57 protein-coding genes (2 of these 57 only partly in view) are annotated in these 56,362 nt (G+C 68.7%); 42 read left to right on the forward strand and 15 right to left on the reverse strand.

All coding sequences use genetic code 11. From position 1 onward, the window contains the following. A protein-coding gene (locus ACRSBM_RS41475; protein ID WP_434452176.1) for an adenylosuccinate synthase crosses the window boundary here: on the forward strand, positions 1-397 show its 3' portion. It extends 893 nt beyond the left edge of the window; the window shows 397 of its 1,290 coding nt (coding positions 894-1,290); the start codon falls outside the window, past its left edge; the stop codon is at positions 395-397. On the opposite strand, the gene ACRSBM_RS41480 is transcribed toward ACRSBM_RS41475, so the two are convergent. The 3 genes from ACRSBM_RS41480 to ACRSBM_RS41490 all read right to left on the reverse strand — a co-directional run bounded on the left by ACRSBM_RS41480 (position 390) and on the right by ACRSBM_RS41490 (position 5,694). Continuing rightward, positions 390-2,810, reverse strand: coding sequence for a M48 family metalloprotease (locus tag ACRSBM_RS41480; RefSeq protein WP_434452177.1), 2,421 nt, complete (start codon positions 2,808-2,810; stop codon positions 390-392). The genes ACRSBM_RS41475 and ACRSBM_RS41480 overlap by 8 nt on opposite strands. A 163-nt stretch (positions 2,811-2,973) precedes the next feature. Further along, complete coding sequence (locus ACRSBM_RS41485; RefSeq protein ID WP_434452179.1) at positions 2,974-4,071, reverse strand: glycerophosphodiester phosphodiesterase; 1,098 nt, start codon at positions 4,069-4,071, stop codon at positions 2,974-2,976. Between the two features lie 66 nt (positions 4,072-4,137). Continuing rightward, positions 4,138-5,694, reverse strand: a complete 1,557-nt coding sequence (locus ACRSBM_RS41490) for a Na+/H+ antiporter (RefSeq protein WP_434452181.1) — start codon at positions 5,692-5,694, stop codon at positions 4,138-4,140. Between the two features lie 20 nt (positions 5,695-5,714). On the opposite strand from ACRSBM_RS41490, the gene ACRSBM_RS41495 reads away from it, so the two are divergent. The 5 genes from ACRSBM_RS41495 (at position 5,715) to ACRSBM_RS41515 (ending at position 11,139) form a co-directional block, all read left to right on the forward strand. Next, positions 5,715-5,975, forward strand: a complete 261-nt coding sequence (locus tag ACRSBM_RS41495; RefSeq protein WP_434452183.1) for a UBP-type zinc finger domain-containing protein — start codon at positions 5,715-5,717, stop codon at positions 5,973-5,975. Positions 5,976-6,101: 126 nt separating this feature from the next. Next, positions 6,102-7,994 carry a TRAP transporter permease gene (locus ACRSBM_RS41500; protein ID WP_434453465.1) on the forward strand — a complete coding sequence of 631 codons (1,893 nt, stop codon included), beginning with the start codon at positions 6,102-6,104 and terminating at the stop codon, positions 7,992-7,994. Next, positions 7,981-8,961 carry a TAXI family TRAP transporter solute-binding subunit gene (locus tag ACRSBM_RS41505; RefSeq protein ID WP_434452185.1) on the forward strand — a complete coding sequence of 327 codons (981 nt, stop codon included), beginning with the start codon at positions 7,981-7,983 and terminating at the stop codon, positions 8,959-8,961. Before ACRSBM_RS41500 ends, ACRSBM_RS41505 begins: the two co-directional genes overlap by 14 nt. Positions 8,962-8,977: 16 nt before the next feature. Next, the gene (gene purD, locus ACRSBM_RS41510; RefSeq protein WP_434452187.1) at positions 8,978-10,234 is read left to right on the forward strand and encodes a phosphoribosylamine--glycine ligase; all 1,257 of its coding nucleotides are present in this window, start codon (positions 8,978-8,980) and stop codon (positions 10,232-10,234) included. After that, entirely contained in the window at positions 10,231-11,139 is a 909-nt protein-coding gene (locus ACRSBM_RS41515; protein ID WP_434452188.1) for an ADP-ribosylglycohydrolase family protein, read from the forward strand. The genes purD and ACRSBM_RS41515 overlap by 4 nt, the downstream gene beginning before the upstream one ends. Here the strand turns inward: ACRSBM_RS41515 and ACRSBM_RS41520 are convergent. Both ACRSBM_RS41520 and ACRSBM_RS41525 read right to left on the reverse strand, forming a co-directional pair. After that, positions 11,129-11,977 (reverse strand): AraC family transcriptional regulator, encoded by an 849-nt coding sequence (locus tag ACRSBM_RS41520; protein WP_434452190.1) that lies wholly within the window; start codon positions 11,975-11,977, stop codon positions 11,129-11,131. The genes ACRSBM_RS41515 and ACRSBM_RS41520 overlap by 11 nt on opposite strands. A 49-nt stretch (positions 11,978-12,026) precedes the next feature. Beyond that, a complete protein-coding gene (locus tag ACRSBM_RS41525) occupies positions 12,027-12,896 on the reverse strand; it encodes a hypothetical protein (RefSeq protein ID WP_434452192.1) in 870 nt (289 codons plus the stop codon). A 116-nt stretch (positions 12,897-13,012) separates the two neighbouring features. Between ACRSBM_RS41525 and ACRSBM_RS41530 the strand changes: the two genes are divergently transcribed. Then, positions 13,013-13,156, forward strand: a complete 144-nt coding sequence (locus tag ACRSBM_RS41530) for a hypothetical protein (protein WP_434452194.1) — start codon at positions 13,013-13,015, stop codon at positions 13,154-13,156. 221 nt (positions 13,157-13,377) lie between these two features. Here ACRSBM_RS41530 and ACRSBM_RS41535 read toward each other — a convergent pair whose 3' ends face one another. Then, positions 13,378-13,623 carry a hypothetical protein gene (locus tag ACRSBM_RS41535; protein ID WP_434452196.1) on the reverse strand — a complete coding sequence of 82 codons (246 nt, stop codon included), beginning with the start codon at positions 13,621-13,623 and terminating at the stop codon, positions 13,378-13,380. Between the two features lie 115 nt (positions 13,624-13,738). Here ACRSBM_RS41535 and ACRSBM_RS41540 point away from each other — a divergent pair, with 115 nt between their 5' ends. From ACRSBM_RS41540 to ACRSBM_RS41590, 11 genes are all read left to right on the forward strand, one after another. Continuing rightward, a complete protein-coding gene (locus ACRSBM_RS41540; RefSeq protein ID WP_434452198.1) occupies positions 13,739-14,605 on the forward strand; it encodes a helix-turn-helix domain-containing protein in 867 nt (288 codons plus the stop codon). 3 nt (positions 14,606-14,608) lie between these two features. Beyond that, positions 14,609-14,803 carry a DUF397 domain-containing protein gene (locus ACRSBM_RS41545; protein WP_434452200.1) on the forward strand — a complete coding sequence of 65 codons (195 nt, stop codon included), beginning with the start codon at positions 14,609-14,611 and terminating at the stop codon, positions 14,801-14,803. 117 nt (positions 14,804-14,920) lie between these two features. Next, positions 14,921-15,370: a hypothetical protein gene (locus ACRSBM_RS41550; RefSeq protein ID WP_434452202.1), complete on the forward strand. Its 450-nt coding sequence runs from the start codon at positions 14,921-14,923 to the stop codon at positions 15,368-15,370. Positions 15,371-15,372: 2 nt separating this feature from the next. Next, positions 15,373-15,963 carry a DUF3558 family protein gene (locus ACRSBM_RS41555; RefSeq protein ID WP_434452203.1) on the forward strand — a complete coding sequence of 197 codons (591 nt, stop codon included), beginning with the start codon at positions 15,373-15,375 and terminating at the stop codon, positions 15,961-15,963. A 9-nt stretch (positions 15,964-15,972) separates the two neighbouring features. Then, positions 15,973-17,262 (forward strand): PPE domain-containing protein, encoded by a 1,290-nt coding sequence (locus ACRSBM_RS41560; RefSeq protein ID WP_434452205.1) that lies wholly within the window; start codon positions 15,973-15,975, stop codon positions 17,260-17,262. 5 nt (positions 17,263-17,267) lie between these two features. Continuing rightward, positions 17,268-18,023, forward strand: a complete 756-nt coding sequence (locus ACRSBM_RS41565) for an ESX secretion-associated protein EspG (RefSeq protein WP_434452207.1) — start codon at positions 17,268-17,270, stop codon at positions 18,021-18,023. Positions 18,024-18,154: 131 nt separating this feature from the next. Beyond that, entirely contained in the window at positions 18,155-18,460 is a 306-nt protein-coding gene (locus ACRSBM_RS41570; protein WP_434452208.1) for a hypothetical protein, read from the forward strand. A gap of 1 nt (position 18,461) precedes the next feature. Then, entirely contained in the window at positions 18,462-19,610 is a 1,149-nt protein-coding gene (locus tag ACRSBM_RS41575; RefSeq protein ID WP_434452209.1) for a transglycosylase SLT domain-containing protein, read from the forward strand. A gap of 254 nt (positions 19,611-19,864) precedes the next feature. Further along, the gene (locus tag ACRSBM_RS41580; RefSeq protein WP_434452211.1) at positions 19,865-20,995 is read left to right on the forward strand and encodes a pyridoxal phosphate-dependent aminotransferase; all 1,131 of its coding nucleotides are present in this window, start codon (positions 19,865-19,867) and stop codon (positions 20,993-20,995) included. A gap of 77 nt (positions 20,996-21,072) precedes the next feature. Further along, positions 21,073-21,222 carry a hypothetical protein gene (locus ACRSBM_RS41585; protein WP_030465871.1) on the forward strand — a complete coding sequence of 50 codons (150 nt, stop codon included), beginning with the start codon at positions 21,073-21,075 and terminating at the stop codon, positions 21,220-21,222. 39 nt (positions 21,223-21,261) lie between these two features. Further along, complete coding sequence (locus tag ACRSBM_RS41590; RefSeq protein WP_434452213.1) at positions 21,262-21,987, forward strand: potassium channel family protein; 726 nt, start codon at positions 21,262-21,264, stop codon at positions 21,985-21,987. Here ACRSBM_RS41590 and ACRSBM_RS41595 read toward each other — a convergent pair. Together ACRSBM_RS41595 and ACRSBM_RS41600 are read right to left on the reverse strand one after the other, a co-directional pair. Next, a complete protein-coding gene (locus ACRSBM_RS41595) occupies positions 21,931-22,527 on the reverse strand; it encodes an HAD-IA family hydrolase (RefSeq protein ID WP_434452215.1) in 597 nt (198 codons plus the stop codon). The two genes, ACRSBM_RS41590 and ACRSBM_RS41595, sit on opposite strands and share 57 nt — an antisense overlap. Position 22,528: 1 nt before the next feature. Then, complete coding sequence (locus ACRSBM_RS41600) at positions 22,529-23,470, reverse strand: GntG family PLP-dependent aldolase (RefSeq protein ID WP_434453467.1); 942 nt, start codon at positions 23,468-23,470, stop codon at positions 22,529-22,531. Positions 23,471-23,607: 137 nt separating this feature from the next. On the opposite strand from ACRSBM_RS41600, the gene tnpB reads away from it, so the two are divergent. The 8 genes from tnpB to ACRSBM_RS41640 all read left to right on the forward strand — a co-directional run bounded on the left by tnpB (position 23,608) and on the right by ACRSBM_RS41640 (position 30,514). Beyond that, the gene (gene tnpB, locus ACRSBM_RS41605) at positions 23,608-24,984 is read left to right on the forward strand and encodes an IS607 family element RNA-guided endonuclease TnpB (RefSeq protein ID WP_434452216.1); all 1,377 of its coding nucleotides are present in this window, start codon (positions 23,608-23,610) and stop codon (positions 24,982-24,984) included. 90 nt (positions 24,985-25,074) lie between these two features. Further along, on the forward strand, positions 25,075-25,593 hold the full coding sequence (locus ACRSBM_RS41610) for a SigE family RNA polymerase sigma factor (protein WP_434452218.1): 519 nt from the start codon (positions 25,075-25,077) through the stop codon (positions 25,591-25,593). 20 nt (positions 25,594-25,613) lie between these two features. Continuing rightward, positions 25,614-26,291, forward strand: coding sequence for a hypothetical protein (locus ACRSBM_RS41615; RefSeq protein WP_434452220.1), 678 nt, complete (start codon positions 25,614-25,616; stop codon positions 26,289-26,291). Between the two features lie 27 nt (positions 26,292-26,318). Further along, positions 26,319-26,903 carry a TetR/AcrR family transcriptional regulator gene (locus ACRSBM_RS41620; protein WP_434452221.1) on the forward strand — a complete coding sequence of 195 codons (585 nt, stop codon included), beginning with the start codon at positions 26,319-26,321 and terminating at the stop codon, positions 26,901-26,903. Positions 26,904-26,960: 57 nt separating this feature from the next. After that, positions 26,961-27,494, forward strand: coding sequence for a SigE family RNA polymerase sigma factor (locus ACRSBM_RS41625; RefSeq protein WP_089918696.1), 534 nt, complete (start codon positions 26,961-26,963; stop codon positions 27,492-27,494). Beyond that, positions 27,491-28,267 (forward strand): hypothetical protein, encoded by a 777-nt coding sequence (locus ACRSBM_RS41630; protein WP_434452223.1) that lies wholly within the window; start codon positions 27,491-27,493, stop codon positions 28,265-28,267. Before ACRSBM_RS41625 ends, ACRSBM_RS41630 begins: the two co-directional genes overlap by 4 nt. A 25-nt stretch (positions 28,268-28,292) precedes the next feature. After that, positions 28,293-29,711 (forward strand): adenylosuccinate lyase, encoded by a 1,419-nt coding sequence (gene purB / locus ACRSBM_RS41635; RefSeq protein ID WP_434452225.1) that lies wholly within the window; start codon positions 28,293-28,295, stop codon positions 29,709-29,711. A gap of 2 nt (positions 29,712-29,713) precedes the next feature. Then, complete coding sequence (locus ACRSBM_RS41640) at positions 29,714-30,514, forward strand: MOSC domain-containing protein (protein WP_434452227.1); 801 nt, start codon at positions 29,714-29,716, stop codon at positions 30,512-30,514. Here the strand turns inward: ACRSBM_RS41640 and ACRSBM_RS41645 are convergent. Further along, the gene (locus tag ACRSBM_RS41645) at positions 30,511-30,945 is read right to left on the reverse strand and encodes a hypothetical protein (RefSeq protein WP_434452229.1); all 435 of its coding nucleotides are present in this window, start codon (positions 30,943-30,945) and stop codon (positions 30,511-30,513) included. The two genes, ACRSBM_RS41640 and ACRSBM_RS41645, sit on opposite strands and share 4 nt — an antisense overlap. An 88-nt stretch (positions 30,946-31,033) precedes the next feature. Between ACRSBM_RS41645 and ACRSBM_RS41650 the strand changes: the two genes are divergently transcribed. Continuing rightward, positions 31,034-31,909 carry a phosphoribosylaminoimidazolesuccinocarboxamide synthase gene (locus ACRSBM_RS41650; RefSeq protein ID WP_434452231.1) on the forward strand — a complete coding sequence of 292 codons (876 nt, stop codon included), beginning with the start codon at positions 31,034-31,036 and terminating at the stop codon, positions 31,907-31,909. Between the two features lie 50 nt (positions 31,910-31,959). Then, positions 31,960-32,610 (forward strand): DUF2334 domain-containing protein, encoded by a 651-nt coding sequence (locus ACRSBM_RS41655; RefSeq protein WP_434452233.1) that lies wholly within the window; start codon positions 31,960-31,962, stop codon positions 32,608-32,610. Here ACRSBM_RS41655 and ACRSBM_RS41660 read toward each other — a convergent pair. Then, positions 32,573-33,196, reverse strand: a complete 624-nt coding sequence (locus tag ACRSBM_RS41660; RefSeq protein WP_434452235.1) for an MBL fold metallo-hydrolase — start codon at positions 33,194-33,196, stop codon at positions 32,573-32,575. The genes ACRSBM_RS41655 and ACRSBM_RS41660 overlap by 38 nt on opposite strands. Positions 33,197-33,262: 66 nt before the next feature. On the opposite strand from ACRSBM_RS41660, the gene ACRSBM_RS41665 reads away from it, so the two are divergent. Then, positions 33,263-34,393 (forward strand): trypsin-like serine peptidase, encoded by a 1,131-nt coding sequence (locus ACRSBM_RS41665; protein ID WP_434452236.1) that lies wholly within the window; start codon positions 33,263-33,265, stop codon positions 34,391-34,393. Here the strand turns inward: ACRSBM_RS41665 and ACRSBM_RS41670 are convergent. Beyond that, positions 34,377-35,357 (reverse strand): NAD-dependent epimerase/dehydratase family protein, encoded by a 981-nt coding sequence (locus ACRSBM_RS41670; RefSeq protein WP_434452238.1) that lies wholly within the window; start codon positions 35,355-35,357, stop codon positions 34,377-34,379. The two genes, ACRSBM_RS41665 and ACRSBM_RS41670, sit on opposite strands and share 17 nt — an antisense overlap. A 115-nt stretch (positions 35,358-35,472) precedes the next feature. On the opposite strand from ACRSBM_RS41670, the gene ACRSBM_RS41675 reads away from it, so the two are divergent. The 4 genes from ACRSBM_RS41675 (at position 35,473) to purL (ending at position 39,404) form a co-directional block, all read left to right on the forward strand. After that, positions 35,473-36,012, forward strand: a complete 540-nt coding sequence (locus ACRSBM_RS41675; RefSeq protein ID WP_434452240.1) for a hypothetical protein — start codon at positions 35,473-35,475, stop codon at positions 36,010-36,012. A gap of 232 nt (positions 36,013-36,244) precedes the next feature. Beyond that, positions 36,245-36,484 carry a phosphoribosylformylglycinamidine synthase subunit PurS gene (purS, locus tag ACRSBM_RS41680; protein ID WP_030465889.1) on the forward strand — a complete coding sequence of 80 codons (240 nt, stop codon included), beginning with the start codon at positions 36,245-36,247 and terminating at the stop codon, positions 36,482-36,484. Continuing rightward, on the forward strand, positions 36,481-37,152 hold the full coding sequence (gene purQ / locus ACRSBM_RS41685) for a phosphoribosylformylglycinamidine synthase subunit PurQ (RefSeq protein ID WP_434452242.1): 672 nt from the start codon (positions 36,481-36,483) through the stop codon (positions 37,150-37,152). The genes purS and purQ overlap by 4 nt, the downstream gene beginning before the upstream one ends. After that, positions 37,149-39,404: a phosphoribosylformylglycinamidine synthase subunit PurL gene (purL, locus tag ACRSBM_RS41690; protein ID WP_434452243.1), complete on the forward strand. Its 2,256-nt coding sequence runs from the start codon at positions 37,149-37,151 to the stop codon at positions 39,402-39,404. Before purQ ends, purL begins: the two co-directional genes overlap by 4 nt. Positions 39,405-39,496: 92 nt before the next feature. On the opposite strand, the gene ACRSBM_RS41695 is transcribed toward purL, so the two are convergent. Continuing rightward, positions 39,497-40,288, reverse strand: a complete 792-nt coding sequence (locus ACRSBM_RS41695) for a lysozyme (RefSeq protein WP_434452245.1) — start codon at positions 40,286-40,288, stop codon at positions 39,497-39,499. A gap of 42 nt (positions 40,289-40,330) precedes the next feature. After that, positions 40,331-41,170 (reverse strand): aldo/keto reductase, encoded by an 840-nt coding sequence (locus ACRSBM_RS41700; protein ID WP_434452246.1) that lies wholly within the window; start codon positions 41,168-41,170, stop codon positions 40,331-40,333. Positions 41,171-41,248: 78 nt separating this feature from the next. Here ACRSBM_RS41700 and ACRSBM_RS41705 point away from each other — a divergent pair, with 78 nt between their 5' ends. Further along, the gene (locus ACRSBM_RS41705; protein WP_434452247.1) at positions 41,249-42,142 is read left to right on the forward strand and encodes a LysR family transcriptional regulator; all 894 of its coding nucleotides are present in this window, start codon (positions 41,249-41,251) and stop codon (positions 42,140-42,142) included. Between the two features lie 871 nt (positions 42,143-43,013). On the opposite strand, the gene ACRSBM_RS41710 is transcribed toward ACRSBM_RS41705, so the two are convergent. Beyond that, on the reverse strand, positions 43,014-43,889 hold the full coding sequence (locus tag ACRSBM_RS41710) for a pentapeptide repeat-containing protein (protein WP_434452249.1): 876 nt from the start codon (positions 43,887-43,889) through the stop codon (positions 43,014-43,016). Between the two features lie 71 nt (positions 43,890-43,960). On the opposite strand from ACRSBM_RS41710, the gene ACRSBM_RS41715 reads away from it, so the two are divergent. Genes ACRSBM_RS41715 through ACRSBM_RS41725 form a run of 3 tightly spaced genes read left to right on the forward strand, consistent with a single transcriptional unit; the run spans position 43,961 to position 48,819 of the window. Further along, positions 43,961-44,773, forward strand: coding sequence for an SAM-dependent methyltransferase (locus tag ACRSBM_RS41715; RefSeq protein WP_434452251.1), 813 nt, complete (start codon positions 43,961-43,963; stop codon positions 44,771-44,773). A gap of 60 nt (positions 44,774-44,833) precedes the next feature. After that, on the forward strand, positions 44,834-46,999 hold the full coding sequence (locus tag ACRSBM_RS41720; RefSeq protein WP_434452253.1) for a putative bifunctional diguanylate cyclase/phosphodiesterase: 2,166 nt from the start codon (positions 44,834-44,836) through the stop codon (positions 46,997-46,999). Positions 47,000-47,019: 20 nt separating this feature from the next. Continuing rightward, the gene (locus ACRSBM_RS41725; RefSeq protein ID WP_434452254.1) at positions 47,020-48,819 is read left to right on the forward strand and encodes a glycoside hydrolase family 15 protein; all 1,800 of its coding nucleotides are present in this window, start codon (positions 47,020-47,022) and stop codon (positions 48,817-48,819) included. On the opposite strand, the gene ACRSBM_RS41730 is transcribed toward ACRSBM_RS41725, so the two are convergent. Continuing rightward, entirely contained in the window at positions 48,812-51,457 is a 2,646-nt protein-coding gene (locus tag ACRSBM_RS41730; RefSeq protein ID WP_434452256.1) for a glycosyl hydrolase 2 galactose-binding domain-containing protein, read from the reverse strand. The genes ACRSBM_RS41725 and ACRSBM_RS41730 overlap by 8 nt on opposite strands. A 150-nt stretch (positions 51,458-51,607) precedes the next feature. Between ACRSBM_RS41730 and ACRSBM_RS41735 the strand changes: the two genes are divergently transcribed. The 5 genes from ACRSBM_RS41735 to ACRSBM_RS41755 form a co-directional block, all read left to right on the forward strand. Next, a complete protein-coding gene (locus ACRSBM_RS41735; RefSeq protein WP_434452258.1) occupies positions 51,608-52,201 on the forward strand; it encodes a DUF3558 domain-containing protein in 594 nt (197 codons plus the stop codon). 124 nt (positions 52,202-52,325) lie between these two features. Further along, positions 52,326-52,697 (forward strand): transcriptional regulator, encoded by a 372-nt coding sequence (locus ACRSBM_RS41740; RefSeq protein WP_434452260.1) that lies wholly within the window; start codon positions 52,326-52,328, stop codon positions 52,695-52,697. 16 nt (positions 52,698-52,713) lie between these two features. Beyond that, on the forward strand, positions 52,714-54,006 hold the full coding sequence (locus ACRSBM_RS41745; protein ID WP_434452262.1) for a hypothetical protein: 1,293 nt from the start codon (positions 52,714-52,716) through the stop codon (positions 54,004-54,006). Further along, positions 54,003-54,809, forward strand: a complete 807-nt coding sequence (locus ACRSBM_RS41750; RefSeq protein ID WP_434452263.1) for an ESX secretion-associated protein EspG — start codon at positions 54,003-54,005, stop codon at positions 54,807-54,809. The genes ACRSBM_RS41745 and ACRSBM_RS41750 overlap by 4 nt, the downstream gene beginning before the upstream one ends. A gap of 56 nt (positions 54,810-54,865) precedes the next feature. Next, positions 54,866-56,362, forward strand: partial view of a glycosyl hydrolase family 28-related protein gene (locus ACRSBM_RS41755; RefSeq protein ID WP_434452265.1) — the 5' portion only. 147 nt of this gene lie beyond the right edge of the window; only the first 1,497 of its 1,644 coding nucleotides appear in the window; it begins with the start codon at positions 54,866-54,868; the stop codon falls past the right edge of the window.

Raw genomic sequence — 56,362 nt, forward strand, 5'->3', positions numbered from 1 at the left:
TGTCACCACCGGGCGCTCGCGGCGCACCGGCTGGTTCGACGCCGTGATCGCCCGGTACGCGAGCCGCGTCAACGGCATCACCGACTACTTCCTCACCAAGCTCGACGTCCTCTCCGGTCTCGAGAAGGTGCCGGTCTGCGTGGCGTACGAAGTGGACGGTCGCCGCGTCGACGAGATGCCGATGACCCAGACCGACGTGCACCACGCCGTCCCGGTGTACGAGGAGCTGCCGGGCTGGTTCGAGGACATCTCGCACTGCCGTTCGTTCGACGAGCTGCCGGCGAACGCCAAGGCGTACGTCGAGTACCTGGAGAGCATCATCGGCGCCCGCGTCTCGGCGATCGGGGTCGGTCCCGGCCGCGACCAGACGATCGTGCGCCACGACGTCCTCAGCTGATCGCTCGTTCCTGGGCCTCGACCAGCGCGGTCTGCGCGACCTTCAACTGGTCGAGGCCCCTGAGGAACTCCTTCGCCATCGAGCCATCGTCGAAACCCTCGTCCCGGAAGACGACGAGGCACGAGCGCGTGCCGCTTTGCAACGCGCGCAACGCCTCCGTCCAGGTCGCGGCGATCTTCGCGTCCGGTGGTGCGGGGAACTCCTCCCGCAGCACCGGACCGAGCGCCTCGCACCCGGCCGCGATCGCCGCGGGGTCCTCGGCCCGCACTCCGGCGAACACCTTGTCGTTCGCCTGGACGACGGTCATGATCCGGTCCTGGCCGCCCCCGTAGAGCCAGATGGCCAGTGCTTCGTCGGTGTCCACCGCCGCTCCCGCGGGCACCGGCGGCTGCAACGACTCCGCACTCGCCGCCGCGTGCGGCCACCACGCCGCCACCGCCACTCCCAGGCCGGCGATTCCGGCCGCCCAGACCGGCCGTGAGCCGGTGTAGCCGCCCACGCGACCGTGTCCGCCCACCAGCAGGGCCGCGAGCGTTCCCAGGACCGGCAGGACCTGGTGCGGACGCGCCGCCAGGATGCTGTCGACCTCGGCGTCGTCCAGGTGCGTCAGCCAGATCGCGGCCGTCGCGGGCAGTCCGATCAGCCACGTCGTGAGCAGCGCGCCCACCCGGTCCAGGCGGGCCACCAGCACCACGACGAGCTGGACCGCCACGACGGCCAGGATCTGCCAGGCCGTGGCGACCAACGGCGTTCCCGTGGAGCCGAACAGCACGACCGCGGCGACGGCTACCACGCCGCCGGCCACACCGGCCGGGACGGCGCCGCGGGGGAACTCTCGCCGCAGCACCAGCGGCACGAGCCACAGCAGCGCCAGCGCCACCACCGTGGGCACCCGGTTGTAGTTCATCAGGAACGGAATCGCCACGGCCTTGAGGGCGATCTCGTCGGGCAACGTCTGCGCGTAGCCGTGCAGGAGGTCCATCACCGGTGTCATGTTGTTGCGCCACAGGGCACCGGCGAGCCGGACCTCGGTGAACCAGCCCAGCAGCGTGTACGCGACCACGGCGATCGACAGGCCGAGGGACCAGCCGTGCCAACGGGTTCGCGCGAGTGTCGCGCAGTGCCCGGCCCAGATCGTCACCAGCGTCGCGGTCCCGGCCAGCGCGATCGAGCCGACGACGCTGAGCGGAGTGAGCGGGAGGAGGTTCTGCGTGTCCAGCCGGTCCGCGAGCACCAGACCGAGCCCGATCGCGAGGCCGGGCAACGCGAACGTGCCGCGCCGAGCGCCGAACGCCGCGCCGCGCCAGGCGACCAGGCCGATCAGCGCCGCCACCGGGACCGCCCAGACGATCCGCATGACCAGGAACGACTCGTTGCCCGCCCGGTACCAGGTCAGGTCGCGCAGCCCGGTGACCATGTGCCACCACGCGATCTGCACGGCGAGCGCACTGCCGAGCGTTTCCCAGAAACCCGGCCGCAGCAGGGACTTCGGGTCCCGCATGACGGCCTGGCGGCTCGCGGGCGCCGGGTGGTGGCCGAGCCAGCGACGCAGCCAGCCGGTCGCCGGCAGCAGCCGGTACGGGTCGGGGTCGCCGGTCCAGCGCACCACCAGCGCGTCGGCGTGCTTCTCGCGCGCCCGCAGCACGGCGACACGGGCGGCGAAGACCAGCAGCACCAGCACGATCACCCGCCACAGCACGCTGAAGGCGAACCAGTCGCCGGGCAACTCCGGCAGCCGCCACGGCGTGAGGGACAGCAGGAACGGGTTGAACAGCGTGAGCACGTAAGGCGCCAGCACCGCGACGGCGAAAGCGCGCCAGATCGCCAGCGTGGCGTAGGTGATCGTGACGTCGTTGCGGACGTGCGCGAGCTCGTGCAGCACGATCGCGCGGAACGTCTCAGGTTCGGTGCGGCACAACGTCACCATGCCGGCGTTGAGCGCGACGTACTTGCGGCGGTGGGTGCCGAACGCGACGCCGCCCGCGCGGGGTTTCGTAGGGTCGAGCAGGAACGTCGGAGCCTTCGCGAGCCCAGCCTCCGTGACCAGTTCGGCGAGCGGTGCGACCAGCTCCTCGGGAACGGGCGACAGGCCGCGCCGGTGCCGAAACCACGCCGGCCGCAGCAGGTAGATCAGGCACGCCACCGCGAAGAGCAGCACCAGCCCGCCGGCGAGCCACACCGCGCGGCCGCCGAGGAACGTCGCCATGCACGCGCGATAACCGTCCCATTTGGACTCGTCGGGGTCAACCTCCAGCGTCGACGTGAGGTAGAGGCCGGACCGCACCTGGCACCGGGCGTTGTCGAGCGAGGTGGCCACCGGCCACACCGACGCGTACTGACCGAAGATCTGCAACGTGGTCGCGACCGCCAGCAGCACCAGCGACGCGAACCGGAGCGTGGTGCCCGAAGGCACCCTCGGTCTCTCCCCCTCTTGATCCATGCCTGAATGTTGATCGCTGCACACCCGTGCTGTCACTCTGCCGTTGGCCTGGTTCGGTGCGGCGTGCGGCCCCTGCCCGCGCAACGCGGGTTGCTCGACGTGGACCGCACGCTCACACTCGCCGGCGTCTGATCTCTCAGCGCTTGACCTTGGCCTCGACGGCCGTGTCGGGGTTGTCCGCGAACACGCCGTCGATGCCGGTCCGGAAGAACACGTCGTACTCCTCGAAGGCCCGGCCGTACGCGGCCGGGTCGGTCGAGGACCGGAAGTCGGCGGGCAGGAACGAGTTCTCGTTGCGGAACGTCCAGGAGTGCACGGTCAGGCCGACCCGGTGCGCATCCTTGACCACCGTCGTCGGCGCCTTCAGGAACCCGTTGGCGTCACGCGGGATGATGACGTCCTTGGCCAGGCCGACGCCGTCCGCGTACGACCTGATCTCCCGCAGACCGGCCGGCGTGACCAGGTCGGCGTAGGTGCGCTTGTCGCCCGCCACGATGAAGTCGTACGGCGCGCCGGAGGCGTTGACCAGCTGCACGATCGGCACCCGCAGCGACCTGTTGAGCTCCTTGAGGTTCGCGACCTCGAACGACTGCACGTAGACCTTGGCGCTGCGGCGGTTGAGGCCGTTGCGGTTCAGCACGTCGACGAGCTTCGGCTCCAGCGCGAGACCGATCGACTGGAAGTACGTCGGGTGCTTGGTCTCCGGGTAGATGCCGATCTCGCGGTGCAGCTCGCGCGACAGGCGCTTCGAGAGGTCGATGACCTCCTGCAGCGTCGGTACCTCGAAGCGGCCGTCGTAGAGGGTGTTGCGCGGCCGGATCGCGGGGATGCGTTCCTTGGCGCGCAACGTCTTCAGCTCGGCCAGCGTGAAGTCCTCGGTGAACCAGCCGGTGATCGCGGCGCCGTCGATGACCTTGGTCTTCCTGCGGTCGGCGAACTGCGGCCTGGCCGAGACGTCCGTGGTGCCGCCGATCTCGTTCTCGTGCCGGGCGACCAGCTTGCCGTCCTTGGTGGGCACCAGGTCCGGCTCGATGAAGTCGGCGCCCATGCGTGCCGCGAGCTCGTATGCCGCGAGTGTGTGCTCCGGCCGGTACGCCGACGCGCCGCGGTGCCCGATGACGATCGGGCCCTTGTCGTCGTGTGCGGACGCGGAGGGCAGGGACGCCACCACCGCACCCGCGAACACGAGGACCACGGTGACCAGACCTCTGCGTCGAACCCTCTTGGGATGCATCGCTTGACCTCCCGTTTCGTGTTGAGAGCGCACCCAAGCATCGCAACACGAAAAGCAGGTGAACGGTTACTCACGAGACAGTGCGGCTTCCTCCAGGTCCAACTCCCGCAGCACGCGGAACAGCACCTCGTCGTCGATCTCGCCGGAGTCCCTGGCCCTGACGAACTCGTCACGTTCGGCGCTGAGCATCACCCGCCGCAGCCTCCGGTACGCGGCCGCCGGGCTCTCCTGGTCCTGGCGCCCCAGCCGTTCCCACGCGGCGTTGCCCCGGTGCTCGGCGAGCGAGCGCAGCTGGGCGCGCACGTGGTCGGGAACGTCCCCGACCTGGTCGTCCAGCCTGGTCACGGCCGCCTGAGCGGCCCGGTGCTGCACCTGGGCCTCGGCCAGCGCGTCCGTGCGGGCGTCGTCGCCCTCGAAGCCGATCTTGTTGATCAGCCAGGGCAGCGTCGTGCCCTGCAGCAGCAGGGTCGAGACCGTGACGACGAAGGCGCAGAACACGATGACGTCGCGGCCCGGCACGTTCTCCGGGATCGCGGCGGCCGCGGCGAGCGTCACCACGCCGCGCATGCCCGCCCACGCGATCACCGTCACCTGACCGACGTGCGGCTGGCGTTCGCGCTCGCGCAGGCGTTTCGACAGGTACCTCGGGATGTACGCGGCCGGGTACATCCACACGAACCTGGCCAGGATCGTCGCCAGCAGCACGGCCCCGGCGCCCAGCAGCAGGCCGGCGTCCAGGTCGACGTCGGAGACGATCGCCGACACCTGCAGTCCGATGAGCGCGAAGACGAACGACTCCAGCAGCACGTCCACCGACCTCCACACCGCCGCGTCCTGCAGCCGCGTCGAGTACTTGCCGCGCGGGGCGTTGTGCCCGATGTACAGGCCCGCGACGACGACCGCGAGCACACCGGAGACGTGCGCGACCTCCTCGGCGATCAGGTAGGCGCCGAACGGCACCAGCAGCCCCAGCGCGCTCTCCAGCACGCCCTCGCAGAGCCGCTTGCGCAGGAACCTGACCACGACGCCCACGACCAGGCCGACGGCGATGCCACCCGCCGTGACCAGCAGGAACAGCCCAACACCCTCGACCGGGTGCATGGCGGCGCCCGCCGCGGCCGCCACCGCGACCTTGAACGCCGTCAGCGCCGTCGCGTCGTTGATCAGGCTCTCGCCGACGAGCAACGTCATCGCGCGGCGCTGCAGGCCGAGCTTGCGCCCGATCGCGACGGCGGCGACGGCGTCCGGTGGCGCCACGACCGCGCCCAGGACCAGCGCCGCGGCGAACGGCAGGTCCGGGAAGACCAGGTTGGCGGTCACGCCGACGACTAACGTCGTGAACAGCACCAGCCCGACCGCGAGCAGGCCGATCGGCCGCAGGTTCGCGCGGATGTTGAGGTACGAGCTGTCCAGCGCGGCGCTGTAGAGCAGCGGCGGCAGCACCACCAGCAGGATCAGGTGCGGGTCGAGCTCGAACTCCGGCACGCCCGGGATGAACGACACCACGAGCCCGACCGCGACCAGCACCAGCGGCGCCGAGAAGTTCAGGCGCCGGGCGATGGACGTGACGACCAGCGCCCCGAGCAACAGCAGCAGAAGTTCAGGCCCGTGCATGGCGCTCATTCTGCGGAATGATGGAAGGCATGACCTGTTCGCACGTGGAGACGCTGCCCCCGTCGGTGGCGCCGGAGTCGACCGAGGGCTGTGTCGACTGCCTCGCTCTGGGTGAGCACAACTGGGCTCACCTGCGGATCTGCCTGTCCTGCGGGCACGTGGCGTGCTGCGACTCCAGTCCCGCCAAGCACGCGACCGCGCACTTCGGCTCGTCCCGGCATCCGGTCATGCGCTCGTTCGAGCCGGGCGAGGACTGGCGCTGGTGCTATGTGGACAGTGCGATCGTCTGAGCTCGGTCCTGGAGGACTTTGCAGTCCCTTTGGATTGATCCACTGCCCCTGTGATGGCCCCCACAGTACGGTTCGAGCGTGGCCAACCCGGACCTCGCCCGCATCGTCGCGGAGCACGACGAGGAGATGCCGTCGCGTTCGCTCTCACCCCGGTGGGAGCGTGCGCTGTGGATCGCCGGTCTGCTGATCGCGCTTCTTGTGCTGAAGCAGGTGTTCTTCCCGTTCGCCAAGGGAAGTCAGTACTACCTGATCATCTTCCTCGCGGTGACGCTGCCGCTGGTGTTCCTGTCCTACGGCCGCGGGCACCAGCCGCCCTGGTGGGACTGGGTGCTGGCGCTCGTCGCGTTCGTCGTCGGCGCGTATCCGCTGTTCGGTGGCTACGACGAGTTCCTCAACCGGCAGGGCCAGCTCACGACGCTGGACGTGCTCGCGGGCTCGGTGCTGCTGGTGCTGATCCTGGAGGCGTGCCGGCGCACGACCGGCTGGGTCCTTCCGCTGGTGTGCCTGGCGTTCATCGCCTACGGCTACTACGGCGGGTTCCTGCCGCCGTCGTGGTCGATCTCGCACTCCGGCGTCGACTTCCCGCAGATCATCAACGGGTTCTTCAACGACGGCAGCGGGTTCTACGGCACTCCGCTGGACGTCGCGGCCACCTACATCGTGCTGTTCACGATCTACGGTGCCGTGCTGAACGCCTCCGGCGCGGGCAAGTTCTTCGTCGACGTCAGCTTCGCCGCGTTCCGCAAGTCGCGGACCGCGCCGGGCCGCACGGCGGCGACCGCGGGCTTCCTCCTGGGCACGGTCTCCGGTTCCGGCACCGCGACGACCGTGTCGCTGGGCGCCGTGACGTGGCCGATGCTGCAGAAGGCCGGCTATCCCAAGGAGAACGCGGGCGGGCTGCTCGCGGCGTCCGGCATCGGGGCGATCCTGTCGCCGCCCACGCTCGGCGCGGCGGCGTTCATCATCGCCGAGTACCTGGAGGTCTCGTATCTGTCGGTGCTGGTCTGGGCGATCATCCCGACGTTGCTCTACTACCTGGGCATCGCGCTCGCGGTGGAGGCCGACGCGCGGCGGTTCGGTGCCCGGCCCGTCGACGTGGACGCGCCCCGGTTCTTCGACGTGCTGAAGCTCGGCTGGTACCACTTCCTGTCGCTCGGGATCATCATCGTCTTCCTGGCGATGGACATCCCGGTCTACAAGGCCGTCGTGTACGCGACGGGCGTGGCCGCGCTGTTCGCGTTGATCAACCACCGGCGTGACTGGTTCCGGCTGATCACCGACGCGCTGTCGGCCGGCGTGCGGTCGGCGTTCCCGGTGATCGCGGTCTGCGCGGCGGCCGGTGTGATCACCTCGACGATCACCAAGACCGGCCTGGGTCTGGCGCTTGCGGGAGAGTTGGTGAAGCTCGCTTCGTTGCTGACGTCCGAACCCGTTGTCGTGCTGATGCTGACCGCGGTGCTCGCGGCCGTGGCGGTGTCGGTGCTCGGCCTGGCGGTGCCGGTGACGGCGTCGTTCATCATCTCGTGGGTCGTCATCGGGCCGGCGTTGATCACCCTGGGCGTCGAGCCGGCCGAGACCGCGATGTTCATCTTCTACTACGCGGTGTTGTCCGAGGTCACGCCACCGACGGCGCTCGCGGCGGTGGCCGCCGCGGCGCTGACCGGCGGCGACGTGATGAAGACGATGTGGCAGACGTGGAAGTACACGTTGCCGGCGTTCCTCGTGCCGCTGGCGTTCGTGCTGACCGACGCGGGCTCCGCGTTGTTGCTGCGCGGGCCGTTGCTCGACTCGGTGTGGGCGTTCGGTGCGTCCGCACTGGGCGTGGCCGCCCTCGCCGTGCTGACCGGCGGCTGGTTGTTCGGTCCCGCGCGCTGGCCGGAACGGATCCTGTGCGTGCCGGCCGCGTTGTTCCTGCTCTACCTGCAGCCGTTGACGATCGCCATCGGGGCAGCGTTCCTCGTGGTGGCCGTGGCGGTACACCTGGTTACCCGTGGGAGGGTTCGTGATGCAGCTGCGTAAGTATGCGATCGGTGCGATCGCTTTGGCGCTCGTGGTTTCCGGGTGCGGTGGCAAGCGCACGCCGACGACCCCGGACGCGTCGAGTGGTGGTGGGTCCTGTGAGGCCTCGGACGGCCGGATCACGATCGCGACCGGCAACTCCGGTGGCGTGTACTTCGTGGTCGGCGGCGGTCTGGCCAAGCTGATCAGCGACAACTCGAAGCTGAAGGCGTCGTCCGCCGAGACGGGCGCGTCCGTGCAGAACATCCAGCAGCTCGTGTCCGGCACGTACGACATCGCGTTCTCGCTGGCGGACACCGCGGCGGACGCGGTGAACGGCACCGGCGCGTTCGACGGGCAGAAGCAGAAGATCGCGGCGTTGACGCGGATCTACCCGAACTACACGCAGGTGCTCGTCCGGACCGACTCCGGGATCAACTCGATCGCGGACATGAAGGGCAAGCGGATCTCCACCGGGTCGCCGAAGTCGGGCACCGAGGTGATCGCCGGCCGGCTGCTGAAGTCGGCGGGTCTCAACATCGACTCGGACGTCGCCGCGCAGCGCCTCGACCTGACCAAGACCGCGGACGGCATGAAGGACGGCAGCATCGACGGCCTGATCTGGTCGGGCGGTCTGCCGACGCCGCAGATCACGGACATCACGACGTCGATGAAGGACAAGGTGAAGTTCATCGACCTCGCCCCGATGCTGCCGGAGATGAAGAAGATCAGCCCGGTGTACGACACCGCGCCGATCCCGGCGGCGACCTACGGGGTCGCCGAAGTGTCCACGATCGTGGTGCCGAACCTGCTCCTCGTGCGCGAGGACTTCGCGGCCAACAACGCGTGCGCCGTGACCAAGCTGATCTTCGACAAGAAGGCTGACCTGGAGAAGGTTCACCCGGCCGTGAAGGACATCTCCCGCGACAAGGCCGCGGCCTCCGACCCGGTCCCGCTGCACCCTGGAGCGAAGCAGGCGCTCGGCTAAACTACGCTCAGGCATCGTGCGCGTCCTGGTCATCGGGTCTGGAGCCCGTGAGCATGCCCTTGTCCTCGCGTTGTCGCGCGACCCGCAGCTGACTGCTTTGGCGTGCGCGCCGGGCAACGCAGGCATAGCCGGGCACGCCGAGATCTGCGGTGTCGACGTCGCGGACGCCTCGGCGGTCGCGTCCCTCGCGAAGGAGTGGAAGGCCGATCTCGTCGTCATCGGCCCCGAACAACCTCTGGTTGCCGGGGCCGCCGACGCGGTCCGGGCGTTGGGAATCCCCTGCTTCGGGCCCTCGAAGGCGGCAGCCCGGATCGAGGGCTCCAAGGCGTTCGCCAAGGACGTCATGAACGCGGCGGGGGTGCCGACCGCGCACAGCGAGGTCGTGGACAACCCGGCCCGCCTGGACGCCGCCCTGGCCCGGTTCGGCCCGACCTGGGTCGTGAAGGACGACGGTCTGGCCGCGGGCAAGGGCGTCGTGGTGACCTCGGACCTGGCCGCAGCCCGCGCCCACGCCATGACGTTGCTCGACGGCGGCCACCCGGTGCTGCTGGAGTCCTTCCTGGACGGTCCGGAGGTGTCGCTGTTCTGCGTCACCGACGGCGAGACCGTCGTGCCGTTGATCCCGGCGCAGGACTTCAAGCGCGTGGGCGACGGCGACGCCGGCCCCAACACCGGCGGCATGGGTGCCTACGCGCCGCTGCCGTGGGCGCCGGAGGGCCTGGTCTCCGAGATCGTTTCGCGGTGCGTGCAGCCCGTCGTCGACGAGCTGCGTGCGCGCGAGACGCCGTTCGTGGGGCTGCTGTACGCGGGCCTGGCCCTGACGTCGTCCGGTGTGCAGGTGATCGAGTTCAACTGCCGCTTCGGCGACCCGGAGACGCAGTCCGTACTCGCGCTGCTGAAGTCGCCGATCTCTTCGTTGTTCCTGGCGGCGGCCAATGGGTCGCTGGGTTCGCTGCCGGCCCTGGAGTGGGAGAACGGCTACGCCGTCACCGTCGTCGTGGCGGCCGAGGGCTACCCGAACCTCCCGCGCACCGGTGACGTGATCACCGGCTCCGAGGCCGAGGGAGTCCTGCACGCGGGCACGCGCCGCCGTGAGGACGGCGCCGTCGTCTCCGCCGGCGGCCGCGTGCTGTCGGTCGTGGGCACCGGCAAGTCGCTGTCGAAGGCGCGCGAACGTGCCTACAAGCGCGTCGCGGACATCCACCTCACCGGCTCGCACCACCGTTCGGACATCGCCCTGAAGGCCGTCGACGGAAAGATCACACTCCCGTGAGCCTCCTGGGATGTGTGCTGGGCGGGGCCGTCGGCGACGGCCTCGGCGCGCCGATCGAGTTCTCGTCGATCGACGTGATCCGCCGTCAGCACGGCCCCGACGGCGTCGTCGACCTGCCGTCGCTGGAGATCACCGACGACACCCAGATGGTGCTCTTCACCCTGGAAGGGCTCCTGCTGGCGCGACAACACGGCGTGGACCCGCTGCTGACCGTGCGGGCCGCCTACGCGCGCTGGCTGCACACGCAGGGCGGCCCACTCGTTGCCGATGACGGCTGGCTGATGGCGGACCAGCGCCTGCACTCACGGCGGGCGCCGGGCCACACATGCATCACCGCGTTGAAACACAACGAGAAGAACAACTCGAAGGGCTGCGGCGGCGTGATGCGCGCCGCCCCCGTCGCCGTCTGGTCCACCGACGTGCGCGAGGTCTTCTCCTTGGCCGTCGGTACGGCCCAGATGACGCACCACCACCCGAGCGGCTACCTGTCGGCAGGAGCCCTGGCCGTGATCGTCCAGTCGCTGCTGGCGGGTTCGGACCTGGTGTCGGCGGTGGGAGTTGCCCGCGCCGAACTGGTCCGCTGGGACGGCCACGAGGAGCAGACCTCGTTGCTGGACAAGGTGATGGGCCTCGGCCCGCTGACCCCGGAGGAGATCGAGGCCGAACTGGGCGGCGGCTGGGTGGGCGAAGAAGCCCTGGCCATCGGCCTGCACGCCGCACTGGTCGCGCCCGACTTCCCCACGGCCCTGCGCATCGCCGTCAACCACTCGGGAGACAGCGACTCGACCGGCTCGATCTGCGGCAACATCCTGGGCGCCCGCGACGGCGTTGCCGTGATCCCTCAGTCGTGGCTTTCCGTTCTGGAACTCCGCGACGTGATGGAACGCCTAGTCCTCAGCTGGTGACAGGAATCCACAACTCGGCCGTGGCCGTGTCACCGTCGATCTCCGTGCGCAACATCGACGGCCCCTCAACACTCTCGTAGCTGGTGGACGGGAACCACTGCGTGTACACATCCCGCCACATGTACTGGATGGTCTCCGGATACGGCCCCTCAGCCGTGAACACCGCCCACGTGTTCTTGGGCACGACAAGGGTTTCCATGTCCTCCGGCGCCTCCTGGCTGGTCACCACCCCCTGGAAGTAGTCGAGCAGGGCGCCCTCCTCGACACCCTCCTGGTTGAACGTGAGGGCCAGCATCCCCGCCGGTTCCCCATCACTCAACGCCTTCATCCTGTCGAGCGTCGGCATCCCGATGCCCTTGACGAACTCGACGATCGCGGGGTTCATCCCCAGGTGCACCAACGGCACCCGCGTCCCCCTGCCGACCACCTGGAACGCTTCCTTCTCGACGATCCGGTACTCCATGCTCGTACTCCCCTCGACAACCAGTCTGAACGTGAGAATCGGCTGCGACTGCAACGCTTTCTTCGTGGCCCGCGCCTCTTGCGGACCGATCTTGTGCATGGCCTTGAAGGCGCGGGCAAAGGCCTCGTTGGACCCGTACCCCCACCGCACGGCGATGTCGAGCAACGAACTCTGTCCACTAAGGACCTCGTTCGCCGCCTTCGTCAGCCGCCGGCGCCTGATGTACTCGCTGAGCGGAATCCCGGCGAGCGCACTGAAGAGCCTTCTCAGGTGGTACTCACTCGTGCCCGCGATCCGTGCGAGCAGCTTGACGTCCACCTCGCCTTCGAGGTCTTCCTCGATGCGGGCCATGGCCTCGTTGAGTCGTTCCAGCACGTCCACAACGCTATTGGTGTTGGAGGGTCGGCACCCGACTTCTCGTGCCCTATCCGATCGCCTCGCGCACCTCGTCCACCACCCGCTTGGCGATCGGCGTGAAGACCTCGTTGTACTTCCTGGGGTCGTCCGGTGCCCAGTCGCCGTATCCGGTCAGCCGCACCTGCGTGCGTCCCGCGACGAAGGACATCGTCGGTGAGTCGCCCACCAGGAAGCTGCAGGCCGCGTGGTCACCGATCGTCTCCTCGGTCAGGACGGCCTCACCGGTGATGGCACGGGACGGGGAGTTCGGGTTGCAGTCCTGCGCGTCCTTCACCGCCATGTCCGCGTCGCGATAAGTCCGCAGTTCGACCTTCAACGCCTTGCCCTCACTGCGTTTTTTGGCGTTGAACCATTCCGGGGACAGGCGTCGGCAGTTTTGCTGGTTCGAGTAGAAATACCGCGTCTCGTTCTTGTCGGTGACGAACTTCTCCAGGCTCTCAGGCACGCGGAAGTCGGCCTCGACCAGGCCGGAGTCCTTGTCCTGGGCGAGCTCCTGGAAAAGTTCGGCACTGAGCACGTCGCACGCGTTCGGCATACCCTCGTAGCGGCCGGTGTGCACGTGAGTGCTCCGCCCCTGCGGCCCCTTGGCGAAGTTCTCCGCGACTCGCTCCACCAGCTTGACGAATGTCCCGCGGTAGTCGGTGACGTCCTTGTTGTCCGCCATCGTCCTGGCACCCAACGTCGCCTGAACCTTGCTGTCGGCGCTGACGATGCGGGCGTGGAAGCTGTCCGGTTTGGTGCCGGGCGCCAGGTAGGCCTGCACACCGGCAACGGGCAATGCGGTCTCGTCCTTGTCGGGGCCCTTGTCGCGGTACAGGCCGTGGAACGGCGTCTGCCGCACCGTCAACGTGAACCTCGCGATCTCTTTGTCGTTCATGGGGCTCGTAGAGGCAAGACGAGATCGGATCGCCGACCTGGTTCTTCACCGTCGCCTCCGCCACCGGAACCGACCGCGGCACATAGGTCTGGCTGCGCCACCCGTGTGCGGCGGCCTTGAACCCGAGCTCCTCGATCAGCGTCGCGGGCATCATCGTGCAGGCGTCGAACACCGCCACGTCCCCGTACTTGACCACCTCGGACTCGACCTGCTGCACGACGACGCTGTCCTCGGTCGGCTCGGGCGCCTGCGTCACCTAGTTCTCGTCACTCCTGATCAGGACCGCCGCCGTGACACCGCCACCGACCACAATGATCGCCGCGAAGATCGCACCGATGATCAACCCGGTCCGCTTCTTCTCCGGTGGTCGTGGCGGGTGCTGCTGAAAGGGATATGGCCCTTGGTACGGGAAGGGCTGCTGTGGTCGGTTCACGCGTTCCCCCAGAAGGTCGCGAAATGAAGGGTCGGCAACGAGGTGCTGTCAGTCGGTTGGCGCGGCCGGACGCATCCAGGACCGCTCCGTCTGCTCCTCGTGCATGTCGCGCAGGGCATCGCTGAGCAGGTCGCGACACTTGATCATGGCTTCCTCGGTCATTCCGAGGCTCACCTCGAAGGAGCCGAAGAAAGTGATCTCTCCGTGCCGATCGGCAGGCTTAACCTTCAGGTTGATCCGACTCCTGTCGTCCAGCGCCGCCCACATCCCGCCGCGAACGAACCCAGATTCCATGACACGCCTCCGGCTTGTTGTGGTTTGACTCGAAACGAACGGTAGACTACGTCCGTAGTTTTGAGGGAGTGCTCGGGAGAGTGAAACTACGTTCGTAGTATGAGGTGGGTGTGCAATGGCCGGCCGACAGCTCAACACCGAGCACGTCCAGGTGGCGGCAACGCTCAAGCGCATGCGCGAGCAGGCCAAGATCGCCCGTGACGAGGCCGCGGCGGTGTTGGGGTGCACGGCGTCGAAGATCGGCGACCTGGAGACCGGCCGGTCCAAACCCAAGCCCCAGGAACTGGAACGACTGCTCGACCACTACGGCATCCCCGTCGGCGAGCGCGACGAGCTGGTGCGGTTCGCGCGCGAGTCGCGTGGACGGCGACCCCGCGGCTCGCACATGGCCTCCGTGATCCCGGCCCATCATCGGCGCGCGGTCGACCTCGAAGCCCAAGCCCTCTCATCGATCTTCTGCTCAGCCGAGCTTATTCCCGGACTGTTGCAGACACGCGGTTACGCCGAAGCGATCTTGACTTGGAGCCGCGAGAACGAGCCAGAGGAAGTGGCGAGACTGCTGCAGTTGCGGATGGAGCGGGCTGCTGTCCTCACCCGGACCGACCGGCCGCCGCTGCGCTACTGGTGCATTCTCGGTGAGGCCGCACTGCGAGCCAAGGTGGGCGGTGCCGACGTGATGGCTGAGCAGGTAGCGCATCTGGCGGAACTCAACGCCAGCATGGAGAACGTCGTGATTCAGGTACTGCCGCTGGGCTCCGGCGCGCACGGTTTCCTTGGGATGACAGTGACGCTGCATCGCTTCCAGGTTCCGGCTCCGGACATGCTCCTTGTGGAGGGTTACGGCCGCGAGATCGTGCGGGACAATCCCGTTGAGGTCGCACGTGCGACACAGCATCTGGACCTGCTGAAGGCAGCTGCACTCGGCCTGAGCGAAAGCACGGAGTTCCTTTGGCGGGTCCACCAGGAGCTCGGAGTGGACTAGTCGATGCCGTTGAAGATCAACGAGTGGTTCGTGCCGCGTCGCACCTCCAACAGCAACACGTGTGTGGAGACCAAGTTCACGGCAGAGGGGGTGCACGTTCGCAACAACCTCCGTCCTGACGCAGGTATGGCCGTCTTCACCCACGAGGAGTGGGTGGTGTTCGTCGCTGGGGTCAAGGACGGCGACTACGACCTCTGAGCCCGGCGGGAACCATCTACGGGCAGTCTTCGTCCAACCACAGGTCTCTCTTACTCAGACGTTGGTAGCCTGCGAAGCGGGACCGAACCGTTACCAACCGTACGGGGGTAGGACGTCGTGACACAGGAGAACGCGGGGGCGGATGCCGTTCTCGGTGCCGCTGCCGGGCTGGCCGGGGGTGCGGTCGCGGGGGCGGTTGCAACGTTCAAGGCCGCGTCGTCGTTGATGGACAGAATCTCGTCGGGACCATCGACCCAGCAGTTCCGCGTCGACAAGGACACCGTCTTGAAGGCTGGCACGGTGATCCACGACCAGTGGAAAGAGCTTGAACGCGCATACAAGAAGCATGTGCCTCTACTGCGGATTCCGACCTCCGACGACCAGGTCACCGCAGATGTCGTTGAAGCCTGGAATGACCGACTCGTCTACCACACGGACTCCTATGCCGAGCGGATCAAGCGCTACATGGAGACTTTGGAGAACCTCTCGGACCAGCTGAAGGCGTCGGCACAGCAGTATGGGTTCAACGAAGAAGAGATCTCCGCTGCGTTTAGGCCGAAAGAGTGACAATGCGTATTTCGAAGCTGGTCGCCGTGGTCGCTGTGGCGGTGATGGTATCGGCCTGCACGACCACCGGCGAGACCGGAAACCCGACCACCGCAGCGCCGTCGAGCAGTTCCTCCGGTGAAGGTTCTGGTGACGAGATGCCCACTCGTCCGGCCAGTATCAAGCTGGATTCGGTCGACACCTGCAAGTTGCTGACCGAAGATCAGATGAAGCAGATCGAGGCTCCTGTCGCCAGGCCCGAGCAGCTCAGTCTGGTGAAAGGGCAGCAATCGCCGAGCTGTGACTACAGTGGTGACGGCGGTTTCGGTTATCAGGTTGGTGCGGTCACCCATAAAGGTGTTTCCTATTGGCTTCAGGGTGGCGGCAACGTTGACGCGAAGGTGATCAAGGTTGCCGATTACGGTGCGGTCGAGGTCAAGCTGAAAGGCGGTTCGGGTTTCGATTGCTCTGTGGCAATCGACGTGGCCGATGGTCAGCAGTTGATGGTCAGCTACATTCCAACCACGACCAAGGAAAAAGACCAATCCGCCCTGTGTGGCAAGGCTGAGAAGGCCGCCGAACTCGCGCTCGCGACGCTCAAGACATTGAACTGAGGGGGAGTCATGTCGGGCTATAAGCAGCTCAATGACTGGAACTTCGAAGGCTGGTCCAACCAGGCTCTGGCGGACGAGGTTCAGAAGCTCTCGAGCAGCACGGTCGCGTCGGATTTCAGCGAAGCGTCTAACGCGCTACGCACGCTGGCCGGCACTCTTGAGTCCATCGACCAGACGATCCGCGACCAGCTCAAGGAACTCAAGATTGACTGGGGCGGCGCTGCCGGCGAGAAGAGTCACGAGAAGACGGATGTCGTGGCCGCTGGCATCGACGACAGCAGCCAAGCATCGCAGCAGAACTCGCAGGCGATGACGCAACAGGGCGAGAGCACCAGTTCCGCTCGCCACAGCACACCCAGCTCGCAGGACCTTCGCGGCGACACCGAACAGAACTTCGGAGACAAGGTCGCCGGTTTCGTCGGCATCGAGACTGATCACGCCGCTGAGGTCGAGGCCACCAACAAGGCTCGTCAGCAGGCGATCGACGCCCTGAACGGCTACACCTCGAACAGCCAGGGCGCGTTGGACGGGTTCCGTCCGCCGAGCCAGGCTCCGGACATCGTGGTCGCCAGCGGCGCCGTCTCCACCTCGGTCGGCCCGGCCGTCACCCCGCCCGCGGGAGGCGTTCCCGGCATCCAGGGTGGCACCCCCGGCTTCTCCGGTTCGCCCGTCGGCCCCGGCTCACCCGGCAGCCCGGTCGGCCCCATCCCCAGCACTCCCGGCAACAGCACCGGCATCCTTCCCGGCACCACCACGCCGAACCCGACTGCGAGCGGCCCCGGCCTGCCCAAGCCGTTCGGCGTTCCGCCGATCGGCCTGACTGCCGCGGCGGCTGCGGCTGCTGCGGCGACCGGTGCCGCGGGTGGCGCGCGTGCGGCGCAGGTCGTTGGTGGTGGGCGTGGGCCCAGCCAGGCGCCGAAGACGCCTATCGCGCCTGCCGGGCCGAAGGGTGCGCCCAGCACCATCGGTGGCGGCAAAGCCGGTGGCGGTGGTGCGGGTGGTCCCGGTGCCGGTGCGCCTGGTGCTACCGGTGCCGCTGCCAAGGGTGTGGTCACGCCTGGTGGCGCCGCTGGTGTCGGGCCTGAGGCGAACCGGGCCGCTGCGGCTGCCGCCGGCAAGGGTGGTGTGGCCGGCAAGGGGGCCGGTCCGCTCATGTCGCCCGCGGCCGGTGCGGCGAGGGGTGAAGGCGAGGAGGACGGCGAGCACGTGCGCAAGTACGGCGTCGACTCCGACGACGTGTTCGGTGACGATCGCATGGTGGTGCAGTCCGTCATCGGCGAAGAACCGAAGGACAAGTAGATCCCTTGAGCTCACCAGGTTCTGTGGTTCTGTCCACAGTGGAGTTCGCCGTGGTCTGGGAGGCGCAACGCCTCCCGGCCGCCCACGTCGCGCTCGACACGCGGATTCCCTCCATCACCCACACCGAGAAGGCCGAGGTGGTGAAGCGGGCCTGGGAGTCGCTCGAGTCACGCGGCCTGGCCGGCAACGGCCGGGTCGTGCCCGAGCTCGCGGACGGGTTCGCGTTGCTCGCGAACCCGCAGGTCTCGATCGACCTGTGGATCTGGGCCGACCGGCAGATCAGCGGGCTCGCCGCGGCGATCGGGGACGAGGCGATCCTGGCGGTGCAGGACCGCGACGAGATGTGGTTGATCGAGGCCCGCGGCACCGCGCTCGCCGAGGCCGCGGTGTCGGTCGCCGGTGAGATGCCCGCCGGGTTCGGGCGTTCGATCAGCTTGCCGTACGACGAGCTGGTGGCGGCAGCCAAGGACGTCGGGCAGGACGCGCAACGGATGATCACCACGCTGGAGCGGCAGGGGATGCGGCTCGGTGACGCCCAGGAGCTCGCCGGGATGCTCGACGGCATGTCCACGCGCGGTCAGTTCGGCGTGCAGCGCAACGGGCGGCGCGCGGGCCGCGTGATCTCGTTCCACGACACGCACAACGGGCGTTATCTCCGCCAGCTCAAGCCGAGCAGCGACGGGCGCAATTGGTGCACCATCACCCCCGTCGACAACCACCGCCTCGCGGGCTCCATCTGGGAGCTCCTGCAAGAGGTCTGACCGCGGAACGCCCTTCCGTGCCCGCCCGTCGAAGTGGCGGGCACGGGTCATCTCGAAAGAGCGAATTGACGCCCTGCCCGGTGCAATTCGTTCTAAAGTCTTCGAGTAGACGTTGAGGGGGTTAGGCGCGCATGGCTGTGACGAAGTACAACACCGAAGCCATGGAACAGTGCCGCACCACCGTGAGCAGTCAAGCCGGACAATTCGGCGCGATCGGTGACGGCTTTTCCAACCAGTACGGCAATCCGGACATTTTCGGGAAACTCAGCGCATCCGGCACTATCTCGGGCGCGGTGACCGCAATGGATCAGGCGGGCACGCAGGAGTTCGAGTCGGCGGAGAAAGTCCTGCGCAAGGTCGAAGGCGCGCTCGACGCGATCCAGACCAACCTCGCAAGTGTCGAGGAAGCCAACAAGAACTCCATGAGGGCGGTGTGACGTGAGCGCGATGGACGAGGTCGCGGCGTTGCCCGGCGGTGCGGAACTGGCCGCGCTCGCGGACAAGGTCGAGACCGCGCAACCGCAGGCCGTGCGCGACATCGCGAACCGCTGGAAGCAGGCGGCGGGCAAGTGCGGTGACCAGACGAACGCCCTGCAGAGGTCCGTCACACAGCTCGACGGCGCCTGGGAGGGCAAGTCCTCGGACGGCTTCGTCGCCTACATGGGCAACGTGACGAAGTGCGGCACCTCGATGACCGACGCGCTCAACGGCGCCGCGACCGACCTGGAGGCGGCCGCGAACGCGTTGGAAACCGCGAAGTCCTCGATGAGCCGCATCTGCGAGAACCTCCTGAGCCGCGCCCGTCAGACGCGCCGGCAGCTCCGCAACCAGCCGCAGGAGGACGTCGACAGCGTCATCCGCAGCTACTGCGCCGAGGCTCTCGGCGACGCGAAACCCGTTATCTCCCAGGCAGAAAGCGCCTTGAACGCCGCCGCAGGCACCTTGAAAGGCCGCCCCGGCGCGCTGGCGCCGAAGTTCTCGTCGCTGGAAGACCCGAACACCCAGTCGTTCACCCCGGCCCCCGGCAAGCCGGTCGAGTGGGCGCCGACCCCACCGCCCGACGACTCGACCAAGACTTCGTCCACATCGGACTCGCCGCGGCCCAAGCCCGTCGCCACCGACCACGGTGGTGGAGGCGGTGGCAGCGCTTCCGGTGGCGGAGGTGGTGGTGGCGGAGGCGTGGGCGGTCTCGGCTCCAGCGGCGGGCCGCCGTCGGGCAGTCCGCCTCCTGGCAACGTCGAGGAGTGGATCCGTGAAGCCATCAAGATCCTCCAGGCGAACGGCATCCCGGTCACCGACGAGAACATCGACGAGATCTGGAAGATCATCGAAAAGGAGTCGAGCGGCAACCCGCACGCCATCAACCTCTGGGATTCCAACGCCCAGAAGGGCACGCCCTCCAAGGGTTTGATGCAGTGCATCGACTCGACGTTCAACGCCCACAAGCTGCCTGGGCACGACGACATCTGGAACCCGGTCGACAACATCGTCGCCGGCGTCCGTTACACGTTCTCGCGCTACGGCGGCTTCGAAGGCCACCCCGGCCTGAAGGCGATGTCCCAGGGCGGCGGTTACCAAGGGTATTAGCGACGCACGATTGGGTGGTCTTTGTCCGGAACCCGGCGCTTCTCCGTCTGTTGTTCAGTGACGGAAATGTGCCGGGTTTTGGTTATCCACACCCACACGGGCGCCGTGGCCGCCGCGTCTCCCGCCCGACTGTCACACCGCGCCCCCGCGCCCTGCTCGCTGAGCCCCGCGCCCTACTCGCCGCCCCGCCTGCCAGGCAACCAGTGCCGTCCGTCACGCCGCTCGCCCGCACAACGGCGAGTTAGCCTGGCGGCATGCTGACCGTGGCCGCCCGCGCCGACGTCCCGCCCTTCCACGTCATGGACGTGCTGTCCGCCGCCGCGCGGAGGCAGCGGACGCACGGGGACGTGATCTCCCTGGCTGCCGGGCAGCCGTCGAGCCCGGCGCCGCGGCCGGTGCGCGAGGCCGCGGCCAGGGCGCTGGGTGAGCAGGCGTTGGGGTACACCGAGCAGCTGGGGATTCCTGAGCTGCGGGGTGCCATCGCGGGGCACTACCAGCGGCAGTACAGCCTGGATGTGTCGCCGGACGACGTGGTGGTGACGACCGGGTCGTCGGGGGCCTTCACGCTGGCCTTCCTCGCCGCTTTCGACGCCGGGGATCGCGTCGCGTTGGCGCGGCCCGGGTATCCGGCCTACCGCAACATCCTGAAGGCGTTGGGGTGTGAGGTCGTCGAGTTGCCGTGTGGGCCGGAGACGCGGTTCCAGCCGACGGTCGAGATGCTCGATCCTGGGCTCAAGGGCGTGATCGTGGCCAGCCCGGCGAACCCGACCGGGACCGTTGCGAACGTCGAGCCGATTGCGCGGTGGTGTGCGGACAACGGGGTGCAGCTGGTCAGCGACGAGATCTACCACGGGATCAGTTACGGGGAGCCCCTGCGGTGTGCTTGGGAGTACAGCAGGGATGCGATCGTCGTGAACTCGTTCTCCAAGGCGTTCGCGATGACCGGGTGGCGGCTCGGGTGGATGTTGTTGCCGGAACGGCTGCGCAGGGCCGTGGACTGCCTGACGGGCAACTTCACGCTGTGCCCGCCCGCGTTGGCGCAGTACGCGGCGGTCGAGGCGTTCAGTGACGAGGCTTACGCCGAGACGGCGCGGCACCTCGAGCGGTACCGGGTGAATCGCGATCTGCTGCTCGAGGGGTTGACGGACCTCGGGATCGGCAAGCTGGCGCCGGCGGACGGGGCGTTCTACGTGTACGCCGACGTCAGGCACCTGACGGACGACTCGATGGGGTTCTGCCGGAGGTTCCTGGACGACGCCGGGGTCGCGATCGTGCCCGGCGTCGACTTCGACCCGGTGGACGGGCACCACTTCGTGCGGATGTCGTTCGCGGGAGCCACGCAGGACATCGAGGAGGCCCTGCGACGGCTCAAGGCCTGGCTCTGAGCCGGACAACGCCAAAACAACGAGCAGCGCAACAAACCGGGCCTCCCGGACGTTCACCCAGCAGGAGGGGAGGTCCTATGTGGGCGATCATCGGGTGGCTGGTGGCGATCTGGATCGTGCTGGCCGTCGTCGGGGCCGTCGTGAAAGGCCTGTTCTGGCTCGCTGTGATTGGAGGACTACTCCTCGCAGGCACAGCGGCTTACGGTGCGATCAAATCCAGGCGCTGACCCCTGGATAAATGAGAACGGACCGCTCACCATGGGGCGGTGTTGCTAGCCAACGAGGCGCGCCTCGAACGGTGGGAGCGAAAGGTCGAGTGGCCGTTGACGGCACTCGCCGTGGTGTTCCTCGCCGCCTACGCCTGGCAGGTCTTCGACGACCACGGGGTGATGCACCTCCCGTTGGAGATCGTGTTGTGGCTGGTCTGGGCGGTGTTCGCGGCCGACTACATCACGAGGCTGACGCTCGCGCAGAACAAGCTGAGGTTTCTCAGAACGCACATCTTCGATCTTGCCGCTGTCGTTCTGCCGATGGTGCGGCAGCTGCGGGTTCTCCGACTGATCACCGTCATCACGTTGCTGAACAAGAAGTTCCAGCACAAGATCAGGCAACGGGTCATCATTTACGTGGCCGGCGTGACAATCCTCGTCGCGTTTTGCGCGAGCCTTGCCGTGCTGGACGCCGAAAGGCACGCGGAAAACGCCACCATCACCACGTTCGGCGACGCGTTGTGGTGGACGATGACCACCATGTCGACGGTCGGGTACGGCGACCGCTACCCCGTCACCGGCGAGGGGCGGCTGGTGGCGGGGTTGCTCATGGTCGGCGGCATCGCGCTGCTCGGTGTCATCACCGGCACGATCGCCAGCTGGCTCGTCGAGAAGCTGCGCGGCGTCGAGGAGGCCGAGCTCGAGACCGTGCAGGAGCTGCGGAACCTACGCGCCGAGATCGCGGAACTCCGTGCGGAGCTCGGCGCGCGCGGCCAGGGCTGACGTCCACAGCCGTGCGTCCCAGCCGGCGGCCAGCGCGCCGTCCACGTTGGGCCGGCGGTCATCGAAGAAGATCACGTCCGACGAACCGATGACGGTCTCGACGTGCTTCCAGATCGCCGCGTCCGGCTTCGCGTAGCCGAGGTCGCCGGAGAAGACCAGGTGCTTGAAGTGCTTGGCCCACGGCACCTTCTCGGCCAGCCGCGAGAACGTCACGGGCGCGTTCGACAGCAACGCCAGCGGCACGCCCAGGGCCGCCAGGTCCTCGATCAGCGTCACGGTCTCCACGACCGGATCGTCCAGCCAGCCGGCGTTGTCCAGCGCGGTCAGCTCGCGCACGGCGGCGGAGTCGAACGAGAGCCCCAGGGACGACCCGATCGACGCCCAGTACTCGGCGTCGGAGCAACCGCGGTCGTAGGCGTCACGGTCCCAGTACGCGGCCTCGAAGGACTCCAGCGAGACCCCGAGCCGGGCAGCCAGCGCCGGCAGCGCCGGGTTGCGCTGACTGATGACCTCGCCGAAGTCGAACACGATCCAGCGCATCTCAGACTCCCTCTTCCACGCGGCGCAGCACCTCGGCGATGCCGGACGAGTCCACGTCGCCGTGCGTCACGAACCGGACTTTGCCCGACATCGGGCTGGCGAGAATCCCCGCCTCCCGCAACGACAACAGCGTCTTGTCGAGGTCCGGCACCGACGCCAGCACGATGTTCGTCGCCGGCTCCCCGACCTCCCAGCCCAGCGACCGCAGCCCGGACGCCAGAGCGGCGGCGTTCGCGTGGTCGTCCGCCAGCCGGGAGATCCGGTCCAGCGCGACCAGGCCGGCGGCGGCCAGCACGCCACCCTGCCGCACCCCGCCGCCGAGCATCTTCCGCACGCGCCGCGCCTCGACGACGAACGAGGCGGACCCCGCCACGACCGACCCGACCGGCGCGCCGAGGCCCTTCGACAGGCACACCTGCACCGTGTCCACCCCGGCGGCCAGGACCGAGGGCGCGACCCCGAGAGCGGCGGACGCGTTCCACAACCGGGCACCGTCCAGGTGCACCGCCAGACCAGCCGACCGGGCGGCCGCGACCAGCGAGTCGTGCACCGGCGGCGTGGTCACCGTGCCACCGGCCGCGTTGTGCGTGTTCTCCAGGCACAACAACGTGGTGCGCAACCCGTAGTAGGGAGACTCACCACCGGCGGCGGCGGTCACCGCCTCGGGCGACACGACGGGAAGCGCGTGCGGCATCCCGCCCGCCAGCCACGCGGCGGTCCCGAGCTCGGCGTCCAGCACGTGCGCGCCGAGAGGCGCCAGGAACCGGTCGCCGCGCGAAAGGTGCAGGTACAGGGCGATCAGGTTGCCCATCGACCCGGACGGCACCCACAGCGCCGCCTCGACGCCGAGCAGCCCGGCGACGCGTTCCTCCAGGGCCGCCATCGTCGGGTCGTGGTCCAGCACGTCGTCGCCGACCTCGGCCGACGCCATCGCGCGGCGCATCTCCTCGTCCGGCTGGGTGACGGTGTCCGAGCGCAGGTCAATGGGTGTCACGCCCCGATCACATCACATCGGATGAACGACCGAGGCATTGGCTGGGGCGACGCGTCAGTCGATCACCTGTTCGATAGACTCCTGGTGTGGCTGAGTTGGTCCGTGCCTATCGGTACGCGCTGGAGCCCACGGCAGAGCAGGATGCCGCGTTGCGGTCGCATTGCGGCGGGCAGCGGTTCGCCTACAACTGGGGTTTGGCGCTGGTGAAGGCCAATGCGGACCAGCGAGGTGCCGAACGTTCATACGGCGTGGAGGCTGATCAGCTCACAGCGCCGCTGAACTGGTCTGCCTACAGCCTGCGTAAGTACTGGAACCAGGCCAAGGATGAGGTCGCGCCATGGTGGTCAGAGAACTCAAAGGAGGCCTATTCGTCAGGTTTGGCGAATCTGGCTGCCGCGTTGCGCAACTGGGATAGGTCCAGGAGCGGCACGTGCAAGAGATCCAAACTGGGATTCCCCAGGTTCAAGAGCAGACGGTCGGTGTTGTCGTGCCGGTTCACCACCGGGGCGTTCGGGCTCGCTGACCACGATCGCAGGCATGTGAAGCTGCCTCGGATCGGTGTCGTGCGCACCCATGAGTCCACCCGCAAACTCGCCAGGCGTGTCGAGCGGGGGACGGCCCGCATCCGCTCCGCGACCGTGTCGCTCCGGCAAGGCCGGTGGCATGTGTCGCTCTCCGTCGAGATCCGGCAATCCGACCCGGTGTTCGCCCAGACTGAGCCCGTCGTGGGCGTCGATCTCGGCCTGAAGGTCCTTGCTGTGATGTCCACCGGCGAGACGGTGTCCAACCCGAAGCACCTGGAATCGGCGCAGCGAGCACTGCGCCGATTCCAACGCCAAGCGGCGCGTCGGAACGGGCCGGACAGGAGCACAGGACGAACGCCGTCGCAACGGTGGTGTAAGTCCCGATCCCGTGTCGCGCGACTACACGCACACGTGGCGAATGCGCGCCGGGACGGCCTGCACAAGTTCACCACCCGCCTTGTTCGCGCCTGTGGCACGGTGGTGATCGAGGACCTCAACGTCGCCGGCATGCTGCGCAACCGCACGCTCGCTCGCCACATCGCCGGGGCAGGCCTGGCTGAGCTTCGCCGCCAGGTCGAATACAAGACCACCTGGGCGGGTGTGCGCCTGCACATCGCCGACCGCTGGTTTCCCAGTTCCAAGACTTGTTCGGGCTGTGGCGCGGTGAAAGCCAAGCTGCGCCTGTCCGAGCGGACGTATCACTGTCAGGCGTGCGGGCTGGTCCTGGATCGAGATCTCAACGCCGCACGCAACCTGGCCGCTCTCGTTGAGGGCACGTCTTCGGTGAGTTGCACCGTGACGGTAAACGAGCCCGACGGAAACCTATGTAAGTCGTCGCCTCGCGGCGCAGCAGGTACTGCCACGGGAAGGCCCTTGAGGTCAACGCCGCGCCGCGAGGCGACGGCTCAGGACACGTTTTATACGCTTCCTGAACGGTGATGTAGCTCTCCTTGGCGGTTCGTGCAACCGTTGGTGCCCCACCTTCCGTCCAGTCAGTGCAACTCGAGGAACGAGCGGAGAGCAGTCCGCGTGGATCAGCGCGACGAGCAGGAGTTCGCGGAGTACTTCGTGGCTCGCCGTGAGGCCGTGCGCCGAACGGCATACCTGCTGTGCGGCGACTGGCACCGCGCTGACGACTTCGCGCAGACGGCGTTCGTGGCGGTGCACAGGAGGTGGCGGAAGATCCGGGACAAGCAGGCTCTCGACGCCTACGTCCGGCGCACCGTCGTGCGTGCGGTGATCGACGAGTCGCGTCGTCCGTGGCGGCGCGAGAAGTTCACCGACGAGATGCCCGAACCGCCGGCGACGGACACCGAGGTCGGCGAGACGGTCGCGACGCGCGAGGCGTTGCTGAAGGGCCTGCGCAGAGTCCCGCCGCGGCAACGGGCCGTGCTCGTGCTGAGGTTCCTCGAGGGCCTCGACGTGACGGCCACGGCCGAGACGCTGAAATGCTCGGAAGGAACTGTCAAAAGTCAGACCGCCCGGGGGCTGACCGCGTTGCGGGAAGCTCTGGGTGACGCCATCGACGACCTGCGACCGGCGTCGTGACCAGCGAGAGGAGGACGTAGATGGACGAGCGGAAGCTCGCGGACCTGTTCCGCGACGCGGCACACGACGCACCACCGGCGTCCTTCGACGCGGGCGACGTCCGGACGGCCTCGCTCCGCGCCACGCGGCGCAGGCGCAACTCGATCGCCGCCGGCACCACCCTGGTCGTGGTGCTCGGTTTCGGCGGTGTGCTGGCGGGTACGAACTCGGCAGGCCGCGACGACGGCACCGCGACCAGCGCGGGTGCTGGGCAGCAGGAGAACGACACGGCACAATCGCCGATGACCCTGATGGAGGCCCAGCCTCCGAACAAGGACTTCCCTGGCGACAGCTCGTCCACGCAGGGGGACGCGCAGCCGCCGGGAAGCACTGGCCCTTCGGTCAGTGATCGCGCAGTGCAGGGCTGCGCAGGTGTGGACCGAGAGCTCGCCGACGCCCTCGCCGTCGAGCTTTCGGTTCCACCGGACTTCGCGGTGCCGCCGACGCGGAGCTGTTCGCCCGACTCCCGCGCGGCCGCGTTCAAGATCGACGGGCTGACGATCACCGCGATCGTCACGCCGCAGTCGTTCGACGCGCCCGCCGGTGCGGAGAAGGCGAGGACCGCCCAGGGCCAGGACCTCTACGTGTTCACCGAGGGCGACGGCGAGCTGAAAGGCCAGGCCAAGCGGTTCGCGGACGCACTGGCCCCCCGGTTCTGATCGTCCGCCCAGTACCCTGGCGCGACTATGACGGCAGCAACCCCCAAGGGTGAGCGCAGGCGGCAGGCGCTCGTGGAGGCCGCGTCCGAACTGCTCGTGGAGGGCGGGTTCGACGCGGTCCGGCACCGCGCGGTCGCCGAACGCGCAGGTCTGCCGCTCGCGTCGACCACGTACTACTTCGACTCGCTCGACGAGCTGATCACCGCCGCGGTCGAGTTGCACGGCCGCACCGAGCTCGCGAGCTGCCGCGAACGCCTGGCGACGATCTCGGACCAGCTGTCCGACGCCGACGTGCTGGTCGAGCTGGTCCTCGACCTGTTGGTCGGCCAGGACGTCACCGACACCGAGACGATGCTGCTGCGTTACGAACGTCTCGTCGCGACCGGCCGCCGCCCGTACCTGCGCCCGTTGATGCACGTGCTGTCCACCGAGCTGCACGAGCTGATCGCCGACATCTTCGCCAGGTCCGGCCGCGACATCACGCCCGACCGGGTCGAGGAGCTGATCGCGCTGGTCGACGGCACGATGGTGAACGCGTTCATCGAGCTGAAGCCGGACCCGCGCGGTGTCGCGGCCAGGATGCTCCGTTCGGCTCTTTCGCGTCACGCGTGATGCAACCTCGCGTTCCCCTGATGCGTTCCCCTGGTTGAGGACGCGAGAGGGGATCGCATGCGCAAGGCCGATGAGCAGGGCTTTCGCGAGTTCGCGGCAGCCAATGCCGCGTCTTTGCGACGCACTGCGTACTTGTTCTGCGGCGACTGGCACACGGCTGAGGACCTGATGCAGTCGAGCCTGATGAAGATGTACCTCGCCTGGAAGCGCATCAAGGATCTCGACAACCTGATCGCGTACGCCCGCAAGGTGCTGCTGCGCACCTGGCTGGACGAGAAGCGCAGGCCGTGGCGCAGAGCCGAGCAGCGCGACGGGGAGCTTCCCGACGCCGCGGACGCCACCGTGGACCCGGACACGACCAGCGCGAAGCTGTGGGCCCGTGAGCTGGTGCACACCGCGTTGCTGCAGGTGCCTCCGCGTCAACGGGCGGTGCTCGTGCTGCGTTATTTCGAAGACCTGTCGGTCGCCGAGGTGGCGGTGGCCATGGGCTGCACCGAGGGAACGGTCAAAAGCCAGACGGCGCGTGGCCTCGCGACGCTGCGCACCATCGTGGAGAAGCTCGACAACAGTTCGGGGAGGGTCGCGTCGTGAGTGAGCAGGAGATCCGCGAGGGAATGCTGCTGGCCGTCTGGGACGAGCCGCCGCTCGACTTCGACCCCGACACCCTGATCAGGCGGGTCGAGCAGAAAAAAAGTCGCCGGCGAGCGCTGGTCACTGTGGGAGTGGCTACGGCGATGATCGCTGTGGCGTCGTTCTCGCTGCCCGGCCTGCTCAAGTCGCGTGACCAGGACGGCAGCCGGCTCGGCGCGGAGGGCCAGTCGACGGTCTCGACGTCGCCGTCGATGTCGGTTCGCGAACGCGAGAAGAAGATCGGCGAGGCGTTGACGCGGAAGCTGGAGCGGACGCGGCCGGACCTGAAGGACGTGGCCGCGGGCTTCAGCTGGAGCGGCTCGGGGTTCAAGCCGGAGGCGCCGCTGCAACCCGTCCGGTCCGGTCAGGACTCGCCGGACCTGTACGGGTTCGTGTACCTGACCGACTCGATCGGGCCGACGGCGCTGTTGGTGACCACGGGCGAGGCGGTCTCGGTCGACCAGGTGTGCAGGGTCGAGGGCGACGAGTCGGTGAACTTCTGCCGGGAGGAGCGGCAGAGCGACGGCTCGGTCGTCATCGAGGCCGAGTTCCGCAGGGCGTCGGAGACCGTCAAGGCGGTGTCGACGCGCACGATCGGGGACGGCAAGAGGTCGGTCGTGATCTCCAGCTACTCGCGCAACCCGTCGACGGGCACCGGTGTCCGCCAGATGATCCCGGTGACTGTGGAGGTGCTCACAGCGCTGGTCACGGAGCCGTCCGCGCCCTGGGAGTGAGTCCGGTGTGCACTAACCTGTGGGCGTGACCAAGCCCCGCATCGCCAACGTCCTCGCAGGTCGCTATGCCTCCACGTCGCTCGCGACGCTCTGGTCGGCCGAGCACAAGATCGTGCTGGAGCGTCAGCTGTGGCTCGCGGTGCTGCGGGCCCAGGCCGCGGCGGGCATCGAGGTGCCGGCGACCGCGATCGCCGACTACGAGCGCGTGCTGGAGCAGGTCGACCTGGAGTCGATCGCCGCACGCGAGCGGGTCACGCGGCACGACGTGAAGGCGCGCATCGAGGAGTTCAACGCGCTCGCGGGCCACGAGCAGGTCCACAAGGGAATGACCTCGCGCGACCTGACCGAGAACGTCGAGCAGCTGCAGGTGCTGCGGTCGCTGGAGCTGATCAGGTCCAAGGTCGCCGCCGTCCTCGGCCGCCTCGCGCGCCTCGCGGCCGAGCACGCCGACCTGGTGATGGCCGGCCGTTCGCACAACGTCGCCGCGCAGGCCACGACGCTGGGCAAGCGGTTCGCGACGGGCGCCGACGAGCTGCTGGTGGCGTTCGGCAGGCTCGAAGAGCTGATCGCCCGCTACCCGTTGCGCGGCGTCAAGGGCCCGGTCGGCACCGCCCAGGACATGCTCGACCTGCTCGGCACGCCCGAGAAGCTGGCTGAGCTGGAGCGCACGGTCGCCGGTCACCTCGGCTTCGAGCGCGTGCTGACGTCCGTCGGCCAGGTGTACCCGCGGTCGCTCGACTTCGACGTCGTGTCGACGCTCGTGCAGCTCGCCGCGGCGCCGTCGTCGGTGGCGAAGACGATCCGGCTGATGGCGGGCCACGAGCTGGTGACCGAGGGCTTCAAGCCCGGTCAGGTGGGCTCGAGCGCGATGCCGCACAAGATGAACACCCGCTCGTGCGAACGCGTGAACGGCTTCGCGGTGATCCTGCGCGGCTACCTGTCGATGGTCGGCGAGCTCGCGGGCGACCAGTGGAACGAGGGCGACGTGTCGTGCTCGGTGGTCCGCCGGGTCGCGCTGCCGGACGCGTTCTTCGCGTTCGACGGGTTGCTGGAGACGTTCCTGACGGTGCTGGACGAGTTCGGCGCGTACCCGGCCGTCGTGGCGCGCGAGCTGGACCGCTACCTGCCGTTCCTCGGCACGACGAAGGTGCTGATGGCGGCGGTGCGCGCGGGTGTCGGCCGCGAGACCGCGCACGAGGCCATCAAGGAGAACGCGGTGGCCGTGGCGCTGGCGATGCGCGAGCAGGGGCTCGCGCGGAACGACCTGCTCGACCGGCTCGCCGCCGACGAGCGCCTCCCGCTCGACCGGGCCGCGCTGGACGCGCTGCTGGCCGACCGCCTGTCGTTCACCGGTGTGGCGTCGGCGCAGGTCGCGTCCGTGGTGGAGCAGGTCGCCGCGATCGTCGACAAGTACCCGGCCTACGAGCCGGAGCCGATCCTGTGATCGTGTCCGACCTCGTCGTCTACCCGGTCAAGGGCTGCGGCGGGTACTCCGTCGCCTCCACGGAGGTGGAACCGACCGGGCTGCGCGGCGACCGGATGATGATGCTCGTCGACGACGAGGGCGTCTTCCTGTCGCAGCGCAAGGTTCCGGCGATGGCCGCGCTACGTCCGTCCCTCGTGGACTCGGCGCTGTCGATCGGTGGCGAGTCCTTCCCGGTCGTAGTCGACGGGCCGCGGGTTCCGGTGGTCGTGCACGTCTGGCACGGCAGCGGAATCGACCAGGGTGACGCGGCCGCCGCGTACTTCTCCGACGCGCTCGGGAAGTCGGTGCGGCTCGTGCGGACGCCGCCGGACATCCACCGGGAGACGACGGGCGAGACCACCGGAGTCATCGGCTATGCCGACGGCAACGCGCTGCTGGTGCTCTCGCTGTCCTCATTGGACGGCCTGAACGAGCGGATCCTGGAACGTGGAGGGGATCCGGTGCCGATGAACCGCTTCCGCCCCAACGTGGTCGTGTCCGGCTGGCCGGAACCGCACACCGAGGACCGGGTGCGGCGCGCGGTGATCGGTGACGTGGAACTGGCCTACGCCAAGGACTGCGTGCGGTGCGCCGTGCCGATGGTCGACCAGGAGACCGGGCTGAAGGACGGCCCGGAGCCGATCCGTTCGCTCGCGACCTACCGCCGTGACGGCGACGGCGGCGTGACGTTCGGGATGAAGGCCCAGGTCGTGCGCACCGGCACCATCGCCGTCGGCGACAAGATCGACGTCACGCGGTGGCGATCCCCGGACGCGGTTTAGGCCTTCTGCCAGCGCAGGCGGTCGCCGCGCTCAGGGTCCTTGCGGCAGACCAGCTTCTCGCCGGTCAGCCCGATGCCGCTCGCGCCTTCGGGATCGCACCGCGCGCCCTCGTTGACCAGCAGGCCCTGCTGCGGGGACTCGGTGGTCGTCGTCGGCTGCAGCACGGGCGGAGGCGTCTGCGCTGGTGGCGGCTTCGGCCGCGCGGTGGTCGTCGTGGTGGTTGTCGACGTCGTGGACGACGTCTTGACCGTGATCTCGGCGACGTCCGGTGTCGGCACGATGCTCACCGACTGGGTCGTGCTCGTGTTCTGGGAGTCCGACGTGGGAGACGAGATGGGGCTGGAGTCGAAGCTCCACCCGGCCACGCCCAGCACGATGAGCAGTCCCGCACTGGCCAGAGCCGGGATCCACAGGGCCTTTCTGGTGAGCACGGGTGCACCTTAAGCGTCTTCGCCCTTGATCTGTAGTGGTGCCGGGGTGTACGTCGGTTTCCGGACATCGCCACGTAGGCTGACCAGCGTGCCAACGCTCGCTGACTACCAGCACGTCGCCCGCGGCAAGGTTCGCGACCTGTACGACGTGGACGACGAGCTGCTGCTGTTCGTCGCGTCCGACCGCATCTCGGCGTACGACCACATCCTGAGCTCGGAGATCCCCGACAAGGGTCGCGTGCTCACCGCGATGAGCGTGTTCTGGTTCGAGCGGCTCGCCCCCAACCACCTGGTCGCGTTCGACGACCCGCGCATCCCCGCCGAGGTCCGCGGCCGCGCGTTGCTGGTGCGCAAGCTGCGGATGGTCGACGTCGAGTGCGTGGCGCGCGGGTACCTGACGGGCTCGGGCATGGCCGACTACCGGGCCACCGGCGCGGTGTGCGGGATCGAGCTGCCGGCCGGGCTGGTCGAGGCGTCCGAGCTGGACCCGCCGATCTTCACGCCCGCGTCGAAGGCCGAGATCGGGGCGCACGACGAGAACGTGTCGTTCGACGTCATCGCCGAGAAGCACGGTCTGGAACTGGCGTCGAAGCTGCGTGACCGCACGATCGGGCTGTACAGCGAGGCGCGCGCGTACGCGTTGTCGCGCGGCCTGATCCTGGCGGACACGAAGTTCGAGTTCGGGCTGGACGCCTCGGGCGAGCTGGTCCTGGCGGACGAGGTGTTCACGCCGGACTCGTCGCGGTACTGGCCGGCCGAGGGCTACGAGCCCGGTCGCGTGCAGCCGTCGTTCGACAAGCAGTACGTGCGCGACTGGCTGACGTCGGACGCGTCCGGCTGGGACCGCCGGAGCGACACGCCGCCGCCCGCACTGCCCGCGGAGGTCGTCGAGGCCACCCGGCAGCGCTACGTCGAGGCCTACGAGCGGCTCACGGGCCGGTCCTTCGCCGACTGGCTCGCGTGAGTTAGCTCCGCTTTCACGCGGATGTCACCACGGCGTGGCGCACTCAGAACGTGCACTCACAGCTCGTGGTCTCACTGTCCGGCATCGGTCCGCAGACACTCGACCGATGCGCTGATCTCGCCGCGGCCCTGCAGCCGCGGCAGGTGCCGTTGTCGCTGCTCGTGGTTCCTCGCGAGCTCGGCGGGGCGCAGGAATGGGTGCGGCAGCGCGCCGCGCTCGGCGACGCCGTCGTGCTCCACGGACTCGGCCAACGGCGGTTGCCCGCCTACGAGGCGGGGTTGTTGTTGATGGGCGCCCGCGTACAGATGGACGCTATCGGGCTCAATGCCGACACGTTCGCGCCACGGCGTTGCGTGGCGTCGCCCGGAACGTTGCTCGCGCTGGCCAAGCACAACTTCCACCGCTGCGCCGACGCGCACGCCGTCCGGGAGGTCGGCAGCGGGCTCGCGACGCTCGGCCGCCTGCACGCGTTGACCGAGCGCAGCAGCTTCGGTGAGCTCCGGTCGCTGGCGCTGGTCTACGCGACGGCCCGGTCCGCGCGCCGGGGTGGCCTGACCCGGATCACCGTCGACGCCCGTGACCTGCACCGGCCCGGTGCGCGGCAGGCCGTGCTCGACGCCGTGGACATCGCACTGGCCCACGACGCCACACCGACCACCTACGTCAGACTGCCGTCGCCTCGCCAGGCGTCAGCAGCCTGACCTCGGTGCCCTCCGGCTTCAGCAGGTCGAAGAACCGGACGGCCATCTGCGGGCTCGCGAGCGTCTTCTCGTGGATCGGCACGGCGACGCGCGGCTGGACGGCGCGCATGAAGTCGACCGCCTCGCCGGTGCGCAGCCACGGCGCGCCCGCGGGCAGCCCGAGCACGTCGATGTCCTCGTCCGGCATGAACAGCGAGTCGCCGGGGTGGTAGAACGCGCCGTCGTCGATCACGTAGGCGGCGTTCGGCACGATCGGGATGTCCTCGTGGATCAGCGCGTGCTGTCCGCCGGTGACCCTGACCGTCGTGCCGCCGACCTTGAAGGTGTCACCGGGCCGCGCGACGGCCGGGTTCTCGACGCTCGGCGCCGTGCCCTCGTCCACGATCAGCCGCGCCCGCGGGTTGGCCTTGAGCAGCGCCGGCAGCTTCTCGGCGTCGACGTGGTCGAAGTGCTGGTGCGTGATGAGCACCGCGTCCAGGTCCGTCAGCTCCTCGAACCCGGTGGAGAACGTGCCGGGATCGATCAGGATGCGGCTGGTTCCCGTGTCGACAAGCACGCAGGCATGACCGAAGTGGACAAGATGCACGAATTCCTCCATTACCAACGTTTGGCGGGCTGACACGGTCAGGTGACGTCGGAAGTATCAAAGAGCATGAGGAAAACCCTGCAACTCCTCACGGCACTGGCGCTCGCCCTGCCGATGACGTCCTTCGTCCCTGCTACCACCACCTCTACACCTGCCCAGGCTGAGGCGCAGCAGCCCCAGTCGCAGGAGATCGGCACCGAGGAGTCGGTTTCGGTCCGCGTGGGTGGAAAGTCCCTTTCAACCGTGGTCGACAGGCCGGGCTCCGGGTACGTGAAGATCCACTTCACCGACCTCCGGATCCTGCCCGGCGACGTGCTCACGGTGTCGAGTCCTGACGGCACCGAGAAGTACACGTACACCAGAGACCTGAAGTCCTCCCTGACCGCCACCCCCGACGCGACAGGCTTCTGGGCCATGTCGATCACGGGCTCCCGCGCGGTGGTCTCGGTGACGAACCCGCTGTCGCGCGTGCGGATCGACAAGATCACGCGCGGCTATACCGAGGCTGAGATGTCCTCGCAGCCGTCCGTGCAGAGCATCTGCGGCACGAACGACTACCGGGACGCGGTCTGCTACCAGTCCAGCAACCCGACCGAGTTCGGCCGGACCAGGTCCGTCGCGAAGCTGCTGCGCAACGGCAGTTCGCTGTGCACGGCGTGGCGCGTCGGCCCCAACAACCGCCTGCTGACCAACAACCACTGCTTCACCAGCACCACCGGCATCGAGGTGTGGTTCAACTACCAGTGCCCGACCTGCGGCGGCACCTCGTCGGCGCCGACGACCAAGGTGCTGGCGGCCCAGGTCCTGCGCACGAACGCCGCGCTGGACTACACCCTCTTCACCGTGAACAACTTCTCGGCCATCAGCTCGTTCGGCTACCTCGAGCTGGACGCGCGCGTTCCGGCCGTGGGTGAGGAGATGTACATCATCGGCCACCCGGCCGGGAAGCTGAAGAAGTTGTCGTTGCGCGACAACACCAACGGCGGCGGCTACTGCTCCGTGCGCGCGGTGCGCGTGAACGGCAGCTCGTCGCAGTCCGACATCAGCTACATGTGCGACACCGAAGGCGGCTCGTCCGGTTCGCCGGTGCTGTCGAGGCGCACGAACAAGGTGATCGGCCTTCACCACTACGGCGGCTGCCCGAACCAGGGCGTGCGCATCGACCTCGTCGCCGCGCAGATCAACTCACTGCTGTAAGTAGCTCTTCCTCTTCCTGCTGAGTGAGCCCGGCCCTGCGGAGCCGGTCCAGCCCGAGGCCGCGTTCGTACTCCAGCGAGTCGAGCGCGGTCTCGGCCAGCGGCCTGGTCCGCAACCCGTTCGCCAGCGCGTTGCTCACGTCGCGGCCGACCATCTTGGCCCACTCCCGCGGCAGCCACAGCGGCAGCGACCGCGGCCCGGCCCACGGGTTGATCTCCAGCTGCTTCAGCACGCTCTCGGGGACCGGAACGAGCTGCGTTCCCGGCGGCGCGGTCGCCCCCGCGATCTCGCCGATGGCCATCTGGAACGGCATGGCAGGCCCGGTCGAGTCGTACGTGCCGGTGACCCGCTCCTCGGCCGCGAACACGATCCACTGCGCCAGATCCCGCACGTCGATGTGCTGGAACCCCAGGTCAGGACTGTCCGGCACGGCCACGCGCCCACCCCGAGCCATCCGCGCGGGCCAGTACCCGAACCTGTCGCTCGGGTCGTCCGGCCCGGTGATGAGCCCGGCGCGGACGACGAACTCCCGCCCCGCCATGGCCTCCCGGACGGCGTTCTCGCTGGCCACCTTGACGCTGCCGTACCGCTCCGACGTGAACTCCGCCGCCGGGTCGTCCTCCAGCGGCGGCAGCAGCTCGTCGCTGCTCGTCGAGTGATCCGCGTAGACCGAGATGCTGGACACGAACGTCCAGTGCGGCGTCGTCGGCCCGAACGCCTCCAGCGCGTCCCGCACCCAGTTCACCGAGTACTTGGACACGTCGACAACGGCGTCGAACTGCTCGCCGGCGAGCTGGTCGAACGCGCCGAGTCTGTTCCTGTCGACCTGGACGAGCGTGGCTCCCTCCGGCACGACGCCGGAAGCGCCCCGGGCCGCGCACACCACGTCGTGGCCCCGGCGGAGGGCCTCCGCCGTGATCGCCTTGCTGAGGAACACGGTTCCGCCGAGCACCAGGATCTTCATGATCTCCAGCATCCGTGCGATGCGGCGGAAGTGCCACCGTTCTCCGCTTTCGGCGTAACGCCTCGATCGGCTGGACTTCTTACAGCGTCGTTCGGGTCCGCCCGATGAACGTTCCGTGAGTCTGCACGCCTTCGTCGACGAGTCGCGGCGAAACAACACGTACCTGCTGGCTGCGGCCGTGATCGACCCCCGTGAGCTGAGCCCACTGCGCAAGCTGCTCATGGGTCTGCGCATGCCGAACCAGCGAGAGCTGCATTTCAAGAAGGAGACCCCGGCCCGACGTAAGCAGATCCTTTCCGCTCTGGTGCCGGCCGCTATCCATGTCGACGTCTATCTCGCGTGCTGCCGCAACGGTGAGGAACGGGCGAGGCAGACCTGCGTCGCCAGGCTGACCGATGACCTGCGGAAGCTCGGAGTCACCCGGTTGGTGTTCGACAGTCGTGAAGTCCGCGACGACAACGACCTCTTGACCATCCGCAGGGCTCTCGGCCAGTCCTCATGGGGGACGGGCCTGTTCTACGAGCACCTGCCCAGCGAGAACGATCCGTTGCTGTGGATCCCGGACATCGTTGCCTGGTGCTACGGCGCCGGCGGCGACTGGCTGCGCCGAGTTCGCCCGCTGATCGGCGACGTCATCGACACGCGATCGCCCTAGAAAGCGCGAAGCACGGCGGCCGACCGTCCGGACGGGCACCGTGCTCACTTCTCCGGCTTACGGGCCGAAGCTGACACCAGATTACCAAACCGCCAAACCATGGCAAGGGCGTTCACCCGATGGTGAAACCCGGTGAAGATGTGCCTCCGAACACCTGTCGAGTTGATGAACACCCAGGTCAGGTAGGCTCCCCGAGTACCGCCAGCCCCCTCAAACCCGGGAGCAGTCTGTCGTGGCCCGAGTCGTCGTCGACGTCATGCCGAAGCCCGAAATTCTCGACCCCCAAGGCCAGGCGGTGGCGAACGCGCTGCCGCGCCTCGGCTTCGACGGCATCACCGCCGTCCGCCAGGGTAAGCACTTCGAGCTGGAGGTCGCCGACGACGTCGACGACGCCACGCTCGCCAAGATCGCTGAGACCTTCCTCGCCAATCCCGTGATCGAGGACTGGACCGTGCGCAGGGTCGAGGCATGAGGGTCGGTGTCATCACCTTCCCCGGCACGCTCGACGATGTCGACGCGCAGCGGGCCGTCCGGTACGCGGACGGGGAGGCCGTGCCGTTGTGGCACGGTGACCACGACCTGAAGGGTGTCGACGCGGTCGTCGTGCCCGGTGGGTTCTCGTACGGTGACTACCTGCGGTGCGGTGCCATCGCGCGGTTCGCGCCGGTCATGCAGGAAGTGATCGAGGCCGCGAACAAGGGGATGCCCGTTCTCGGCATCTGCAACGGCTTCCAGATCCTCGCCGAGGCGCACCTGCTGCCGGGCGCGCTCGTCCGCAACCACAAGCTGCACTTCGTGTGCCGCGACCAGTGGCTGAAGGTCGAGAACAACTCGACCGCGTGGACCACCCGCTACGACCAAGGCGCCGAGATCCTCGTGCCGCTGAAGTCCGGCGAGGGCGGCTACCAGGCAGATGCCCAAACCCTCGAGACCCTCGAAGGCGAAGGCAGGGTCGTCTTCCGGTACGTCGGCGAGAACCCGAACGGCAGCCGCAACAACATCGCGGGCATCACCAACGCCAGGGGCAACGTCGTCGGCCTCATGCCGCACCCCGAGCACGCCATCGACGCGCTCACCGGCCCGACCGACGACGGACTCGGGATGTTCCTGTCCCTGCTGGACTCGGTGGTGAAGGCATGACCGTGGACACCGTGAAGAACGCCGAGAGCACGCCCGACCAGGAGCAGCCCTACAAGGAGCTGGGCCTGAAGGACGACGAGTACGCGCGCATCAAGGAGATCCTGAAGCGCCGCCCGACCGACGCCGAACTGGCGATGTACTCGGTCATGTGGAGCGAGCACTGCTCCTACAAGTCGTCCAAGGTGCACCTGAAGTACTTCGGCGAGACCACGACCGACGAGATGCGCAGCAAGATGCTCGCGGGCATCGGCGAGAACGCCGGCGTCGTCGACATCGGCGACGGCTGGGCCGTCACGTTCAAGGTCGAGAGCCACAACCACCCGTCGTACGTCGAGCCCTACCAGGGTGCGGCGACGGGCGTCGGCGGCATCGTGCGCGACATCCTCGCCATGGGTGCCCGCCCGCTCGCGGTCATGGACCCGCTGCGGTTCGGCAAGCCGGACGCGCCGGACACCAGGCGCGTGCTGCCCGGCATCGTCGCGGGCGTCGGTGGCTACGGCAACTGCCTCGGCCTGCCGAACATCGGCGGCGAGGTCGTGTTCGACGAGTCGTACCAGGGCAACCCGCTGGTCAACGCGCTGTGCGTCGGTGCGATGAAGGTCGAGGACCTGCACCTCGCGCACGCGTCCGGTGCCGGCAACAAGGTCATCCTCTACGGCGCGCGCACCGGCCTCGACGGCATCGGTGGCGTCAGCGTGCTGGCGAGCGAGACGTTCGACGACAGCGCCGGCAAGCGCAAGAAGCTGCCGAGCGTGCAGGTCGGCGACCCGTTCACCGAGAAGGTGCTGATCGAGTGCTCGCTCGAGCTCTTCGAGAAGGGCATCGTCGTCGGCATCCAGGACCTCGGCGGCGCGGGCCTGTCCTGCGCGACGAGCGAGCTGGCGTCCGCGGGTGACGGTGGCATGCACGTGTGGCTGGAGCGGGTGCCGCTGCGGGCCACGGGCATGACCCCGGCGGAGATCCTCTCCAGCGAGTCCCAGGAACGCATGTGCGCGGTCGTCGAGCCGGCGAACGTCGAGGCGTTCATGGAGGTCTGCCGGAAGTGGGACGTCATCGCCACCGAGATCGGTGAGGTGACGGAAGGCGACCGTCTGGTCATCACCTACCACGACGAGGTCGTCGTGGACGTGCCGCCGCGCACCGTCGCCCACGAGGGCCCGGTCTACCACCGGCCGATCCAGCGTCCGGCCGACCAGGACGAGCTGCAGGCGAACACGCCGGACAGCCTGCCCAGGCCGGAGAACGTCCTGGAGCTGATCAAGACCATGGCGGCCAGCCCCAACCTGGCCTCCAAGAAGTGGGTCACCCAGCAGTACGACCGGTACGTGCGCGGCAACACCGTCCTGGCGCAGCCCAGCGACGGCGGCATGATCCAGATCGACGAGGAGACGCACCGCGGTGTCGCTCTCTCGACGGACTGCAACGGCCGCTACACCAAGCTCGACCCGTACGAGGGCGCGAAGCTGGCGCTCGCGGAGGCCTACCGCAACGTGAGTGCCACCGGTGCCACGCCGGTCGCCGTCACGAACTGCCTCAACTTCGGCTCGCCGGAGGACCCGGCGGTCATGTGGCAGTTCGAGCAGGCCGTGAAGGGCCTCGCGGACGGCTGCGTGGAGCTCGGCATCCCGGTGACCGGCGGCAACGTCAGCTTCTACAACCAGACCGGCTCCACGGCGATCCTGCCGACGCCGGTCGTGGGCGTGCTCGGCGTGATCGACGACGTGCGGCGCCGCATCCCCACCGGGATCGGGGCCGAGGCCGGCGAGACGCTGCTGCTGCTCGGCGAGACGAAGGCCGAGTTCGGCGGGTCGGAGTGGGCGCACCACGTCCACGGTCACCTCGGCGGTCTGCCGCCGAAGGCCGACCTGCGGCGGGAGAAGCTGCTCGGCGAGGTCCTCGTCGCGGGTTCCCGTGACGGCATGGTCTCCGCCGCGCACGACCTCGCCGAGGGCGGTCTGGCCCAGGCGCTGGTCGAGACGTGCCTCGTCGGCGAGACGGGTGCGCGGGTGTTCCTCGACGGTGACCTGTTCACCGAGCTGTTCAGCGAGTCCGCGGGCCGCGTGCTGGTCGCCGTGCCGCGCACCGAGGAGCAGCGCTTCACCGACATGTGCACCGCGCGCGCTCTGCCGTGGCGCAAGGTCGGCGTCGTGGACCCGGAGTCGAACGCCCTGGAGATCCAGGACCTGGGCTCGCTCCCGCTCGACGAGCTCCGCGAGGCCTGGGAGGCCACCCTCCCCGCCCTGTTCGACTAGCTGTTCAAAAGTAACGCGGGGGCCCCGCGTTTCCTTCTGGGAAACGCGGGGCCCCCGCGTTCCCGTGACGGCTGCTGCCGCGGGCGACAGGGTCAGCTGGCGGCGATGCGCTGGAGCTGCGCGAAGCTGCCGTTGAAGAGGTTCTGGTCGCCGGGGAAGAGGCCGGCGGCCTGCCACTGCCAGATCGTGTGGAAGTCGAAACCGACGGGGAGAGGCCCGAGTTTCGAGCTGTAGTGCGCGATCCACAAAGGATTGTTGTCGCCGAACTTCACCGAGCCGCCGACGCACTTGTTCCACCAGTTCGTGGACGTGTAGATCACCGGATGCCGTTTCGTGCGCGCGAAGACCGTGTCGCTGAACGCCTTCACCCACGCGGTCATCGCCGCCTGGTTCAGGTTGTAGCAGGACTCGCCGTACGGGTTGTACTCCATGTCGAGCGCGGGCGGCAGCGTCTTGCCGTCGGGCGACCACCCGCCGCCGTTGTCGACGAAGAAGTTCGCCTGTGCGGTTCCACTCGCGCGGTCCGGCAGCGCGAAGTGGTACGCGCCGCGGATCATGCCGATGTCGTAGGAACCGGTGTACTGCTGGGTGAACTTCGGGTTCCGGTAGTGGGTGCCCTCGGTCGCCTTGACGTAGGCGAACCGGGCGCCCTTGTCCCAGGAGGACTTCCAGTCGACGTCGCCCTGGTGGCTGCTCACGTCCATGCCGGGGACCTTGCCCTCGGTGGGCGGTGACTCCCCCGACCGCAGGTTGCCCGCGCCTTCGTGCTTGAGGATCTGAGAACCCGCCGTGTGGTCCGCGGAGCCCTCGGGCAAGGGCGCCGCGGCCGCGGGCGCCGGCGCCATGCCGGCGACGATCGCCACGATGCTGATCAAGGTCCGCATGGACTAGATCGTGCGACCATTTGTCCTAATTTTCTACTATCATCACCCGTCCAGGCGGGTCAACTCGTCCTCGGTCAACTCCAGGTGGGTGGCGGAGGCCGAATCCTGGATGCTCGCCGGCCGGGAGGCACCCGGAATGGGGATCACCACTTCGGACTTCGCCAACATCCATGCGAGACAGACCTGGTGGGCGCTCACACCGTGGGCGTCGCCGACCTCCTTGAACGGACCGGCCAACGCGCCCGCCTTGCCGATGCCGCCGAACGGGCTCCACGGCAGGAACGCGATGCCGAGCTTCGCGCACAGCTCCAGCTCCGGCTCGCTCGACCGGAACAGCGGCGAGAACTGGTTCTGCACGGCCGCGAGCCGTCCGCCCAGGATGTCGTTGGCCTGCACGATCTCGTCCGGGTTGAAGTTCGAGACACCGGCGTAGCGGATCTTGCCGTTGTCCAGCAGCTCCTTCAGCGCGCCGACCGACTCCGCGATCGGCGTCTTCGGGTCGGGCCGGTGGAACTGGTACAGGAAGATCTGGTCGACACCGAGCCGCCGCAACGACCCGTCGACTGCCTTGCGCAGGTACTCCGGGCGCCCGTCGAGGTCCCAGCCGCCACCCGGCACGCGGGTGTGGCCGCCCTTGGTCGCCACGAACACCTCTTCCGAACGCCCCCGCAGCCCTTCGGCGATGAGCGACTCGTTGTGGCCGAAGTCGGTGTCGTCGAGCGAGTAGGCGTCCGCGGTGTCGATGAACGTCACGCCCGCGTCCAGCGCGGCGTGGATGGTCTCGATCGCCTGTGCGCGGTCCGGCCTCCCCTGCACGGAGATGGGCATGCCGCCCAGGCCGATGGCGCTGACTTCCACTTCTCCGATGCGACGCTTCTGCATGCCTTCCACTCTGGACCCTTCTGATTAAGCTGTCCAACGCAAGGAAGTGATCTCATTCAGCAGCTTGGGTGATGAATGATGGAACTCAGACAGCTCGAGTACTTTGTCGCGGCCGCCGAGGAGTGCCACTTCACGAGGGCCGCCAAACGCCTGCATGTGGCGCAGTCGGGGCTGTCGGCGTCGATCCGCGCGCTGGAGGTGGAGCTCGGCGCGCCGCTGTTCCTGCGCACCACCCGCCAGGTCGAGCTGACCGAGGCCGGGCGGGCGCTGCTGCCCCAGGCCCGGCGCGCGCTCGGCAGCGTCGAGTCGGCCAGGGACGCGGTCGCCGCCGTCCAAGGCCTGCTGCGCGGCACGTTGTCCGTCGGCAGCCTGCAGTGCCTGCACGTGGTGCACCTGCCGGCCGTGCTGGCGCGGTTCCACGAGCGGCATCCCGGCGTGGAGATCCGGATGCGTCAGTCCGGCAACGCGGAGCTGGTCGAGGACGTGCGCGCGGGCCGGCTCGACGTCGCGTTCGTCACGCGTCAGCCGAAGATCGCCGACGATCTGCGGGTGTCCACTCTGGCCAGTGAACCGCTCATGCTCGCGTGCGCGCCGGAGAGTCCGTTCGCCGCAAGGGAATCCGTCGCGCTCGCCGAGTTGTCCGGGCTGTCGTTCGCCGACTTCAACCCCGGCTGGGGCACGCGCGACGAGGTCGACCGCGCGCTCGCCGCCGCCGGTGTCGAGCGGCACGTCGCCGTCGAGGTCAACGACGTGCACTCACTGCTCGACTTCGTCGCCTTCGGACTCGGCGTCGCGCTAGTCCCGCAGTCCTTCGCCCTCAAGACCGACCGCGCGCACTTCGTCGGCCTGCACGGCGACGCGCCCGTTGCCGAGACCGTCGCCGTCACGGGCAACACCGTCGGCGCCGCCGCGAGCGTCCTGCTCGACCTGGTTCTTCAGGCCAAGTCCGGCCGCCTCCGTGCTGCCGGTTAGCGGCCAGCCCGTCGCGGGCCGGCGGAACTCGGTCTTCTCCAGCACCTTCAGCTCGCCCTTCACCGAAGTGGGCGGCTGCGGCGACGGGTGGAAGAACCTGCCGACCTCGGCGACGCCGAACTTCGGGTCGCTCAGCTCCACCCGGTCGGCGAACGTCACCTCCTGGAAGGAGATCCCGCCCTCGAACCTGCCGTTCTCCATCTCCAGCCTGCCGTGGAACGCCCCGCCGGAGAACAGTGTCACGCTCTGCACGTGGACGTTGCGCAGGTTCGTGATGCCGTAGAACTGCGCGCGCCGGGCGACGAACCGGTTGACGTGCCTGCCGTCCAGCGAGAAGTACTCGAGCACCGCGCCGGTCAGGTCCAGGTTGCAGTGCTCGTGCCTGCGCTTCTTCCCCCACGACAGGGTGTCCTTGATCAACCGTTGCGCGGTCAGCCGGACCTGGTGCTCCCGGCGGATCTCCTCGGGGACTTCGCCGAAGTCCTGGTCGGGATCCTCGGGCCTGGCCTGGTACGCGGGGTGCTCGAAGGGACGGCGCAGGTAGGCGCACAGCACGTCGATCACGGTCTGCCGGTAGCGGGGCGTCGACCTCGCGAGCCACGCCAGCGCGTGCATCGCGCCCACCCGCACCTGGTCGGCCTCGTTGCCGAGCAGTTCGACCGACCGCGAGAACCGCTCGTCGGCGACCTTCTCGCCCTCCAGTTCGTGCTTGCGGTCGTTGAGCCACAACGCGTACAGCGCGACGATGGCGCCGCCGGCCACCCCGGCGGTCTTCACCAGTTCGATGGCGGGGGCTTTGACGAGGTACAGCGCGACGCCGGTCCCCACCGTCACGATCGCGGCCAGCAACACCGCGGCAAGCCAGCGCACGTCAGTTCCTCCACGCTTCCGGAAGATCGGCTTCCACCGCGAACGTACAGCCGTCCGCCTTCACGTCCGCCCACTCCGAGTTCGCGAACTTGGTCTCGCCCAGGAACTTCGACTCGGTGAACACCGCGAGCTGGCGCACCTTGACCCTGCTGAACCACGCCTTGCGGCGGAACTCGCTGTGGTGCAGGTACAACCGGCCGGTCACGTCGGCGTCGGTGAGGTAGACGTCGCCGTGGACCACCATGTGGTGGAACGCGTTGGACTCGTTCAGGCGCGCGACCCGCAGGACCAGGTCGCCGACCTGCCGGTACGACAGGTCCATGTACTCGAGGTGCGCCTTGGTGAGGTTGAGGTCGTAGCGCACCGGATCCTTCTCCTCGATGCGCGGCAACAGGTCCTCGATCAGCCGTTGTGAGGTGAGCCGGACCTCCAGCTCGTCCTCGACGGCGTCCGCGTCGCTGTCGCGCGACCTCTTGAACGGCCGGCGCAGGTACGCGCAGAGGATGTCGAGAACGGTCTGCGTGTACTCGACCCTGGACTTCGCGAGGCCTGCCAGCGCGTGCAGCGCGCCCACCCGCACCTGGGCCGTCTCGTGACCCAGCAGCTCGACGGCACGCGCGAACCGTTCGTCGGCCACGCGGGACCTGTCGTGCTCGATGCGCTGGCTCTCGAGCTCCTGGCGGGCCTCCTCGACCCTGCGCCGCCGGTCGTTGAGCCACAGGGCGTACAACGCGACGATCGCGCCACCCGCGAGACCGCCGGTCTTGATCGCCTCGTGCTTGGGCGCGCCGGGGTCCACGAGCAACAAAGCGCCGCCGACCAGCAGAAACGCACCGATGGAGGCGAGAATGGTCGACAGCAGCAAACTTTTCCTCACGAGAGCGGCATTCTGCCAAGGGGCGGGTGCATGATGGGCCGGAACGGTCCGAACCTGGGTGAGGTGAGCGGGTGGAGCGGCCCAACTGGGCGCCGGGGGACATCGACCTGGAGCGGCCCAGCGTGGCGCGGGTGTACGACTACTGGCTGGGCGGCGCGCACAACTTCGCAGCGGACCGGGCCGTCGCGCAGAAGACCCTGGAGACCATGCCCGAGCTGCGCACCGTGGTCCTGAACCACCGCGCGTTCCTGCGCAGGGCCGTGCGCCACCTGCTCGGCCGGGCCGTCCGGCAGTTCCTCGACCTCGGCTCCGGCATCCCGACCGTCGGCAACGTGCACGAGATCGCGCAGGCCGTCGACCCCGAGGCCAGGATCGTCTACGTCGACATCGACCCGGTCGCCGTCGCGCACAGCCGGTCGCTGCTGAACGGCAACGGCCACGTCAGCGTGCTGCAGGCCGACGTCCGCGACTTCGGGAACGTCCTCGCCTCGCCCGAGGTCGCCAAGCAGCTCGACTTCGACGAGCCGGTCGCCGTGCTGATGATCGCGCTGCTGCATTTCGTCTCGGACGACGAGGACCCGTGGGGCATCATCGGCGGCTATCGCGACCGGCTCGCTCCCGGCAGCTTCCTGGCGATCTCGCACGCCGGCTACGAGGCGGATGAGGAGACGGACGCGTCGCGCGAGGCGCGCAAGATCTACGACCGGCAGGTCACGCGGATGACGCTGCGCGACAGGACCGAGATCACTCACCTGTTCGGTGGATTCGAGCTGGTCGAGCCCGGTGTGGTGCGCGTGCCCGCCTGGCACCCGGAGTCGCAGGACGACGTGGAGAAGTCGGGTAAGCGTTTCCCGGGCTTCGCCGCGTTGGGCCGGAAGGCGTAGAGATGACTCCGGACGGCAACCGCCCGTATGCTGCGCGTTCGTGGCGTTAGGGCCGAGAAGATGACCGAACGGGTTGACCAGCGAGTGCGTGACGATCGCTCTCCTTTGGGCCCGGCCGTACTGGCCGGTGCCGAGGCGTTCGCGCGCAGCTGGGCCACAGCCGTCATCGGGTCGAGTTACGTCCCCATGACCCGCGCCGAGGTGGCGCAGCACCTGCAGGACCTCACCGAGCTGCTGGTCGAGGCGCTGTTCGCGAGCCCGTTCCGCACGGCACCCGGCTACGAGATCGGCTCCCGGCTGGTCGACGCCCACTTCACCGGCACGGACACGCTCGGCCGCACCATCCAGCTGCTCGGCGACGACCTGCTGGCCGACCTCGGCTTCCCCGGCGACGACCACCTGACCTCCCGCCTCGCGGCACTGCAGGGCGCGCTGGCCGCCGGGTACGCCCGCGCGCTGCGGGAACGCACGCTCGCCGAGCAGGAGGCGATCAGGGCGGCCGTGCTGGACGCCCGTGACCAGGCGGAGTCGATGCTGCGGGCCTCGGAGGCCCGGTTCCGCGCGATGTTCACCGAGGCCGCGATCGGCATCGGCATCGCCGACATCGACGGCCGGATCCTCGACGTCAACCAGGCCCTGCAGGACATGCTCGGGTTCAGCGTCGAGGAGATGCGCCAGTACAACGTGCGCGACCTCATGCACCCCGAGGACGCGGGCAGCGTGTGGCGGCTCTACGACCAGCTCATCGCGGGCGAGTGCGACCACTACCGGGCCGAGAAGCGCTTCCACCGCGCCGACGGCGAGCAGGTGTGGACGCACCTCACGTTGTCGCTGGTCCGCGACGACCACGGCGAGCCGCAGTACCAGGTCGCGATGATCGAGGACGTCACCGACCGGCACCTGCTGCAGAACCGGCTGCGCTACCAGGCCCTGCACGACCCCCTGACCGGCCTGCCGAACCGTGCGCTGTTCCTCGAACGGCTCGGCCGCGTCTTCAACAACCGCGCCAAGCACGTCCGGGCCGGCCTCTGCTACCTCGACCTGGACGGCTTCAAGGTCATCAACGACTCGCTGGGCCACGACACGGGCGACCAGCTCCTGGTCGAGGTCGGCCGCCGGCTCGACCACTCGGTGTCCGGCGAGGGCAAGCTCGTCGCACGGATGGGCGGCGACGAGTTCGTGATCCTGGTCGAGGGCTCGTCCGGCGAGCAGGACATCGTGGACGTCGCGGACCGGGTGCTGACCGAGCTGGAGGCGCCGATCCGCATCGCGGGCCACGAGCTGTCCGTGTCGGCGTCGATCGGCATCGTCGAACGGCAGCTGTCCGGCACCACGTCGGCGGACCTCATGCGCGACGCGGACATCACGCTGTACTGGGCGAAGGCGGACGGCAAGGCGCGCTGGGCGTTGTACGACCCGGAGCGCAACGCGCGCGAGGTCGCCAGGTTCACCCTGTCCGCCACGATGCCGCGAGCCCTGGAACGCGGCGAGTTCTACGTCGAGTACCAGCCGCTGGTGCGCCTGGAGGACTCGAAGGTCACCGGTGTCGAGGCCCTGGTGCGCTGGCAGCACCCGGAGTTCGGCCGGCTCGCGCCCGACCGGTTCATCGAGCTGGCCGAGGAGACCGGCCTCATCGTCCCGCTGGGCCGGTGGGTGCTGCGCAAGGCGTGCGAGGAGGCCAGGCGCTGGCTGGAGGAGTTCGACGACGCGGCCCCGTTCGTGTCGGTGAACCTCGCCGTGCGGCAGTCCCGCGACCCCGAGCTGGTCCGAGACGTCAAGCGGATCCTGGACGAGTGCGGGCTGCCACCACACCACCTGCAGCTGGAGCTGACCGAGTCGGCGATCATGGGCACCGCCGACGAACCGCTGGAAGCGCTGCGGGCGTTGTGCGACATGGGTGTGCGCATCGCGATCGACGACTTCGGCACCGGCTACTCGAACCTCGCGTACCTCAAGCACCTGCCAGTGCACGAGCTGAAGATCGCCGGCTCGTTCATGGAGGGCCTGCGCGCCGAGAACGAGGAGGACCCGGTCGACTCGCAGATCGTGGCGACCCTGGTCCAGTTGGCGCACGCTCTCTCGTTGGGGGTCACGGCCGAGGGCGTGGAGACGCCGGCTCAGGCCGCGCGGTTGCTGCGGCTGGGGTGCGACACCGGGCAGGGGTGGTTCTTCGCTCGGCCCGGTCCGCCGGAGAACATCGACAGCCTGTTGCGTGGTGATCTCTAGCTCGGGGAACTCCGAGTGCCATGAAACCCCTGGCGCTCGTCGTGCTCCTGCTCGCCGCGATGACTCCGGCCGTCCACGCCGCCGAGGAGGTCGTCCCGCTGCCCGCCGACAAGCAGGCGTTCGGTACGGCCAGGTCCGCGGCGAGCCCCGTCTGGTTCACACTCGGCCACCAGGGGCTCTCCGAGATCTTCCACCCCGACCTGAGCACACCCGCGACCCGCGAGACGCGGCTGCTGGTCGACGGCGAGCCCGGTCAGGCGCGCACCGAACCCGCCGACGACAGGTCGCTCACGTTCCGGCAGCACCTGCGCGGCGACGGGTGGCGGGCCGTGATCACCTACGTGACCGATCCGCAGCGGCCGGCCGTGCTCGCGGACGTGCAGCTCACGGCGCAGCGCCCGGTCCGGCTGTCGATTGACCACGTGCCGATGAAGGCCGGAAGTTCCGTTGGCACCACGTTGCCCACCGAACCGGTTCGGCGCGCGCACGGCACGTTCGCGGTCGGGTTCGGCGACGGCGTCACGCAGGCCGCGCTGGACCGCGGGTTCGGTGCGGCGGCACGGGAGTACGCGCGGGGCTGGCGCGCCTACCTGGACGGCCTGAAGCGCCCGAGGTCCGCGGACCGGCGGCTCTACGACATGTCCGTGATGGTGCTGGCGGCGACCGAGGACAAGAGGCATCCCGGCGCGTCGATCGCGTCGCCGAGCTTCCCGTGGGCCTTCGGGTTCGACCGGGAGCTGGCGCCGGAGCTCGGCCCGTACGCGCTGGTGTGGCCGCGCGACCTGTACCACGTGTCCACGGCCATGATCGCGGCCGGAGACCGCGGGTTCGCCGGGCGGTCGCTGGACTTCATGCTGCGCGAGCAACAGGAACCGGACGGCCACCTGCCGCAGAACACGCGGGTCGACGGCACCCCGGTGTGGACCAAGGTCCAGCTCGACCAGACCGCGGCGCCGCTCCTGCTCGCCTGGCACCTGGACCGGCACGACCAGTCCACAGTGGACGCCCTGCGCCGGTCAGCCGACTACCTGCTGAGCTACCCGGACTCGCCGTTCAGCGAACAGGAGCGGTGGGAGAACCAGGACGGCTACTCGCCCGCCACGATCGCCTCGGTCGTCGCCGGCCTGGTGTGCTTCGCGGACCTCCTGCGGCGCACCGGGGAGAACGCCGACCGCTACCTCGCCGCCGCCGACGAGTGGCAACGGCAGGTGGAGGGCTGGACCGCGACGAGGACCGGGCCGTACGAGCCCAAGCCCTACTACCTGCGCGTCACCAAGGATGGAGAACCCGACCAGGGCACCAGGTACAACCTGGGCGACAACAACCCCACCGACATCGACCAGCGCGCGGTCGTGGACCCGAGCTTCCTCGAACTGGTGCGGCTCGGCGTGAAGCGCGCCGACGACCCCGTCGTCCGCAACACCGTCACCGTCGTCGACCAGCAGCTGAAGGAACAGGGCTACTGGCACCGGTTCACGCAGGACGGCTACGGCGAGACGGCGGACGGCAGGCCGTGGGGCATCAACTGGCCGACGCCGACCAGGACGTACGGCCGACTGTGGCCGTTGCTGAGCGGCGAACGCGGCGAGTACGAGCTGCTCAACGGCGCCAAGCGCACTGCCGCCCAGCGGTTGCGTGAGATCGCGGCCACCGCGAACAGCGGCCTCATGCTGCCCGAACAGGTGTGGAACGGCCGGGGCACCACCTCCGCCACCCCGCTCGCCTGGACGCACGCGCAGTACGTGCGGCTGGCGTGGTCGCTCGACCGGGGCGAGCCGGTCGAGCGACCGTCCGTCGTCGTCCAGCGCTACCTCAGCTGACGGACCTCCTGGCCACGTTGTGGCCGGAGACCTCCACGACGGGCTGGGCGGCCCCGAGCGACGAGGACCGGTACTCGGCCTTGAGCGTCAGGGTTTCGCCCGGCCACAGCGTCACGTAGTTGTCGCTCCACCGCGTCGGCAGCACCTCGGCGCCGCCCTGGCCCTTGCGCAGCGACGCCCGCACGAAGAACGCCACGGTGTCGCCGGTGTTCCTCAGCGTCACGGTGGTCACCTGCTGGTCGGGACCCGCGGACGCCGTGGACACCGTGGACGACACCGTGCCGGGCTTCAACGTGTTGAGCCCCTTGAGATCCGCGTAACCGGACTGCGGCGTGTGGTACCAGGTGGAGGCGCCGTAGTTCAGCGTGTCGGCCTTGGTGGACAACCAGTAGACGTTGCGGTCGACGACGGTGCCGGCCGCGTCCTTGAGCAGCAGCCGCACGAAGTACGTCGTCGACAGCCCGGACGGCTGCGGCAGCGTGCCGACCTTGGTCGGCCCGTTGGCCGTCGCGTTCACGTTGCGCGTCTCGTCGGCCTTCTGTGTGCCGTCGAGATTGAACAGCGTGATCTGCAACTTGTGGTTGGTCGCGTTCTGCAAGCTGGTGTTCATCACGGCCAGCGACTTGTCGTCGTAGGAGTACTGGGCGTGCAACGGCCGTAGACCGGTCTTGGCGCCGAAGTACGAACCCGCCGTGGCGAGGTAGTAGTCGTACAGGTGCCAGTACAGCGTCGGCCACGCGTTGTTGAGCATCCAGTAGATGACGCCCGTGGACGGGTTGGTGGAGTCGTTGAAGTTGTCGCCGAACGCCTCGAACTGCGCGCGGTTCGTCTCGTAGTTCGCGAGCTGCGCCTTGCGGACGAGGTCCTCGACGCCGGTGGGCTTGCCGTAGCGGTGGTCGAGTGCGGTGCCCCAGAAGCTGAGCTTGTTGAACGTCGACGACGGCGACAGGTGGTACTGCGTCGCGTTGTAGTCGGTCAGCTTGTTGATCTCACCCTGGGACAGGAACTTCTTCAGCTCGTCCATCTCCGGGATCGTGGCGCCGGGGCCGATCTCGGACGCGAAGCCCGCCGCGCCGCCCTTCTGCTTGGTGAACCAGTAGACCGGCGGTTCCCACCAGTACGGGCCTTCCATCTTCATGCCGGGGTTCCCGAGCTGCGGAGAGCCGATGTTCTTCGCCGACGAGATGATCGGCAGGTTCCACTCGGCCCGCCGGAGAGCGTCGAGGTAGATCTTCTCGAGGCCGGCGCCGGGAGCGGCGTCGGAGCCGATCAGGAAGCCGATCATGCTCGGGTGGTTGCGGATGCGCCTGGCCTCGCTCTCCGCGGACTCACCGGCGACACGGTTGTCCTCCGCGTCGAACGTGTCGTACTTCTCCCACTTGGAGCAGCACTCCCAGCCGGTGAGCAGCATGATGCCCTTGCGGTCCGCCATGTCGTACAGCTCGTCGTTCTCGGGCTTGCCCTCCAGGCGGATGGTGTTCATGCCCATCGCCTTGACGAGGTCGAGCTGGTCCTCGATGTAGCGCAGGTCGGTGCGCAGGAACAGGTCCGACGCCCAGCCGCCACCGCGGACCAGGAACGGCTTGCCGTTGATCGTGAACTGACGACCGCTGCCGCGGATGCCCGACGTGACCTCGCGGACGCCGAAGGTCGTCTTCGCCGTGTCGGACGCGGCCGTGCCGACGGTCGCGGTGAGCGAGGCCAGGTAGAGCGGCTGCGCGCCCATCTGGAACGGCCACCACACCTGCGGGTTGCGCAGGTCCTGGGAGAACGTGACGGTCCGAGTCTGGTGCGCGGCGAGCCGCACCTGCTGCCGGAGCACCTGGCCCGCGACGGTCGCGGTGACGTCGGCGGTGACAGCGGCGCCGGTGTTGTTGCGCGCGTCGACCTTGGTGATGATCTTCGCGCTGCTCAGGCTCGGTAGCGGCAGGTCGGAGTCGACGCGCGGGTTGCGTAGCGAGACCGGGCCGCTCGGCGTGAACTGCACGTCGCGGAAGATGCCCTGGTTGCGGTCGGGCGGCAGCTGCGCCCAGTCGATGAAGTGGATCAGCAGGTCGTTCTGCGGGTCAGACGGCGACGCCTTGATCGCCAGCGCGTTGTCGCCCTTGCGCAGCAACGAGGTCACGTCGAACTCGTGCGTCGGGTACGCGCCGACCACGGTGTCGGTCCCCGCGACCTTGGTGCCGTTCAACCAGATCTCGCCGCGCGCGATGATGCCGCCGTTGAGCTTGAGGAACGTGTTGACGCCCGGCCGCGGGTCCGCCTGGAAGACCTTGCGGTACCACCACGGCACCTTGAAGTCGTCCGGGTCGACCTGCTTGAGGTTCTCCGAGTGGTTGACGTCCGGGTACCTGTCGTTGGCGATCAGGCCGGCCATCACGGTGGACCGCGCGGGCACGGTCAGCCAGCCGGAGTCCGAGTAGGACGGACCGGAGATCACGTCCCCGTTCTGCGTGGCGGTGGCGCTGCTCTGCATGCGCCAGTCCGGGATGGTGGAGGTCGTTCCGGGGCGGGCGGCCACCTCGAGCGCCGCTCCCGTGCCGGGGACGGGCCCCGCGTTGGCTGAGGTGCCCGGTACCAGCAGGGCCAGGCCCACCGCCGCCACGACCAGTGTCGGCAGTGGTCGGTTGCGCAGCATGTCGCTCCTCGACGCATCGGGGCGGCGGCGCTTCGGGGTACCGTAAAGAAGGTTTCCTTTTCCAGTGTTCGCGGGCAAGGCGGCTTACGGGTGACGCGAACCATGCCGTTCGCCACCCTCCGTGCCCGGTGATCCGATACGTTGGCCGGCATGCGTCGACTTGCCGTCCCATTCCTGCTGGCAGCGGTCCTGACCGGGTGTTCTGCGACAGAGCCCGGGACGCCGTCCGCGGGGAACCAGACGGGCTCCGCGCCGACGACCGGATCTTCGGCCGGTACGGCACCGGTGAACCGGCCCAAGGCCGTCGACCTCAAGACCATCGACCCGTGCTCGCTGATCACGCCGGAGCAGAAGACCGCTCTGGGGCTGAGCAAGGTCGAACCGGGCAAGCCGCTCTCCGACTACGGGGAGGAGAGCAAGCGGTGCGACCAGACCTATACGCAGATCAAGTACGTCTCGAGCATCCACACGCTCCTCAACGGCGGCGTGGACAGGTTGAAGCGGACGATGGGTGAGGCGAAGCTCACACCGCTTCAGGTCGCGGGATATCCCGCCTACCTGGCGCAGCGGGTGGCCCCGGGAGGCGCCCCGGTCTGCGAGGTCTACATCGACGCGAACGAGGGCCAGTTGCTGCTGGTGGACGTGGGTGGGGTGTTCGGTGTGAAGACCAACACCGCGGAGGTCGCGTGCGACCAGGCCAAGGCGCTCGCCGGCGCCGTCGCCGCCGTGCTGGCGACCAAATGACAGTTGAGTAGAACTACGCGCCTTGTATCGGGAACCGGTCACTCGCGTAATGCATCAGAGCTAAAGTCGTCCCAAATGCACACACGGCCCAACCCCTGGGGGCCGTATCTGAGGAGGGTGTGCCGTGTTTCTCGCGGATGGTGGAGGTGGCGCTTCGTCGCCCCCCGAGTTCGGTCAGCGCAAGCTGAAGGTGGACCCGTCAGCCATTCCACAGGCGAGGAAGGCTTTCGAGCACGCGCTGGCGGAGTTCGATGGCAAGGTCACGCATGCGGTCAACGACCTGCCCACCAGGCCGTGGGCCGAGGACCCGATCAGCAGCGAGACCTCGAAGGCGTTCAACGAGCAGACCACCGAGAAGGCGCTGGCCGCGCTGGACTTCTACCGAAACCAGCTCGTCGGCGTGATCGACCAGCTCAAGATGATCGAAGAGCAGTACCGCATGACCGAGGGCGACAACGCGGCCATGTGGGGCAAGCACCTGCGGGACCAGGACTGAGAGGGGGGACTGACCGATGACTGACCACCGTTTCCAGGGGTACGCGCACCCCGAGCTGTACCAGATGATCAATTCCGGTCCCGGCGTCGCCGCCTCCATCCCGGTGGAGCAGGGCTGGAAGACGATCGCCGCGACGCTCGCGCAGATCGACGCCGACCTGCACGCCGGCCTGGCCAAGATGGGCGCGGACTGGGAGTCCGACGCCGCCAGCGCCGCCCAGGGCGCGCTGTCGCCGCTGGCCGAGTGGGCCGGGTTCGCCGAGAACGGCGCGACGACCATGGAGAGCTCCGCGCGCCTGCAGGGCGAGTACATCGCCGACGCGCGCAAGAAGATGCCCGAGGTCGTCCCGATCACGACCGAGAAGCCCGGCTTCATGGACATGGCGGTCGGCGCGCTGACCGGTCCGGTCGGCATGGCGCACGTCGTGGGTCAGCAGATGGACCACGAGCGGCAGGAAGCCGCCGCGGACAACGCCGCCGCCCAGGCCGTCAAGGTCATGGAGGACTACCAGTCGGACAGCCGCTGGAACTCCTCGACGCTCGGTGAGTTCCCGACGCCGCCGCAGGTCGTGATCGACACGCCGCCGCCCGGCGACACGGGCACCGGCAGCACGCGCGTGGGTTTCTCGCCGACCGGCACCCCTTCGCCGACCGGCAACCCCGACACGACCAACCCGTCGTGGACGCAGCCGACCCCGACCCCGCAGCACCAGGTCTCGACGGGCTGGACCCCGCCGCCGACCGACTCCACGCACACGTCGTGGACGCAGCCGCCGTCGACGCCGCCGCCCACGTACACCCCGCCTCCGACGAACCTGCCGCAGCCGACCCCGACCCCGACCCCGACGCCGATCACCGGCGGACCGGTGTTCACCCGGCCGACCACGAGCGTGCCCGGCCCCGGTGGCCCCGGTGGTCCTCGCGGTGGTCAGCCCGGCCCCGGTGGTCCTCGCGGTGGTCAGCCCGGTCCCGGTGGCGGCAAGGCGTTCGGCCCGATGTCGGGCTCGCTCGGCGCGTCCGGCCAGGGCGCGCTGAAGGGCGGCCTGCCCGGCGGCATGTCCGGCATGGGCTCCGGCCCTGACGGCGTGCGCGGCGGTGCCGTGGGCGCGGGTGCCGGTACGGGTGCCGGTGCGGGCGCGGGCAAGGGCGCGGCCGGTGCCGGCATGGGTGCCGGTGGCGCGCACGGCCAGAAGGGCGAGGGCGAGGACGACATCGAGCACAAGGCGGCCGACTACCTGGTCGAGACCGACGACGTGTTCGGCGACGAGCGCATGGTCGCGCCGCCGGTCATCGGCGGCTTCTCGGAGTGAGTCTGTTCGGCGGTCCGGCGGAGAGGGAGCCGATCACTCTCTCCGCCGAGGAGTTCGACGTGGTGTGGGAACGCATGAACGTCGGCCCCATGCCGCTCGTTCTCAAGGTTCCCACCCCCGGTAAGACGCGGGACGAACGCATTCAGCTGGAGAACCGCGTCTACCAGCAGTTGGACCACCGCCGCCTGGGCAACTCGCGCGGCCTCTCCTCCGAGCTGGAGGGGTTGCTGCGCATGTTCGTCAAGCCGGAGCGGGAGGCGGACGGCCGCCTCTGGCTCGGGCACAGCCTGCGCGTCCTCGCCGTGGCGAACGGCGACTGGGGCGCGCTCGCGACGTTGCGGGACGACCAGCTGACGTTCCAGCCGTGGGCGGGCTCCGGGCTCGCCTCGGCGGTGCTGTCCACGCTGCCCGCACACCCGGCGGGCACGGGGCTGTCGGTGACGCTGCCGAGCGCGGACGTCGAGAAGGCGATCTCGCAGACCGACGGCTCGCCGAAGTCGATGGAGGCGGCGTTCCGCGGCGTCGGCCTGCGCGAGGCCGACGCCAAGGCGATGGTCAAGATGTTCACCGGGATCGTGCACACCGGGAACTTCGGTGCCGCGGCTCGCGACAAGTACGGCAAGCGCTGGCGGCCCGAGCGCGTGGTCGCGTTCTTCGACACCGAAGAGGGCCGCTACCTGCAGCAACGCCGTTCGTCGAACGGCCAGCCGCCGTGGAGCACGTTCACCCCGACCGACGCGCGCCGGATGCTGCACCAGGTCGACGAGCTGATCTCCGAGGCGGTTCGTTCCGCGGGCGCGTGATGTCTGGTTTGATCTGACCACCGCCGCCGTGGCCAAGACCCCTTGGAGACGGCGAAATGAACATCGACAGACGGCGATTCCTGCTGGCTACAGGGGTTGCGCTGGTCGGCACGCCAGTGATGGCGGGGACTGCCTCGGCAGCGTCCCCCGCTTCGCTGTGGCAGGAGTTCGTCGCGAACCCCTACAACCACCCGCAGATCCCCAACGTCGCCTACGCGGGCTACCGCACCGGTGAGAAGCCCGCCCGCCGGCCGGTCCTCGCGAACGTGCTGTTCTTCGGAGCGCGCCGGGACGGCTCGGCCGACGCGTCCGCGGCGATCAACAAGGCGATCGAGTTCATCGGCAGGCTCGGTGGCGGCACCGTCCTCGTGCCGCCGGGCCGGTACCGGATCGACGACATCGTCCGCATCGGCTACGACAACGTGGTGCTGCGCGGTGCGGGCAGCGCGCGGACGACGTTCTACGCGACCCGGTCGCTGGAGGAGATCGTCGGCATCAACCGCAGCCGCTACGGCTCGGAGAACTCGGCGTGGAGCTGGTCGGGCGGCCTGGTGTGGGTGTGCCACCGCGACCGCTACCAGCCGTTGGTCGACGCGATCAAGGCTCGCCAGTGGCCGTTCGAAGGCTGGACGGGCAACGAGCTGGAGGCCGGCGAGACGCTCACCGCCGTCACCGGTTCCGCCGCGCGCGGCTCGTTCGTGGTGACCGTCGAGAATGGACGGACGCTGCGTGCCGGTCAGCGCGTTCTGCTGCGGCTGGACGACGACGGCTACTCGCTGCCGAAGCACATGTGCGGCGACGTCCCCGGCACCGCCACCTACAGGTGGGACGACAAGGACAAGCTCCTGTCGTACTTCCCGTTCCTGTGGCCGGTGCGCGTGGAGTGGGTGCGCGGCAACAGGGTCAAGCTCGCGCAACCGTTGCCGCTCGAGATCCGTCCGGAGTGGAAGCCGCGCCTGACCACGATGGCCCCGGTCGTCAGGGGCGCCGGCGTCGAGGGCATCAAGATCGAGATGTTCAAGGTTCCGACGCCGAAGCACCTGCAGGACAAGGGGTACAACGGGCTCGCGTTCCAGTGCGCCTGGGACTGCTGGGCCGACGACGTGCACGTCCAGGACGTCGACAACGGCTTCCTCCTGGTTTCGGCGAAGGGAATCTCGCTGCTGAACACGCGTGTCTCCGGTCGCGGCCACCACCACGCGTACGCGACCCGCGAGCAGTCCCACGACAACCTGACCGACGGCTTCGTGATCGAGGCCCCGTCCGAACCGTCGCAGACCGGTGCGGGCAACCACGGCCTGAACGTCGAAGGCCTGTCCTGCGGCAACGTCTGGACCCGCGGCCGGATGGACCACGACGTCTTCGACACCCACCGCGGCCTGCCGTTCGCCAACGTCCGCACCGAGATCACCATCAACAACGTCGGCGCCCACGGCGGCAGCGCGAACGCCGGCCCGTTGTACGGCGCCCGGTTCGCGCACTGGAACGTCACCGTCACCAACCAGCGCGCGGGCAACGTCCGCATCGACCAGGTAGCGCCGTGCAGCGCCACC

Origin of the sequence: Lentzea xerophila (assembly GCF_051094245.1) — a bacterium.
GTDB lineage: Bacteria > Actinomycetota > Actinomycetes > Mycobacteriales > Pseudonocardiaceae > Lentzea > Lentzea xerophila.

Bases quoted from the DNA above. Each gene is read 5' to 3' on its own strand.
- purQ (WP_434452242.1), top strand. From the start codon at position 36,481: ATGAGGGTCGGTGTCATCACCTTCCCCGGCACGCTCGACGATGTCGAC.
- ACRSBM_RS41620 (WP_434452221.1), top strand. From the start codon at position 26,319: ATGACGGCAGCAACCCCCAAGGGTGAGCGCAGGCGGCAGGCGCTCGTG.
- ACRSBM_RS41570 (WP_434452208.1), top strand. From the start codon at position 18,155: ATGGCTGTGACGAAGTACAACACCGAAGCCATGGAACAGTGCCGCACC.
- purL (WP_434452243.1), top strand. From the start codon at position 37,149: ATGACCGTGGACACCGTGAAGAACGCCGAGAGCACGCCCGACCAGGAG.
- ACRSBM_RS41580 (WP_434452211.1), top strand. From the start codon at position 19,865: ATGCTGACCGTGGCCGCCCGCGCCGACGTCCCGCCCTTCCACGTCATG.
- ACRSBM_RS41525 (WP_434452192.1), bottom strand. From the start codon at position 12,896: ATGAACGACAAAGAGATCGCGAGGTTCACGTTGACGGTGCGGCAGACG.
- ACRSBM_RS41485 (WP_434452179.1), bottom strand. From the start codon at position 4,071: ATGCATCCCAAGAGGGTTCGACGCAGAGGTCTGGTCACCGTGGTCCTC.
- ACRSBM_RS41665 (WP_434452236.1), top strand. From the start codon at position 33,263: ATGAGGAAAACCCTGCAACTCCTCACGGCACTGGCGCTCGCCCTGCCG.
- ACRSBM_RS41540 (WP_434452198.1), top strand. From the start codon at position 13,739: ATGGCCGGCCGACAGCTCAACACCGAGCACGTCCAGGTGGCGGCAACG.
- ACRSBM_RS41735 (WP_434452258.1), top strand. From the start codon at position 51,608: ATGCGTCGACTTGCCGTCCCATTCCTGCTGGCAGCGGTCCTGACCGGG.
- ACRSBM_RS41490 (WP_434452181.1), bottom strand. From the start codon at position 5,694: ATGAGCGCCATGCACGGGCCTGAACTTCTGCTGCTGTTGCTCGGGGCG.
- ACRSBM_RS41670 (WP_434452238.1), bottom strand. From the start codon at position 35,357: ATGAAGATCCTGGTGCTCGGCGGAACCGTGTTCCTCAGCAAGGCGATC.
- ACRSBM_RS41535 (WP_434452196.1), bottom strand. From the start codon at position 13,623: ATGGAATCTGGGTTCGTTCGCGGCGGGATGTGGGCGGCGCTGGACGAC.
- ACRSBM_RS41505 (WP_434452185.1), top strand. From the start codon at position 7,981: ATGCAGCTGCGTAAGTATGCGATCGGTGCGATCGCTTTGGCGCTCGTG.
- ACRSBM_RS41495 (WP_434452183.1), top strand. From the start codon at position 5,715: ATGACCTGTTCGCACGTGGAGACGCTGCCCCCGTCGGTGGCGCCGGAG.
- ACRSBM_RS41720 (WP_434452253.1), top strand. From the start codon at position 44,834: ATGACCGAACGGGTTGACCAGCGAGTGCGTGACGATCGCTCTCCTTTG.
- ACRSBM_RS41725 (WP_434452254.1), top strand. From the start codon at position 47,020: ATGAAACCCCTGGCGCTCGTCGTGCTCCTGCTCGCCGCGATGACTCCG.
- ACRSBM_RS41705 (WP_434452247.1), top strand. From the start codon at position 41,249: ATGGAACTCAGACAGCTCGAGTACTTTGTCGCGGCCGCCGAGGAGTGC.
- ACRSBM_RS41700 (WP_434452246.1), bottom strand. From the start codon at position 41,170: ATGCAGAAGCGTCGCATCGGAGAAGTGGAAGTCAGCGCCATCGGCCTG.
- ACRSBM_RS41745 (WP_434452262.1), top strand. From the start codon at position 52,714: ATGACTGACCACCGTTTCCAGGGGTACGCGCACCCCGAGCTGTACCAG.
- ACRSBM_RS41560 (WP_434452205.1), top strand. From the start codon at position 15,973: ATGTCGGGCTATAAGCAGCTCAATGACTGGAACTTCGAAGGCTGGTCC.
- ACRSBM_RS41545 (WP_434452200.1), top strand. From the start codon at position 14,609: ATGCCGTTGAAGATCAACGAGTGGTTCGTGCCGCGTCGCACCTCCAAC.
- ACRSBM_RS41585 (WP_030465871.1), top strand. From the start codon at position 21,073: ATGTGGGCGATCATCGGGTGGCTGGTGGCGATCTGGATCGTGCTGGCC.
- ACRSBM_RS41615 (WP_434452220.1), top strand. From the start codon at position 25,614: ATGGACGAGCGGAAGCTCGCGGACCTGTTCCGCGACGCGGCACACGAC.
- ACRSBM_RS41625 (WP_089918696.1), top strand. From the start codon at position 26,961: ATGCGCAAGGCCGATGAGCAGGGCTTTCGCGAGTTCGCGGCAGCCAAT.
- ACRSBM_RS41730 (WP_434452256.1), bottom strand. From the start codon at position 51,457: ATGCTGCGCAACCGACCACTGCCGACACTGGTCGTGGCGGCGGTGGGC.
- ACRSBM_RS41695 (WP_434452245.1), bottom strand. From the start codon at position 40,288: ATGCGGACCTTGATCAGCATCGTGGCGATCGTCGCCGGCATGGCGCCG.
- ACRSBM_RS41595 (WP_434452215.1), bottom strand. From the start codon at position 22,527: ATGCGCTGGATCGTGTTCGACTTCGGCGAGGTCATCAGTCAGCGCAAC.
- ACRSBM_RS41555 (WP_434452203.1), top strand. From the start codon at position 15,373: ATGCGTATTTCGAAGCTGGTCGCCGTGGTCGCTGTGGCGGTGATGGTA.
- ACRSBM_RS41600 (WP_434453467.1), bottom strand. From the start codon at position 23,470: ATGCGCCGCGCGATGGCGTCGGCCGAGGTCGGCGACGACGTGCTGGAC.
- ACRSBM_RS41500 (WP_434453465.1), top strand. From the start codon at position 6,102: ATGCCGTCGCGTTCGCTCTCACCCCGGTGGGAGCGTGCGCTGTGGATC.